The sequence below is a fragment of the Streptococcus shenyangsis genome, from assembly GCF_006385785.1.
In the GTDB taxonomy this organism is placed as follows: Bacteria; Bacillota; Bacilli; order Lactobacillales; family Streptococcaceae; genus Streptococcus; species Streptococcus shenyangsis.
The window spans coordinates 59,393-117,063 of the sequence record NZ_VFSH01000002.1 but is presented as its reverse complement, the minus strand read 5'-3'; the positions used below and the strand labels follow the sequence as shown (position 1 = coordinate 117,063).

Genomic DNA, 57,671 nt, shown 5'->3' with positions numbered 1-57,671 from the left:
TTCATTAAGGAGTTGGCCAACTTGGACTTGAAAGAAGGCGTCATTATTTCAGATGCTGGTTCGACCAAGTCAGCTATTGTGGATGCGGCGGAGCAGTATTTGGATGGCAAGTCTGTTCGATTTGTCGGAGCCCATCCCATGGCTGGTAGTCACAAGACAGGAGCTGCTTCTGCGGATGTCAATCTCTTTGAAAATGCCTATTATATCTTTACACCTTCAAGCCTGACAAGTCCTGACACACTTGAGGAAATGAAGGACTTGCTTTCAGGTCTTCATGCTCGCTTTATCGAGATTGATGCCAAGGAGCATGATCGTGTGACTTCTCAGATTAGCCATTTCCCTCATATTCTGGCTTCTAGTCTCATGGAGCAGACCGCGGTTTATGCTCAAGAACATGAGATGGCAAGGCGTTTTGCTGCAGGTGGTTTTCGAGATATGACCCGAATTGCGGAAAGCGAGCCAGGTATGTGGACCTCCATTCTATTGTCCAATCGCGAGACTATCCTAGAGCGAATTGAGGATTTTAAGGAACGTTTAGATGAGGTTGGCCAGGCCATCAGCAAGGGAGATGAAGAGCAAATCTGGAACTTTTTCAATCAAGCGCGTGAACAACGCCAGGCCATGGAAATCCATAAGCGTGGTGGTGTGGATAGCTCTTATGACCTTTATGTCGATGTTCCCGATGAAGAAGATGTCATTTTACGAATCTTGGAACTGCTACGTGGAACTTCCTTGGTTAATATCCACATCAATGAGGAAAACCGTGAAGATATTCACGGGATTCTACAAATTTCATTTAAAAATGCTCAAGACTTGGAACGAGCCGAGCACCTCATAACAGAAAATACCGACTACACAGTTGTTATCAAATAAGGAGAAAATTATGTCAAATATTTACGATAGTGCAAACGAACTCAGTCGCGGCCTACGCGAATTACCAGAATACAAGGCTGTTAAAACAGCTAAAGATGCGATTTCAGCAGATGCTGAGGCGAGCAAAATCTTTACGGAATATGTTGCTTTCCAAGAGGAAATTCAAAGATTAGCGCAGACAGGTCAAATGCCAGACGCTTCCTTCCAAGCTAAGATGGAAAACTTTGGCAAGCAGATTCAGGGAAATAACCTATTGTCAGAATTCTTTACCAAGCAACAACAATTGGCCATTTACCTTTCTGACATTGAAAAAATTGTTTTCGAACCAGTTTCAGAATTGCTAAAATAAGAAAATAACAATCCTAAAGTCAGGAATTTTTAAGGAATTTCTGGCTTTTTATGATAAAATAAGTAAAAGTATTGCAAGTATGAGGTCCAGTATGAAACTAAAAACAAACATTAGCCACTTACACGGCAGTATACGAGTTCCAGGTGACAAATCTATCAGTCACCGTTCCATTATCTTTGGAAGCTTGGCTGAGGGTGAGACCAAGGTTTATGATATATTACGTGGCGAAGACGTCCTTTCGACCATGCAAGTCTTTCGTGATCTTGGTGTTGAGATTGAGGATAAAGATGGCGTTATTACCATTCAAGGTGTAGGTATGGATGGTTTAAAAGCTCCGCAAAATGCCCTTGATATGGGAAATTCTGGCACCTCGATTCGTCTGATTTCAGGTGTTCTTGCTGGTGCAGACTTTGAAGTAGAAATGTTTGGAGATGATAGTCTTTCCAAACGTCCTATGGACCGCGTGACCCTTCCACTGAAAAAAATGGGCGTTAGTATTTCAGGACAAACTGAGCGAGACCTGCCTCCTCTTCACTTAAAAGGGACGAAGAACCTAAGACCTATTCACTATGAGTTGCCAATTGCCTCTGCCCAAGTAAAGTCTGCCTTGATGTTTGCAGCTTTGCAGGCTCAGGGGGAGTCCGTTATTATCGAAAAAGAATGCACCCGTAATCATACTGAAGATATGTTGCAACAATTTGGTGGTCATTTAAGTGTGGAGGGCAAGAAAATCACAGTCCAAGGGCCACAAAAATTGACAGGGCAAAAGGTAGTTGTTCCAGGAGATATTTCCAGTGCAGCCTTTTGGTTAGTCGCAGGATTGATTGTTCCAAACTCTCGTCTAGTACTGAAGAATGTGGGCATCAACGAAACGCGTACTGGTATTATTGATGTCATTCGTGCAATGGGTGGAAAACTAGAAATAACTGAAATTGACCCAGTCGCTAAATCTGCTACCTTGACTGTTGAGTCTTCTGACTTGAAAGGAACAGAGATTGGCGGTGCCTTGATTCCACGCTTGATTGATGAATTGCCTATTATTGCCCTTCTGGCGACCCAAGCTCAAGGTGTAACGATTATTAAGGATGCTGAGGAACTCAAGGTCAAGGAAACAGACCGCATTCAGGTTGTGGCAGACGCTTTAAATAGCATGGGTGCGAATATCACACCTACAGCAGATGGAATGATTATCAAAGGCAAATCAACCCTTCACGGTGCTAGAGTCAATACTTTTGGAGACCATCGTATCGGCATGATGACAGCTATCGCAGCTCTCTTGGTTGCAGATGGAGAGGTGGAGCTTAATCGTGCAGAAGCCATCAATACCAGTTATCCTAGCTTCTTTGATGATTTGGAGAGCTTGATTCATGGCTAAGGTATTACTAGGATTTATGGGGGCTGGCAAATCGACTATTGCAAGAGGCTTGGACCCAGATTATCTCGATATGGATGCTCTGATAGAGAAACGCCTAGGCATGTCCATTGCGGAATTTTTCTCTGAAAAGGGAGAAGCGGCCTTTCGTCAGGTAGAATCAGAAGTCCTAGCTGATTTACTACAAACAGACCAAGTCGTGTCAACTGGTGGAGGAGTAGTCGTTTCTCAGAAAAATCGCGACTTACTCAAAACCAATTCTGATAATATTTACTTAAAAGCCGATTTTGAAACCCTCTACCAACGCATATCAGCTGATAAGGACAATCAGCGCCCGCTTTTTCTAAATAATAGCAAAGAAGAACTAGCAGCTATTTTTCAAGAACGACAGGCTTGGTATGAGGAAGTGGCTAGTCGGATTTTGGATGTGACCAAGCTAAGTCCAGAGGAAATTATAGAGGAACTGAGATGAAAATTGCTTATCTAGGTCCCAAGGGATCATTTTCACACCACGTTGTGCAGACAGCTTTTTCTCATGAGGAATTGCAGGCCTTTGCCAATATTACAGATGTCATCAAGGCCTATGAGCAAGGCTTGGTGGACTATTCTGTGGTGCCAGTTGAAAATTCTATCGAGGGTAGTGTTCATGAAACCTTGGACTACCTTTTTCATCAGGTTCACATTCAAGCAGTGGCAGAAATCGTTCAGCCTATTCATCAGCAGTTGATGGTGGTTCCAGGTCATACTAAGATTGAAAAGATTTTTTCACATCCACAGGCCTTGGCGCAAGGAAAGAAATTTATCGATGAACAGTATCCAGATGCTCAAATCGAGGTGACTGCTAGTACAGCCTATGCGGCCCGCTTTATTTCCGAACATCCAGACCAGCCCTTTGCAGCAATTGCACCTAGAAGTTCTGCTGAAGAATATGGCTTAGAACTGATTGCCGAGGATATTCAGGAAATGGAAGCCAATTTCACACGTTTCTGGGTTTTAGGAGCTGAAAAGCCTAGTATTCCCTTGCAAGCACAAACTGAGAAAATGAGTTTGGCCTTGACCTTACCTGACAACCTTCCAGGTGCACTTTATAAGGCCCTGTCGACCTTTGCTTGGCGAGGAATTGACTTAACAAAAATTGAAAGTCGTCCACTCAAGACAGCACTGGGCGAATACTTTTTCATTATCGATGTGGACTATGCTGATAAGGATCTGGTCCGCTTTGCCCAAAAAGAATTAGAAGCGATTGGAATCCAGTATAAGGTTTTGGGTACCTATCCTATTTATCTAATATCAGACCATGGAAAGGAGAGAAGATGAGTAAAGAAAATCCCTTAAGTCACCACGAGCAGTTACGCTATGACTATCTACTTAAGAATATTCACTATCTCAATGAGCGAGAAAAAGAAGAGTTTGCTTACTTGCAAGATAAATTGAATGGGGAAAGTAGTGACGCCACCTCAGAAAGTCAAGAATTGACCGAGGATTATAGAAAGACACGTGCTAACACTTCGATCCCTTCTTATGATAGTCGTAGTCGCTCTGAGAGATACCAGAAAATCAATTCTCTTCCAATGAAAAAAACTAAAAAGTGTAAGCTACGGTGGGGGCGTATTTTCGCAGGCTTACTGGCTATCTTAGCTTGTGTAGCGCTTGGCATGATTTTTATGTTCCTAAAAGGCTATTCAAATGCTGATTCAACCAAAACTGCCAATGCTAAGGCCGCTCAAGTAGAAGTCTTTAATGGTCAGGATACCAGAGATGGTGTTAATATTTTGATCATGGGTACCGATGGGCGAATCGGTCAAAATAGTGCTGAGACGCGTACTGACTCTATTATGGTATTAAATGTCGGAGGTTCAGATAAGAAAATCAAGCTAGTCAGTTTTATGCGCGATAATTTGGTCTATATAGACGGTTACAGTCAAGTGATTAACAGTAGGAAACAGACGGATAACAAGTTAAATGTAGCCTATGAACTAGGGGAACAAGAAGGACAAAAAGGGGCCGAAATGGTTCGTCAAGTCTTGAAAGATAATTTTGACTTGGACATTAAGTACTATGCCTTGGTTGATTTTCAAGCCTTTGCAACAGCGATTGATACGCTGTTCCCAGATGGAGTGATGATTGATGCCAAATTCTCAACCTTGGAAGGTCAACCGTTAACTGAAGCTACGGTGGGAGATGACTTACATGCTACGGAAACAGAGTCTCCGACCCAGACTATTAAAGTCGGGAAACAGCAGATGAATGGTTCGACCTTGCTTAATTATGCTCGTTTCCGTGATGATGATGAAGGCGATTATGGTCGTACCAAGAGACAGCAGCAAGTGCTGACAGCAGTTCTTCAGCAAATCAAAGATCCAACCAAGCTCTTTACAGGCTCAGAGGCACTTGGCAAGGTCTTCGGAATGACCTCAACGAATGTTCCTTATAGTTTCTTATTGACCAATGGTTTATCCTTCCTAAATGGAGCACAAAACGGCATTGAGAGATTAACAGTTCCAGAACTGGGTGATTGGGTAGATGCCTACGATGTTTATGGAGGCTTGGGCTTGCTTGTCGATCAAAATAAATATCAGAATAAATTGTCTCAGATGGGTTTGAGATAAGATAAGACAGAAGAATCAAAGTTTGATAGCTATTTGGATAGTAGTCAGGCTTTGATTTTTTACAGTCTGCAATAGATTTTCAGTCCTAATTTGTGGTATAATGAAACGATACGATAGAAAGAATAATGAACAATATGACTGATTTAAAAGCAATTCAGGCTCGTAGTCTGGAGATGGCTGAATATTTTGTGGCTTTTTGTAAAGAACATGATTTGCTTTGCTATCTTTGTGGTGGAGGTGCTATTGGTGCCCTTCGAAACAAGGGGTTCATTCCTTGGGACGATGACCTAGACTTTTTTATGCCCCGTAAGGACTATGAAAAATTGGCAGAATTATGGCCTCTTTATGCAGATGAACGTTATTTCTTGTCAAAGAGTAACACGGATTTTGTCGACCGCAATCTTTTTATTACCATTCGTGACAAGGAAACGACCTGTATCAAACCTTATCAGCAGGATTTGGATTTGCCACATGGTTTGGCTTTGGATGTCTTGCCTTTGGATTATTATCCGAAAAATCCAGCTGAGCGGAAGAAACAGGTTCGCTGGGCCCTGATTTATTCACTTTTTTGTGCCCAAACTATTCCAGAAAAGCATGGGGCTCTCATGAAATGGGGAAGCCGTATTTTACTGGGCGTGACGCCCAAATCTCTCCGTTATCGCATTTGGAAAAAAGCTGAGAAAGAAATGACCAAATATGGTCTAGCTGAGAGCGATGGCATCACAGAATTATGCTCAGGTCCTGGCTACATGAGAAATAAGTATCTAATCGCATCTTTTGAAGACAATCTTTTCTTGCCATTTGAAGGGACAGAGATGCCTATTCCAGTCGGTTATGATGCCTATCTCAGTACTGCTTTTGGAGATTATATGACGCCACCACCAGCAAATAAGCAAGTACCGCATCATGATGCTGTCATCGCTGATATGGATAAGTCTTATACAGAATACAAGGGAGAATATGGTGGCTAAGAAAAAAATCTTATTTTTTATGTGGTCTTTTTCTCTTGGAGGTGGCGCAGAGAAGATTCTGTCTACCATTGTTTCAAATCTGGATCCAGAAAAGTATGATATTGATATTCTTGAAATGGAGCACTTTGACAAGGGATACGAATCTGTTCCCCAGCATGTACGAATGTTAAAATCCCTTCAGGATTATCGCCAAGCCAGATGGATTCGAGCTTTTTTGTGGAGAATGAGAATTTATTTTCCAAGGCTGACTCGTCGCTTGCTTGTAAAAGATGACTATGATGTTGAAGTTTCTTTTACCATTATGAATCCACCACTGTTGTTTTCTAAAAGAAAAGAAGTCAAGAAAATCTCTTGGATTCATGGAAGTATCGAAGAATTTCTTAAGGATAGCTCAAAAAGGAAATCACATAGACGCCAGTTGGATGCCGCGGATACTATTGTAGGGATTTCAAAAAAGACCAGTCATTCTATCAAGGAAGTCTATCCAGATTATGCTTCGAAATTACAGACGGTCTACAATGGATATGATTTTAAGACTATTCTAGAAAAATCTCAAGAGAAGATAGATATCGAGATTGCACCTCAAAGTATCTGTACTATCGGACGGATTGAGGAAAATAAGGGTTCTGACCGTGTAGTGGAAGTGATACGATTATTACACCAAGAGGGAAAAAACTATCATCTCTACTTCATAGGTGCTGGTGATATGGAAGAGGAACTGAAAAAACGAGTTAAAGAGTATGAGCTTGAGGACTATGTACATTTCCTTGGTTATCAAAAAAATCCTTATCAGTATTTGTCTCAGATGAAGGTCCTCTTGTCTATGTCTAAACAAGAAGGTTTTCCTGGGGTGTATGTGGAGGCCTTGAGCCTTGGAATCCCTTTTGTCTCTACGGATGTCGGAGGGGCTGAGGAATTATCCCAAGAAGGACGATTTGGACAAATCATTGAGAGCAATCAAGAGGCAGCTCAGGCAATTACGAACTATATGACTTCTGCCTCAAACTTTGATGTCGATGAGGCTAGTCAATTCATTCAACAATTTACAATTGCCAAACAAATCGAACAAGTAGAAAAACTATTAGAGGAGTAGCATGGAAACTGCATTAATTAGTGTCATTGTGCCAGTCTATAATGTGGCGCAGTACCTAGAAAAATCGATAGCTTCCATTCAGAAGCAGACCTATCAAAATCTGGAAATTATTCTTGTTGATGATGGTGCAACAGATGAAAGTGGTCGCTTGTGTGATTCAATCGCTGAACAAGATGACAGGGTGTCAGTGCTTCATAAAAAGAATGAAGGTTTGTCGCAAGCACGAAATGATGGAATGAAGCAGGCTCACGGGGACTATCTGATTTTTATTGACTCAGATGATTATATCCATCCAGAAATGATTCAGAGTTTATATGAGCAAATAATTCAAGAAGATGCGGATGTTTCGAGTTGTGGTGTTATGAATGTCTATGCTAATGATGAAAGCCCACAGTCAGCTAATCAGGATGATTATTTTGTCTGTGATTCTCAAACATTTCTAAAGGAATACCTCATAGGTGAAAAAATACCTGGAACGATCTGCAATAAGCTAATCAAGAGAGAGATTGCAACTGCCCTATCCTTTCCTAAGGGATTGATTTACGAAGATGCTTATTATCATTTTGATTTAATCAAGTTGGCTAAGAAGTACGTTGTTAATACCAAACCCTATTATTACTATTTCCATAGAGGTGATAGCATTACGACCAAACCGTATGCAGAGAAGGATTTAGCCTATATTGATATCTATCAAAAGTTTTACAATGAAGTTGTGAAAAACTATCCTGACTTGAAAGAGGTTGCGTTCTTCAGATTGGCCTATGCTCATTTCTTTATTCTGGATAAAATGTTACTAGATGATCAGTATAAACAGTTTGAAGCCTATTCTCAGATTCATCGATTTTTAAAAGGCCATGCCTTTGCTATTGCTAGGAATCCAATTTTTCGTAAGGGAAGAAGAATTAGTGCTTTGGCTCTATTCATAAACATTTCCTTATACCGATTCTTATTACTGAAAAATATTGAAAAATCAAAAAAATTACATTAGAACGGGGGTGAGCAAGTGATTGATGGAAAACGATTATTATTTAGTTTGACCATAGTCAGCTATGCCTTGACGCTAGTAAGTGGAATTGTGTATCTGTTTAATAATAATAATGTTAGCTTGCTTTCTACTTTATTGTTCTTACTGGTTAGTAGCTTAATTGCCTGCTGGAATGATATCAAGTATTACTTAATCCATTTTATTTTCTATTTAACTATTTTTGTATTTCTGGTATCAAGACCGACCATTGATTATTTTAGGGATGGCGCTCTGGATACCTATCATCCGATAGCCTATCGCTTTGCCTTTATAGTCGTCATGGTTTCGATTCTGGGCTTGACCACAGGAGGCGTACTGGCTCGTTACTTCATAGCTAGGAAGAACATAAAAGTACCAAAGATAGGAAATTCTATAAAAGAGATTTATATCAAGCGGTTACGCTTTGTATCACTAGGAGTTTTTCTTCTCACCTATCCTTTCTATTTCATTCGGTTATTCGAACGGCTCCTGTATCGCTTGCAGACTTCCTACTATGCCTACTATGCAAATTTTGAAAGTAAACTGCCTTATTTTACCTACATTTTGTCTACCTTTACGGTCTACGCAATGTGTATGTATCTGGCAACCAAGCCAAAGAAATGGCAGGCCACAGCAGTGCTTGTCTCCTTTATTGCAGCCAATACTATTCATTTGGCAATTGGGACACGAAATCCCTTTATTTTAAGTATTTTATTTGCTTTTGTTTATTACTTCATGCGGGAGCAAACTGAAAAGGGAAAATGGATTGGGTTTAAAGAAAAGTTAGCGATTTTTGTAGGTTCTCCTATTCTCATGTTAGCGATGGGAGTGCTCAATTATGTACGGGATAATGTCCAGGTTTCCCATACAGGTTTCTGGGATATTCTGCTTGACTTTATCTATAAACAAGGAACCAGTTTTGGCGTTCTGGCTCGAGGTTTTCTATTTAACAGTAGCCTCCCTTACCGAGATTTCCGTAATTTTACTTTTGGTCCTGTCCTTGATTATTTTGCAAGGGGAAGCTTGGGGGCTATTTTCGGAGGAAAAGCCTTTGAACATACAACCAATAGTGTGGAGCTAGCTATTGATAGTAATAGTTATGCCCACAATTTGTCCTATCTTGTTTTGAATAAGGAATATTTAAAAGGACATGGTATCGGAAGTAGCTATATTATGGAGTTGTATACCGACTATGGTATGATAGGAGTCTTTCTGCTTAGTCTCTTACTCGGTATGCTATTTATAGCCATGCTGCAAGTAGCCTATCGTTCAAGAACAATCTTATTTGCCTTGTCCTTACTCATCTTGAATAATCTATTCTTTATGCCAAGAAGTAGCTTTTCAGAAAGTTTCTTCAATCTATTTACAATGCAATTCTGGGGAATTGTTCTTGTGATGATATTTGTAGCAAAAATGCTTACAAAAGAGAACCAGTATCTACTCAACAAAGGAGAAAAAAATCATGTTTGAACATTATTCAGTAGCTGATTTGTTTGCAAATCTTTACAAAAAACGAAAAGCAAATATTTTAGCTCTCATAGCTTTATTTGCTCTTATTGCTGTACCATTTACAATTAAAGCTGTTAAGAATAAAAATACTGTCAAAGACACAACAAGTTATTCAACTTATCTTAGCTATAAAATCACTCCTCCAGAAGATTCAGCTAAAACGATTTTGAATCATCAAATTGGTGGTTATAGTGATTTCTACGGAAAATTGATTGATGGGAATTTGAATGGAGCTTATCTTTTCAATGATGTAGAGCCGAGTGAGTTGAAAAAAATTGCCAGTGAATTGGATACGACAGAGACAACCTTGAAAAATTCTACAAGTGACTATTGGTGGAAAAAACTGACTGTTTACTATATGATTGACGATGCAGGGGTTGGTGTGAAAATTTTGACACCAAGTAAAGATGCTAATGACTTGTTGGAGCGAAAAATTGATGGATTGATTGAGAAATTTAAACACACTTATGCAAATGTAAAAATTGAAAAATTGGAAACCATCAACTCTAAAGAATTGAATGCAAACGGTGAGACAGCGCTTGGATTGAATGTGAAGAATTTGATTCTCCGTTTAGCTGTTATTGGAGTAGTCTGTGTGATTTTGGTTGTAATGGGAAATGTGTTGATTTATCTCTTTAACCCAACAATCAATAGAGCAGGTGATTTTTCTCAATATCAAATTGATTTTGTAACAGAGATTACAACAATTGCTAACCTAGCAGATGTCTTGTCATACAAAAATGCTGGACAGGAATTGACCATCGTTAGCTCAAATAAAGCTATCCTAGATAAATTGAAACAGAGTCAAGAGGCTTTAAAAGGAATGCATTTTGTAGATTTACAAGATGTATCATCTCTTTTGGAAAGAGATACAGTCCTTCTTGTTGAAGAATACGGAGTAACTCGTTATAAGAAATTTGAGCAAAGTCTTCAAATTCTTCGAAACTTAAATCGTTCTATCCTCGGTGTAGCAACCTTTAAATTATAAGCATTCGGATGCATTAGGTCTTCAAAGTCGGACAAGAGCCGATTTTGAAGGCTTTTTCTTTTAAAGTCTTCTACAGAAATAACCCTAGGAAAAATCGAGCCTGATAGAGGAGCCTTCTTTTGATAAAATCATAAAAATCTAGTATAATAGATAGAACTGAAAGTATGAGGTTACTAGCAATGAAAATGAAACAAATTAGTGATACAACTTTGAAAATCACGATGTCTTTAGAGGATTTGATGGATCGTGGAATGGAGATTGCTGACTTTCTCGTTCCTCAAGAAAAAACAGAAGAGTTCTTTTATGCTATCTTGGATGAGTTAGAGATGCCTGAGAGCTTTTTGGATACAGGTATGTTGAGCTTCCGTGTGACTCCAAAACCTGATAAGGTAGATGTCTTTGTAACCAAGTCAAAGATTGACCAAAATCTAGATTTTGAAGACTTATCGGATTTACCAGATATGGAAGAATTGGCTCAAATGTCGCCAGATGAGTTTATCAAAACCTTGGAAAAGAGCATTGCAGATAAAACCAAGGATGACATCGAAGCGATTCAATCTCTAGAGCAAGTAGAATCAAAAGAAGAAGAGCAGGAGCAGGCTGAACAAGAAGTTGAAAGCAAGAAAGAGCCTTACATCTACTACATCCTTTCTTTTGCTAAGTTAGCTGATTTGGTGGCTTTTGCCAAGACAGTGACTTTTGAGATGGAAACTTCTGAGCTCTACAAGATGAATGAGCGCTATTATTTGACCATTTTAGTGGATATTGAAAATCATCCAAGTCCATATCCAGCTTGGCTGTTGGCTCGTATGCGTGAGTTTGCAGATGATAGTGACATCAGTCGCTCAGTCTTGCAGGAGTATGGTCAAGTCTTGATGAATCACGATGCGGTGATTAATCTACAAAAGATTGGATAATCATTTCTGGAAAATTATTTCTAGATTTTAGGAAGAGCGAATCATTTGATTCGTTTTTTTCTTTTCTAGACTGAAATAGTGATTTACTATAATAGGAATTTTCACAAAATTCTGTTATAATGGCTATATTAGAAAATTTCGAGGAGACAAACATGACAGTTAAAATTGCTTTACTAGGATTTGGTACCGTTGCAAGTGGTGTGCCCTTCCTCCTAAAGGAAAATGGAGAAAAAATCAATCAATCAGCACATTCAGAGATTGAAGTTGCCAAGGTATTGGTCAAGGATGAAGATGAAAAGAATCGCTTGCTTGCAGCAGGGAATGACTTTAACTTTGTAACCAATGTGGATGATATTTTATCAGACCAAGATATTACCATCGTAGTGGAATTGATGGGACGTATCGAACCTGCTAAAACCTTTATCACTCGTGCCTTGGAAGCTGGAAAGCATGTTGTGACTGCCAATAAGGACCTTTTGGCTGTCCATGGTGCAGAATTGCTAGAAATCGCTCAAGCTAATAAGGTAGCACTTTACTACGAAGCAGCAGTAGCTGGTGGGATTCCAATTCTTCGTACTTTATCAAATTCCTTGACTTCTGATAAAGTCACGCGCGTGCTTGGAGTCGTTAACGGAACTTCCAACTTCATGATGACCAAGATGGTAGAAGAAGGATGGTCTTACGACGATGCTCTTGCGGAAGCGCAACGTCTAGGATTTGCAGAAAGCGACCCTACAAATGACGTGGATGGGATTGATGCAGCCTACAAGATGGTTATTTTGAGCCAATTTGCCTTTGGCATGAAGGTTGCCTTTGACGATGTAGCCCACAAGGGGATTCGTAACATCACACCAGAAGACGTAGCTGTAGCTCAAGAACTTGGCTATGTAGTGAAATTGGTTGGTTCTATCGAGGAAACTCCTTCAGGTATTGCTGCAGAAGTGACTCCAACCTTCCTACCTAAAGCGCACCCACTTGCTAGTGTGAATGGCGTAATGAACGCTGTCTTTGTAGAATCTATTGGTATTGGTGAGTCTATGTACTACGGACCAGGTGCGGGTCAAAAACCAACTGCAACAAGTGTTGTAGCAGATATTGTCCGTATCGTTCGTCGCCTGAATGATGGAACCATCGGTAAAGACTTCAACGAATACAATCGTGACTTGGTCTTGGCAAATCCTGAGGATGTTAAAGCAAACTACTACTTCTCAATCTTGGCACCAGACTCAAAAGGTCAGGTCTTGAAGTTGGCTGAAATCTTTAATGCTCAAGATATTTCCTTCAAGCAAATCCTCCAAGATGGCAAAGAGGGTGACAAGGCGCGTGTCGTTATCATTACACACAAGATTAATAAATCTCAACTTGAAAATGTCGCAGCTGAATTGAAGAAGGTTTCAGAATTCGACCTCTTGAATACCTTCAAGGTGCTAGGAGAATAAGATGAAGATTATTGTACCTGCAACCAGTGCCAATATCGGTCCAGGTTTTGACTCGGTCGGTGTAGCTGTAACCAAGTATCTTCAAATTGAGGTCTGCGAAGAACGAGATGAGTGGTTGATTGAACACCAGATTGGCAAATGGATTCCTCATGACGAGCGTAATCTCTTGCTCAAAATTGCTTTGCAAATTGTACCAGACTTGCAACCAAGACGTTTGAAAATGACTAGTGATGTTCCCTTGGCGCGTGGTTTGGGTTCTTCCAGCTCGGTTATTGTTGCTGGAATTGAACTAGCCAACCAACTGGGCCAGCTCAACTTGTCAGACCATGAAAAATTGCAGTTAGCGACCAAGATTGAAGGACATCCTGACAATGTGGCTCCAGCCATTTATGGTAATCTTGTTATTGCAAGTTCCGTTGAAGGTCAAGTCTCTGCTATCGTAGCAGACTTCCCAGAGTGTGATTTCTTAGCCTACATTCCAAACTATGAATTGCGTACTCGAGACAGCCGTGGCGTCTTGCCTAAGAAATTATCTTACAAGGAAGCTGTTGGGGCTAGTTCTATCGCCAATGTAGCTGTTGCTGCCTTGTTGGCAGGAGATATGGTGACAGCTGGGCAAGCAATCGAGGGAGACCTCTTCCACGAGCGCTATCGTCAGGACTTGGTGAGAGAATTTGCGACGATTAAACAAGTGGCCAAAGAAAATGGTGCCTATGCAACCTACCTCTCTGGTGCTGGGCCGACAGTTATGGTTTTGGCTTCTCATGACAAGATGCCAACGATTAAGGCAGAATTGGAAAAGCAACCCTTCAAAGGCAAACTTCATGACTTGAAAGTTGATACCCAAGGGGTCCGTGTCGAAGCAAAATAAAGAATAGCAGATAGGATGGGGAAACTCTCGACCAGAGGGCTTCCTATCCTTTTTTTGAAAATAAGTCTAGTCAAAGAACTTGATAAAGGAGAAATTAAGATGGCAGAAATTTATCTAGCAGGCGGTTGTTTTTGGGGCCTAGAGGAATATTTTTCACGCATTTCTGGAGTGCTAACAACCAGTGTCGGCTACGCTAATGGTCAAGTCGAAACGACCAATTACCAGTTGCTCAAAGAAACAGACCATGCAGAAACGGTTCAAGTGATTTACGATGAGAAGGCAGTGTCACTTAGAGAGATTTTACTTTATTATTTCCGTGTTATCGACCCTTTATCCATCAATCAACAAGGGAATGACCGTGGACGTCAGTATCGGACCGGTATATATTACCAAGATAAAACAGACCTGCCAGCTATCTTCACAGTGGTGCAGGAGCAGGAGCGCATGCTTGGGCGAAAGATTGCAGTAGAGGTGGAGAAACTTCGCCACTACATTCTGGCTGAAGATTACCACCAAGACTATCTTAAGAAGAATCCTTCAGGTTACTGTCATATCGATGTGACCGATGCTGATAAGCCATTGATTGATGAAGCAAACTATGAAAAGCCTAGCCAAGAGATATTAAAGGAAAGCTTAACTGAAGAGTCCTATCGTGTCACCCAAGAAGCTGCTACAGAGGCTCCATTTACCAATGCCTATGACCAAACCTTTGAAGAGGGAATTTATGTAGACATCACGACAGGTGAGCCACTCTTTTTTGCCAAGGATAAGTTTGCCTCAGGTTGTGGTTGGCCAAGTTTTAGCCGTCCGATTTCCAAGGAATTGATTCATTATTACAAGGATATGAGCCATGGAATGGAGCGAATCGAGGTTCGTTCTCGGTCGGGGAATGCTCACTTGGGTCATGTTTTTACAGATGGACCTCGGGAGTTAGGTGGACTTCGTTACTGTATCAATTCGGCATCCTTGCGTTTTGTAGCCAAGGATGAGATGGAAGAGGAAGGATATGGCTATCTACTGTCTTACTTAAACAAATAAAACAGAGAGGGTGGGCACTTCCCACTTTCTTTATTTCCAGAATACGAATAGAAGGGATCTATGAAACACCTATTACCTTACTTTAAACCCTACATCAAGGAATCAATTTTAGCACCCTTGTTCAAGTTACTAGAAGCTGTTTTTGAGCTCTTAGTTCCAATGGTGATTGCTGGGATTGTTGACCAATCCTTGCCCCAGAAAAATCAAGGTCATCTATGGATGCAGATTGGTCTGCTCCTTATCTTTGCAGTGATTGGTGTTGTAGTGGCCTTGGTAGCTCAGTTTTACTCAGCTAAGGCTGCGGTTGGATTTGCCAAAGGACTGACAGATGATCTCTATCGTCATATTCTTTCCTTGCCCAAGGATAGCAGAGATCGTTTGACCACTTCTAGCTTGGTCACTCGCTTGACTTCGGATACCTACCAGATTCAAACTGGTATCAATCAATTCCTGCGTCTCTTTTTGCGAGCACCTATTATTGTCTTTGGCGCTATCTTTATGGCCTATCGCATCTCAGCTGAGATGACTTTCTGGTTCTTGGTCATGGTTGTCATTTTGACCATTGTCATTGTAGGGCTCTCTCGACTGGTCAATCCTCTCTACAGTAGTCTCAGAAATAAAACGGACCAACTGGTTCAGGAAACACGCCAGCAATTACAAGGCATGCGAGTTATTCGTGCTTTTGGTCAAGAAAAACGAGAGTTACAGATTTTTCAAACCCTTAACCAAGTCTATGCTAGATTACAAGAAAAGACGGGTTTCTGGTCCAGCTTATTAACACCCCTGACCTATCTGATTGTAAATGGAACTCTCCTAGTCATTATCTGGCAAGGCTATATTTCTATTCAAGGAGGATTGCTCAGTCAAGGTGCTCTCATTGCCCTTATCAACTATCTCTTGCAGATTTTGGTGGAATTGGTCAAGCTAGCCATGTTGATAAATTCTCTCAACCAGTCTTATATCTCAGCCAAGCGAATCGAGGAAGTCTTTTTCGAGGCTCCAGAAGATATCCATTCAGAGTTAGAAGAAAAGCAAGCTACCGATGATCGGGTTTTACAAGTCCAAGAATTGACCTTTACCTATCCTGATGCGGCCCGGCCTTCTCTGAGAGACATTTCCTTTGATATGAAGCAAGGGCAAATCCTTGGTATCATTGGGGGAACGGGTTCTGGTAAGTCAAGTTTGGTGCAACTCATCCTTGGACTTTATCCAGCAGACAAGGGGAGCATTTACCCTTATCGAGATGGATCTAGTCCTCGTAATTTGGAGCAGTGGCGGTCATGGATTGCCTATGTGCCCCAAAAAGTCGAACTCTTTAAGGGAACCATTCGTTCAAACTTGACTCTAGGTTTCAATCACGAAGTAACTGACCAAGAACTTTGGCAGGCCTTGGAAATTGCGCAAGCTAAGGATTTTGTCAGTGAAAAGGAAGAACTCTTGGATGCCCTAGTTGAGGCAGGAGGGCGAAATTTATCAGGTGGACAAAAACAAAGGCTGTCTATTGCTCGCGCAGTCTTGCGTCAGGCTCCATTTCTCATCCTAGATGATGCAACCTCGGCCCTCGACACTATTACCGAGTCCAAGCTCTTGAAAGCTATTCGAGAAAATCTGCCAAATACGAGCTTAATCTTGATTTCTCAACGAACCTCGACTTTACAGATGGCTGACCAGATTCTCCTATTGGAAAAAGGGGAACTACTAGCTATCGGCAAGCACGAGGACTTGATGAAGACCAGTCAAGTCTATCGTGAAATCAATGCATCTCAACATGGAAAGGAGGACTAGCATGAGACGACAAACTGCAAACCAGACGCTCACACGTTTGGCTAAAGACCTTGCAAGTCATCCTCTCCTCCTTTTCCTAGCCTTTATAGGAACTATTGCTCAGGTTGGCTTATCAATCTACCTACCTATTCTGATTGGGCAGGTCATCGACCAGGTTCTGGTGGCTGAGTCTTCGCTAGTTTTTTGGCAAATTTTCATTCAGATGGTATTGGTGGTTATAGGAAATACACTAGTTCAATGGGCCAATCCTCTCCTCTATAATCGCCTAATTTTCTCTTATACTAAAGACTTGCGAGAGCGAATCATCCATAAGCTACATCGTTTACCGATTGCTTTTGTGGATCGGCAAGGCAGTGGGGAGATGGTCAGTCGTGTAACCACGGATATCGAACAGTTGGCAGCTGGCTTGACCATGATTTTTAACCAATTTTTCATTGGCGTCTTGATGATTTTAGTTAGTATTCTTGCCATGCTCCAAATTCATCTCCTGATGACACTCTTAGTCTTGCTGTTGACGCCACTGTCTATGGTGATTTCACGCTTCATTGCCAAACGCTCCTATCATCTCTTCCAGAAGCAAACAGAGACGAGGGGAATTCAGACACAGTTGATTGAAGAATCGCTTAGTCAACAGACCATTATCCAGTCCTTCAATGCTCAGGAAGAGTTTATCCAAAGACTGCACGATGACAATGACAACTACGCAGGCTATTCTCAATCAGCCATCTTTTATTCATCAACGGTTAATCCTTCGACTCGCTTTGTAAATGCGCTCATTTATGCGCTTCTAGCTGGAGTAGGAGCTTATCGTATCATGATGGGTTCCACCTTGACCATCGGGCGTTTAGTGACTTTTTTGAACTATGTTCAGCAGTATACCAAGCCCTTTAACGATATTTCCTCAGTTCTAGCCGAATTGCAAAGTGCCTTGGCTTGTGCAGAACGTGTTTATGCTGTCTTAGAAAGTCCTGAGGTGGCTGAAACAGGTAAGGAAGTCTTGACTAGTGACCAAGTTAAGGGAGTTATTTCCTTTAAACATATCTCTTTTGGCTACAATCCTGAAAAGATTTTGATTAAAGACTTATCTATCGATATCCCAGCCGGTAGCAAGGTGGCTATTGTTGGTCCGACAGGTGCTGGAAAATCAACCCTTATTAATCTCCTCATGCGTTTTTATCCCATTAATTCAGGAGATATCTTGCTGGATGGGAAATCCATTTATGACTATAGTCGTTCCTCTTTACGTCAGCAGTTTGGCATGGTTCTCCAAGAAACCTGGCTCAAGCAAGGGACCATTCATGATAATATTACTTTTGGGAATCCTGATGCTAGTCGGGAGCAGGTGATTGCTGCTGCCAAAGCAGCCAATGCAGACTTTTTCATCCAACAGTTACCGCAGGGTTACGATACCAAGTTGGAAAATGCAGGAGAATCTCTATCTGTTGGTCAAGCTCAGCTCTTGACTATTGCCCGAGTCTTTTTAGCTATTCCAAAGATTCTTATCTTAGACGAGGCGACTTCCTCCATCGATACGCGGACAGAAGTGCTGGTACAGGATGCCTTTGCTAAACTCATGGAGGGGCGCACAAGTTTTATTATTGCTCACCGCTTGTCTACCATTCAGGATGCGGATTTGATTCTTGTCTTGGTGGATGGTGACATTGTTGAGTATGGTAACCATCAGGAACTCATGGCTCGAAAGGGGAAGTATTATCAAATGCAGCAAGCTGCAGCTTTTAGCTCAGAATAAGCCTTCCTATTTTAAAATCTTATGGACGAAAAAAAGTTGCCTTCGGGTGACTTTTTTGTTACAATAGCTAGAAAAAATCACGACCTTAGAAGGAGAAAAACAATGAAAGTCTATCAGCATGTAAATATCGTGACTTGTGACCAAGATTTCCATGTTTATTTGAATGGAATCTTAGCTGTTAAAGATTCTCAAATCGTCTATGTCGGTCAAGAGAAGTCAGAGATTTTAAATCAAGCTGAGCAGATTATAGACTATCAGGGAGCTTGGATTATGCCTGGTTTGGTTAATTGCCACACACATTCTGCAATGACAGGTCTGAGAGGGATTCGAGATGATAGCAATCTTCATGAATGGCTCAATGACTATATATGGCCAGCAGAAGCTGAGTTTACTCCCGACATGACTACCAAGGCGGTCAAAGAAGCTCTAACAGAGATGCTCCAGTCAGGAACAACAACCTTTAATGATATGTATAATCCCAATGGTGTGGATATTGAGCAGATTTATCAGGCAGTGAAAGATTCTAAGATGCGTTCTTATTTCTCACCGACCCTCTTTTCTTCAGATACAGAAACAACTGCTGAGACCATTGCTAGAACACGAGCCATCATTGAGGAAATTATTGGATATAAAAATCCAAATTTCAAGGTTATGGTAGCCCCACATTCTCCCTACAGTTGTAGTAGAGACTTGCTGGAAGAAAGCTTAGATATGGCAAAAGAGTTGAATATTTCTCTCCATATCCATGTGGCGGAGACCAAGGAAGAATCGGGAATTATCCTGAAACGATACGGCAAACGTCCCCTTGCTTTTCTAGAAGAACTGGGTTACTTAGGTCATCCTTCTGTCTTTGCTCATGGAGTAGAACTAAATGATAGAGAAATTGAACGTCTGTCATCTTCTCAAGTCGCTATCGCCCACAATCCTATCAGCAACCTCAAACTGGCCTCAGGAATTGCTCCAATTATCCAGCTCCAAAAAGCAGGAGTGGCAGTAGGAATTGCGACAGATTCGGTTGCTTCCAATAACAATCTAGATATGTTTGAGGAAGGACGGACTGCAGCCCTTCTTCAGAAGATGAAAAGTGGGGATGCCAGCCAATTTCCTATCGAAATGGCTCTAAAAGCGCTGACAATCGAAGGGGCTAAGGTTCTTGGAATGGAAGAAGAGATTGGGAGTCTGGAAGTTGGCAAGCAAGCAGATTTTCTAGTCATTCAACCACAAGGGAAAATCCATCTTCAACCCCAAGAAAATATGCTTTCCCACTTAGTCTATGCAGTCAAATCCAGTGATGTAGATGATGTTTATATCGCCGGAGAACAGGTTGTGAAGCAAGGCCAAGTCTTGACAGCAGAACTTTAAAAGAAAAACCAAAAAAAGTTTAAAAAAAGTTTGCAAAAATCTTGCATTCTTTTTTTGACTATGCTATACTTATATACGGTTTGAAAAAACTGCCTAAGACAGTAGGGGAGCTCGACTCATAAGTATCCTACCGAGGACAAAACGTATCATGTAAAAAGAAGCGTATTGTACTTTCGTGTCTAGGTTTGGGCGCGTTTTTCTTTTGGAAAAATTCCCCAAGCAAAATAATAACGGAGGTGAACACACTAATGAGTGAAGCAATTATTGCTAAAAAAGCGGAACTAGTTGACGTAGTAGCTGAAAAAATGAAAGCTGCTGCATCTATCGTCGTTGTAGACGCTCGTGGTTTGACAGTTGAGCAAGATACAGTTCTTCGTCGTGAGCTTCGTGGAAGCGAAGTTGAGTATAAAGTTATTAAAAACTCAATCTTGCGTCGTGCAGCTGAAAAAGCTGGTCTTGAAGATCTTGCATCTGTATTCGTTGGACCATCTGCAGTAGCATTTTCTAACGAAGATGTTATCGCACCAGCGAAAATCTTGAACGACTTTTCTAAAAACGCTGAAGCACTTGAAATCAAAGGTGGTGCAATCGAAGGCGCTGTCGCATCTAAAGAAGAGATTCTTGCACTTGCAACTCTTCCAAACCGCGAAGGACTTCTTTCTATGCTCCTTTCTGTACTTCAAGCGCCAGTGCGCAACGTTGCTCTTGCAGTCAAAGCGGTTGCAGAAAGCAAAGAAGACGCAGCTTAGTCTTAAGCTACGCAGCGTAGCCTAGCTACGAAAAAACTATTATAAAAATTAAAACTTATTTGGAGGAAATAACAATGGCATTGAACATTGAAAACATTATTGCTGAAATTAAAGAAGCTTCAATCCTTGAATTGAACGACCTTGTAAAAGCTATCGAAGAAGAATTTGGTGTAACTGCAGCTGCTCCTGTAGCTGTTGCTGCAGCTGGTGCTGCTGACGCTGGTGCTGCTAAAGATTCATTCGACGTTGAATTGACATCTGCAGGTGATAAAAAAGTTGGCGTTATCAAAGTTGTACGTGAAATCACAGGTCTTGGACTTAAAGAAGCTAAAGAACTTGTTGACGGTGCACCAGCACTTGTTAAAGAAGGCGTTGCAACTGCAGAAGCTGAAGAAATCAAAGCTAAATTGGAAGAAGCTGGAGCTTCAGTTACTCTTAAATAATAGAGCGACTACATTAGTAGCTTAAAAACATGATTAAACCGCTATTCTTAGGATTAGCGGTTTTTATTTTTGTTCTAGAAGGGGCAAAAAAGAAGGTTTTAGGGACTTCTTTCCTATCAACTTTTTTCTATTTTCTGCCATTCATGTTATAATAGATAAATATGAAGAATCGGAGTGAGACTATGAAATACAAACGGATTGTCTTTAAGGTGGGGACTTCTTCTCTGACAAATGAGGATGGAAGTTTATCACGTAGTAAGGTAAAGGCTATTACCCAGCAGTTGGCTATGCTACACGAGGCTGGTCATGAGTTGATTTTGGTGTCGTCGGGTGCCATTGCGGCTGGTTTTGGGGCCTTAGGATTTAAAAAGCGTCCGACTAAGATTGCTGATAAACAGGCTTCAGCAGCGGTAGGGCAAGGACTTTTGTTGGAAGAATACACGACCAATCTTCTCTTGCGCCAAATCGTTTCTGCACAAATCTTGCTGACCCAGGACGACTTTGTTGATAAGCGTCGTTATAAAAATGCCCATCAAGCTTTGTCAGTTCTACTTAGCCGTGGGGCGATTCCTATCATTAATGAGAATGATAGTGTTGTTATTGATGAACTCAAAGTTGGGGACAATGACACTCTGAGTGCACAGGTAGCGGCTATGGTCCAAGCAGACCTTTTGGTTCTCTTGACAGATGTAGACGGCCTCTATACTGGAAATCCTAATTCAGATCCAAGAGCCAAACGTTTGGAGCGAATCGAGACCATTAATCGTGAGATTATTGATATGGCTGGTGGAGCTGGCTCGTCAAATGGAACTGGGGGCATGCTAACAAAAATCAAGGCTGCAACTATTGCGACAGAATCAGGAGTTCCTGTTTATATCTGCTCATCCTTGAAGGTAGATGCCATGATTGAGGCGGCTGAGGAGAGCAAAGATGGTTCTTACTTTGTTGCGCAAGAGAAGGGACTTCGTACCCAGAAACAATGGCTGGCTTTCTATGCTCAGAGTCAAGGTTCTATTTGGGTTGATAAAGGGGCTGCTGAAGCTCTCTCTCAACATGGAAAGAGTCTTCTCTTATCTGGTATTGTTGAAGCAGAAGGAGCCTTTTCTTACGGTGATATCGTGACAGTATTTGACAAGGAAAGTGGAAAATCACTTGGAAAAGGGCGCGTGCAATTTGGGGCATCTGCTTTGGAGGATATGTTGCGTTCTCAAAAAGCCAAGGGTGTCTTGATTCACCGTGATGACTGGATTTCCATTACTCCTGAAATCCAACTACTCTTTACAGAATTTTAGAGGTAAACTATGGTAAGTACACAAGAACAATTTGAACAGGTACAGGCTGTTAAAAAATCGATCAACACAGCTAGTGAAGTCGTGAAAAACCAAGCCCTGCTAGACATGGCTGATTACTTAGTGGCTGCTACTGAGGAGATTTTAGCGGCCAATGCTCTCGATATGGCAGCGGCCAAGGGTAAAATCTCAGATGTGATGCTGGATCGTCTTTATTTGGATGCAGGTCGTATAGAAGCGATGGCAACTGGAATTCGTGAAGTGGTTGCCTTACCAGATCCAATCGGTGAAGTTTTAGAAACCAATCATCTTGAAAATGGTTTGGTTATCACAAAGAAGCGTGTAGCTATGGGCGTTATTGGTATTATCTATGAAAGCCGTCCAAATGTGACGTCTGATGCGGCTGCTTTGGCTCTCAAGAGTGGAAATGCGGTTGTTCTTCGTAGTGGTAAGGACGCCTATCAAACAGCCCATGCTATTGTCACAGCCTTGAAGAAGGGCTTGGAAACGACTACTATTCACCCAGATGTGATTCAACTAGTGGAAGATACCAGTCGAGAAAGTAGCTATGCCATGATGAAGGCAAAGGGTTATCTAGACCTTCTCATCCCTCGCGGAGGAGCTGGCTTGATTAATGCAGTGGTTGAGAATGCTATTGTGCCTGTTATTGAGACAGGGACTGGTATTGTCCATGTTTATGTGGATAAGGATGCAGACGAAGACAAGGCTCTGTCTATCATCAACAATGCTAAAACCAGTCGTCCTTCTGTTTGTAATGCCATGGAGGTTCTGCTTGTTCATGAAGATAAGGCAGCAAGCTTCCTTCCTCGTTTGGAGCAAGTGCTAGTTGTCGATCGAAAAGAAGCTGGACTTGAACCGATTCAATTTCGTTTAGATGAAAAAGCTAGTCGATATATTTCTGGACAAGCAGCAGAGATCCAAGACTTTGACACCGAGTTTTTAGACTATATCCTAGCGGTTAAGGTCGTTAGCAGTTTAGAAGAAGCGGTTGAGCATATTGAAGCACACAGCACCCATCATTCGGATGCGATTGTGACTGAAAATTCTGGTGCTGCTGCTTACTTTACAGACCAAGTGGACTCGGCAGCAGTTTATGTCAATGCTTCAACGCGTTTCACCGATGGAGGTCAATTTGGTCTGGGATGTGAAATGGGGATTTCTACTCAGAAATTGCATGCGCGTGGTCCCATGGGCTTGAAGGAATTGACCAGCTACAAGTATGTGGTTACTGGTGACGGACAGATAAGGGAGTAAGAGATGAAGATTGGATTTATCGGTTTGGGGAATATGGGAGCTAGCTTGGCTAAGGCTGTTTTGCAGGCCAAGACGTGTGATGACATTCTTCTTGCCAATCGTAGTCAAGCCAAGGTTGATGCTTTCATCGCCAACTTTGGTGGTCAGGCTTCCAGCAATGAAGAGATTTTTGCAGAAGCAGATGTGATTTTTCTAGGAGTGAAGCCTGCTCAGTTTTCTGAACTGCTTTCTCAATATCAGACCATTCTTGAAAAAAGAGAAAGTCTTCTTTTGATTTCGATGGCAGCTGGATTGACCTTGGAAAAACTGGCTAGTCTTCTTCCAAGTCAACACCGAATTATTCGTATGATGCCAAATACCCCTGCTTCTATCGGTCAAGGAGTCATTAGTTATGCCTTGTCTTCTAATTGCAGGGCTGAGGACAGTGAGCTATTTTGTCAGCTTTTAACTAAGGCTGGTCTCTTGGTTGAACTAGGAGAAGGTTTAATCGACGCAGCGACAGGTCTTGCAGGTTGTGGACCAGCCTTTGTCTATCTTTTTATCGAGGCCTTGGCAGATGCAGGTGTTCAGACTGGATTGCCACGAGAAACAGCATTGAAAATGGCAGCTCAAACTGTGGTAGGAGCTGGGCAATTGGTCTTAGAAAGCCAGCAACATCCTGGAGTTTTGAAAGACCAAGTATGCAGCCCAGGCGGTTCGACTATCGCTGGTGTAGCAAGCTTAGAAGCACATGCCTTTAGAGGAACCGTTATGGAGGCAGTCAAAAAAGCCTACAAACGAACTAAAAAACTGGGTAAATAAGAGGTGGCTTTGACTGCCTCTTTTATGGTGGTTGAAATGAGAAGACAAAAAGATTGTCACAAACCCCTATTTTTTTGATAGAATAGAAGTAGTAAAAAAGAAATGAGTTAGACATGTCAAAAGGATTTTTAGTCTCTCTTGAGGGACCAGAGGGAGCAGGAAAGACCAGTGTTTTAGAGGCACTGTTACCAATTTTAGAGGAAAAAGGGGTAGGGGTGCTGACGACCCGTGAACCTGGCGGAGTCTTGATTGGGGAGAAGATTCGTCAAGTAATTTTGGACCCAAGTCATACTCAGATGGATGCTAAAACAGAGCTTTTACTCTATATCGCCAGTCGCAGACAGCACTTGGTGGAAAAAGTTCTTCCAGCACTTGAAGCTGGTAAGTTGGTCATTATAGACCGCTTTATTGATAGTTCTCTTGCATATCAGGGATTTGGTCGTGGTTTGGATATTGACGCCATTGATTGGCTCAATCAGTTTGCGACAGATGGCCTTAAACCTGATTTGACACTCTATTTTGACATCGAGGTGGAAGAAGGGCTGGCTCGTATTGCTGCTAATAGTGACCGCGAGGTCAATCGTTTGGACTTGGAAGGGTTGGACTTGCATAAAAAAGTCCGTCAAGGCTACCTTTCTCTTCTGGACAAAGAAAGAAATCGCATTGTCAAGATTGATGCCAGTCTCCCATTGGATGAGGTTGTGGAAACGACCAAGGATGTCTTATTTGACAGAATGGGATTATCTAAATGAAACAAGATCAACTAAAGGATTGGCAGCCAGATCAGTTTGACCGCTTTGTCCGTATCCTAGAACAAGACCAGCTCAATCATGCCTACCTCTTTTCAGGTTTCTTTGGAAGCTTGGAAATGGCGCAGTTCTTGGCTAAGAGCCTCTTTTGTACGGATAAGGTAGGCGTTTTACCGTGTGAGAAATGCCGAAATTGTAAGCTGATTGAACAGGGAGAATTTCCCGATGTCACCTTGATTAAGCCAGTCAATCAGGTCATTAAGACAGAACGGATTCGAGAATTGGTGGGGCAGTTTTCTCAAGCAGGGATTGAAAGTCAGCAACAGGTCTTTATCATTGAACAAGCTGAGAAAATGCATCCCAACGCAGCTAATTCTCTGCTCAAGGTCATCGAAGAACCCCAGAGTGAGGTTTACATTTTTTTCCTGACCAGCGACGAAGAAAAGATTTTACCGACAATACGAAGTCGGACCCAGATTTTCCACTTTAAAAAGCAAGAAGAAAAACTTATCTTGCTTTTAGAACAAATGGGACTGGTTAAGAAAAAAGCAACTTTTTTAGCTCAGTTTGCTCAATCGCGAGCTGAAGCAGAAAAGTTGGCAAATCAGGCAAGTTTTTGGACCTTGGTTGATGAAAGTGAACGCCTGACGACTTGGTTAGTAGCTAAGAAAAAAGAAAGTTATTTGCAGGCTGCTAAATTAGCTAGCTTGGCAGATGACAAGGAAAAACAAGATCAGGTTTTACGGATTCTTGAAGTTTTCTGTGGGCAAGATATCCTGCAAGCAAGAGTTCGGGTGATTCTACAAGATTTGTTAGAAGCTAGAAAAATGTGGCAGGCTAATGTCAGCTTTCAAAATGCCATGGAATATCTGGTCTTAAAAGAAATATAAACTCAAAAATGAAGGATAAAGAAAGGAAAGGGCTGTTTTATGGACAAAAAAGAATTATTTGACGCGCTGGATGATTTTTCCCAACAGTTGTTGGTAACCTTGGCCGATGTGGAAGCCATCAAGAAAAATCTCAAGAGCCTGGTAGAGGAAAATACAGCTCTTCGCTTGGAAAATAGTAAGTTGCGCGAACGCTTGGGTGAGGTGGAAGCAGATGCTCCCGTCAAGGCCAAACATGTTCGCGAAAGTGTCCGTCGCATTTACCGTGATGGATTTCACGTTTGTAATGATTTTTATGGACAACGTCGAGAGCAGGACGAGGAATGTATGTTCTGTGACGAGTTGTTATACAGGGAGTAGGCATGCAGATTCAAAAAAGTTTTAAGGGGCAGTCTCCCTATGGCAAGCTGTATCTAGTGGCAACGCCGATTGGCAATCTAGACGATATGACCTTTCGAGCTATCCAGACCTTGACAGAAGTGGACTGGATTGCTGCTGAGGACACGCGCAATACAGGGCTTTTGCTCAAGCATTTTGACATTTCTACCAAACAGATTAGTTTTCATGAGCACAATGCCAAGGAAAAGATTCCTGATTTGATTGATTTCCTGAAAGCAGGGCAAAGTATTGCTCAGGTATCCGATGCAGGTCTGCCTAGCATTTCAGACCCTGGCCATGATTTGGTCAAGGCTGCGATTGAGGAAGAAATCGCAGTTATCACTGTTCCAGGTGCCTCTGCAGGAATTTCTGCCTTGATTGCCAGTGGTTTAGCGCCACAGCCACACATATTTTACGGCTTCTTACCCAGAAAATCAGGCCAGCAAAAGCAATTTTTCGACTTGAAAAAAGACTATCCAGAAACTCAAATTTTCTATGAATCGCCTCATCGTGTGGCAGATACGCTAGAAAATATGCTAGAAGTCTATGGTGACCGCTCGGTAGTCTTGGTAAGAGAATTGACAAAGATTTACGAAGAATACCAACGAGGAAAAATCTCTGAATTGCTGGAAAGTATCGCTGAAACGCCTCTCAAGGGTGAATGCCTTCTCATCGTGGAAGGTGCCAGTCAGGATGTGGAGGAAAAAGACGAGGAAGACTTGTTCTTAGAAATCCAAGCCCGCATACAGCAAGGTATGAAGAAAAATCAAGCCATTAAGGAAGTAGCTAAGTTTTACCAGTGTAATAAAAGCCAGCTTTACGCTGCCTACCATGACTGGGAAGAAAAACAAGAAAATGACTAAACAGGGAAGTTTGCCTTCTTCCCTTTTTTTGTTATACTAGTAGAAGAAAAAAATAGAAAGATTTGTGGGAGTGAAAAAGTCCGGGGGGACTTTTTCAGCCTGAGCCAGAAAACTCGAGAGCGAGGAAAGTCCGATTGGCTTTTTCAATGTGAAACTTGTCTTCACACTCCCAAAGAGGTATTAGTGTCGTGTCTCAATCTTATATCAATGTTATCGGTGCTGGTTTGGCAGGTTCTGAAGCAGCCTACCAAATCGCAGAGCGTGGTATTCCAGTTAAACTTTATGAAATGCGTGGTGTCAAGTCAACACCTCAACATAAAACAGACAATTTTGCTGAGTTAGTTTGTTCTAATTCCCTTCGTGGGGATGCTCTTACAAATGCTGTCGGGCTTCTCAAGGAAGAAATGCGTCGCTTGGGTTCTGTTATTTTGGAATCTGCTGAGGCTACACGGGTTCCTGCAGGTGGTGCGCTTGCGGTGGACCGTGATGGTTTCTCACAGATGGTGACTGAAAAAGTGACCAACCACCCCTTGATTGAAGTGGTTCGTGATGAAATTACAGAATTACCAACAGATGTTATCACAGTTGTGGCTACTGGTCCCTTGACTAGTGATGCCCTAGCTGAGAAAATTCATGCCCTTAATAATGGAGATGGTTTCTATTTCTACGATGCGGCAGCGCCTATTATCGACGTCAATACCATCGATATGAGCAAGGTCTATCTCAAATCACGTTATGATAAGGGAGAAGCGGCCTACCTCAATGCTCCAATGACCAAGCAAGAGTTTATGGATTTCCATGAAGCCTTGGTCAATGCTGAAGAAGCACCGCTTAATTCTTTTGAAAAAGAAAAGTACTTTGAAGGATGTATGCCTATCGAAGTCATGGCCAAACGTGGCATTAAAACTATGCTTTATGGTCCTATGAAACCAGTCGGTTTGGAGTATCCAGACGACTATACTGGACCTCGTGATGGCGAATTCAAAACACCTTATGCTGTGGTTCAACTTCGTCAGGACAATGCGGCTGGTAGCCTATACAATATCGTCGGTTTCCAAACCCATCTCAAATGGGGAGAACAAAAGCGCGTCTTCCAAATGATTCCAGGTCTTGAAAATGCGGAGTTTGTTCGTTATGGTGTTATGCACCGCAATTCTTACATGGATTCACCAAATCTTCTGGAGCAGACTTACCGTTCTAAGAAACAACCAAATCTCTTCTTTGCTGGTCAGATGACGGGTGTGGAAGGCTATGTTGAATCAGCAGCGTCAGGATTAGTTGCGGGAATTAATGCAGCTCGTCTTTTCAAGGGAGAAAGTCCAGCTATTTTCCCAGAGACGACAGCGATTGGCAGTCTGGCTCATTACATCACCCATGCGGACAGCAAACATTTCCAACCAATGAATGTCAATTTTGGAATTATCAAGGAGTTGGAAGGTGAGCGTATTCGTGATAAGAAGGCTCGTTATGAAAAAATTGCAGAGCGTGCCCTCAGCGACTTAGAGGAATTTTTGACTGTCTAATTTTTTTGAAAGAATTGCTCATGATACTATAAAAATCTTAGAAATTGTGATAAAATAGGTAGGATAAAAAAAGGAGAGTGAAAATGGCGAATCCCAAGTATAAACGTATTTTAATCAAGTTATCAGGTGAAGCCCTTGCCGGTGAACGTGGCGTAGGGATTGATATCCAAACAGTTCAAACAATCGCAAAAGAGATTCAAGAAGTTCATAGCTTAGGTATCGAAATTGCCCTTGTTATTGGTGGAGGAAATCTCTGGCGTGGTGAACCTGCTGCAGAAGCAGGAATGGACCGAGTTCAGGCAGATTACACAGGAATGCTTGGGACCGTTATGAATGCTCTTGTGATGGCAGATTCATTGCAACAAGTTGGTGTCGATACTCGAGTGCAAACTGCCATTGCCATGCAACAAGTGGCAGAGCCTTATGTCCGTGGACGTGCCCTTCGTCACCTTGAAAAAGGCCGTATCGTTATCTTTGGTGCTGGAATTGGTTCACCTTACTTCTCAACTGATACAACAGCAGCCCTTCGTGCAGCTGAAATAGAAGCGGATGCCATCCTCATGGCTAAAAATGGTGTCGATGGTGTTTACAATGCCGATCCTAAGAAAGACAAGACAGCTGTTAAGTTTGAAGAATTGACCCACCGTGACGTTATCAATAAAGGTCTTCGTATCATGGACTCAACAGCTTCAACCCTCTCAATGGACAACGACATTGACTTGGTTGTCTTCAATATGAATCAACCAGGCAACATCAAACGTGTCGTATTTGGTGAAAATATCGGAACAACAGTTTCAAATAATATCGAAGAAAAGGAATAAAAAAGATTATGGCTAACGCAATTATTGAAAAAGCTAAAGAGAGAATGACCCAGTCTCACCAATCACTTGCTCGTGAATTTGGTGGTATCCGTGCCGGCCGTGCCAATGCAAGCTTGCTTGACCGTGTACATGTAGAATACTATGGAGTAGAAACTCCTCTTAATCAAATCGCTTCAATTACGATTCCAGAAGCACGTGTTTTGTTGGTAACACCATTTGACAAGTCTTCATTGAAAGATATCGAACGTGCTTTGAACGCTTCTGATCTTGGTATTACACCAGCTAACGACGGTTCTGTGATTCGCTTGGTTATCCCTGCTCTTACAGAAGAAACTCGTCGTGACCTTGCTAAAGAAGTGAAGAAGGTCGGTGAGAATGCTAAAGTGGCTGTTCGCAATATCCGTCGTGATGCTATGGACGAAGCAAAGAAACAAGAAAAAGCAAAAGAAATCACTGAAGACGAATTGAAGACTCTTGAAAAAGATATTCAAAAAGTAACAGACGATGCTGTTAAACACATCGACGACATGACTGCCAACAAAGAGAAAGAACTTTTGGAAGTCTAAAAATAAACAGAAAAACTCAGTTGGCATTGCTGGCTGAGTTTTATTCGAAAGAAGGAAATATGAATACAAATCTTGCAAGTTTTATCGTTGGACTCATCATCGATGAAAATGATCGTTTTTACTTTGTGCAAAAGGATGGCCAGACCTATGCGCTTGCCAAGGAAGAAGGTCAACATACAGTAGGCGACACGGTTAAAGGTTTTGCCTACACGGATATGAAGCAAAAGCTCCGCTTGACCACTTTAGAAGTAACTGCCACTCAGGACCAATTTGGTTGGGGAACTGTAACAGAAGTACGCAAGGACTTGGGAGTCTTTGTCGATACAGGCCTACCTGACAAGGAAATCGTTGTGTCACTCGATATCCTCCCTGAGCTCAAGGAACTCTGGCCTAAGAAGGGAGACCAACTCTACATCCGTCTTGAAGTGGACAAGAAAGACCGTATCTGGGGCCTCTTGGCTTATCAAGAAGACTTCCAACGTCTAGCTCGTCCTGCTTACAACAATATGCAGAACCAAAACTGGCCAGCCATTGTTTACCGTCTCAAGTTGTCAGGAACTTTTGTTTACCTGCCAGAGAATAACATGCTTGGCTTTATCCATCCTAGCGAGCGCTACGCAGAGCCACGTTTGGGGCAAGTCTTAGATGCGCGTGTCATTGGTTTCCGCGAGGTTGACCGTACGCTGAATCTCTCCCTCAAACCACGTTCCTTTGAAATGTTGGAAAATGATGCTCAGATGATTTTGACTTACTTGGAAAGTAATGGAGGTTTTATGACCTTGAATGATAAGTCATCCCCTGAGGATATCAAGGCAACCTTTGGTATTTCTAAAGGTCAGTTTAAGAAAGCACTCGGTGGCTTGATGAAGGCTGGTAAAATCAAGCAAGACCAGTTTGGGACAGAGTTGATTTAGGGAGACATATGAGAAAATCATTTTACACTTGGCTCATGACCGAGCGCAACCCTAAAAGTAACAGCCCCAAAGCAATTTTGGCAGACCTCGCTTTTGAAGAGTCAGCCTTCCCAAAACACACAGATGATTTTGATGAGGTGAGTCGCTTTTTGGAGGAGCACGCTAGTTTCTCTTTCAACCTAGGAGACTTTGACGCTATCTGGCAAGAATACTTAGAACACTAGCGTATTCACTGGGTTTGGGCTAGTAATTTCTCCCTCCCTCTGCTATAATAAAAAGAAATAAAAGAATTAGAGAGGTTCTTTATTTGAAGGAACATTCAATAGACATTCAACTGAGTCATCCAGATGACCTGTTTCATCTTTTTGGTTCCAATGAACGCCATCTTCGTTTGATGGAAGAAGAGCTTGATGTGGTGATTCATGCTCGTACGGAGATTGTGCAGGTTTTGGGAGAGGAGACTGCCTGTGAAGAGGCTCGTCAGGTTATTCAAGCCCTCATGGTCTTGGTAAATCGTGGGATGACCGTTGGTACGCCAGATGTGGTCACTGCGATTAGCATGGTCAAAAACGATGAAATCGACAAGTTTGTCGCCCTTTACGAAGAAGAAATTATCAAGGACAATACAGGGAAGCCTATCCGTGTCAAAACCTTGGGTCAAAAACTTTATGTGGATAGTGTCAAACAGCATGATGTGACCTTTGGAATCGGGCCCGCAGGAACAGGGAAGACCTTTCTTGCAGTTACTTTGGCCGTGACTGCCCTTAAACGTGGCCAGGTCAAACGAATTATCTTGACACGTCCAGCGGTTGAGGCAGGAGAGAGTCTAGGTTTTCTTCCGGGTGATCTTAAAGAGAAGGTAGATCCTTACCTTAGACCTGTTTATGATGCCTTGTATCAGATTCTAGGCAAAGACCAGACGACTCGTCTCATGGAGCGTGAAATTATCGAGATTGCACCCCTTGCCTATATGCGTGGACGGACCTTGGAGGATGCCTTTGTCATTCTCGATGAGGCGCAAAATACGACTATCATGCAGATGAAGATGTTCTTAACTCGTTTAGGATTTAATTCTAAGATGATTGTCAATGGAGATATCAGTCAGATTGATCTTCCGCGTAATGTCAAGTCCGGTTTGATTGATGCCCAAGAGAAACTCAAGAATATCCATCAGATTGACTTTGTTCATTTTTCAGCCAAGGATGTGGTTCGCCATCCAGTTGTCGCTCAGATTATCCGAGCTTATGAACCAGCTCCAGTTAAAAAAGAAGAGCGTGAAGAAGTCCAAGAAGAAAGAGAATAGCAAAAAAGAGCAGTTCAGGTGGAATTGCTCTTTCTTTTATCTGATAATTAGATTTTTTAGATTAGTTCATCAATTGGAGTATGTTTTTTATCGAGACCTTGGGCTACTGGAAGACTGGTTAAGTAACCTTGATAAGTAGTAACACCTTGGCGCAAGCCCTCATCCTCAGAGATTGCTTGTACAAAACCTTTACCAGCCAAAGCTTCAATATAAGGAAGAGTGACATTGGTTAGGGCAATGGTTGAAGTACGAGCAACCGCACCAGGGATGTTGGCAACGGCATAGTGGAGAACACCGTGTTTTTCATATACAGGCTCATCGTGCGTTGTCACACGGTCAGCTGTCTCGATAACACCACCTTGGTCAACGGCAACGTCAACGATGACAGATCCTGGACGCATTTGCTTGACCATCTCATCTGTGACCAGTTTTGGTGCCTTGGCACCTGGGATGAGAACCGCTCCGATCACCACATCCGCATCTTTCACACTGGCTTCGATGTTGAATGAATTGGACATAAGGGTTTGGATTTGATGACCAAAGACTTCTTCGAGGACTGAAAGACGTTTAGCACTGATATCAAGGATGGTTACTTGAGCACCAAGACCAAGCGCAATTCGAGCAGCATGGGTCCCTACGACACCGCCACCGATGATGGTTACTTTCCCTTTAGGTACACCCGGCACACCACCCAGTAAGACACCAGAACCTCCTGCTTGCTTAGTTAGGAAATGGGCGCCGATTTGGACTGCCATACGGCCTGCAACCTCACTCATAGGTACGAGGAGTGGTAATTGACCTTGGGAATCACGGACAGTTTCATAGGCAATCCCAGTTGTTTTTGCTTCCAACATAGCATCTGCTAATTCTGGAGCAGCGGCCATGTGCAAGTAGGTGAAGAGAAGCAGGTCGTCACGTAAGTAACCATATTCAGAAGCTAGTGGTTCTTTTACTTTTACGACCAATTCAGCTGCCCAGGCTTCACCAGCAGTAGCGACAATTTCAGCTCCTTGCTTTTGATAGTCAGCATCAGTAAAGCCAGAACCGAGACCAGCATTTGTTTCGATAAGGACGCGATGACCACGGCCGACTAAGCTGTGGACACCAGCAGGTGTTAGGGCAACACGGTTTTCATTATTCTTAATTTCTTTTGGAATTCCGATTAACATAGAGAAAAACTCCCTTTCTATTGACGGGTTGTAAATGATTTATCACATTATCTATAAAATAAGGTGATGATTTTATTCTATATGAAACCGCTTTAAAAAGCAAGAAAAATTTGTTGTAATTTATTTTTTATGCTAGACTGGTAGAAAATATTTTTAAATGGAGGAGAAGTATGGAATCAATCTTTTTAAAACTATCCCAGTATCCAACAATGGAGACAGAGCGTTTATTGCTTAGACCTGTAACTTTGGATGATGCGGAAGCAATGTTTGAATATGCCTCGGACAGAGAAAATACGCGTTACACTTTTCCAACCAATCAAAGCTTGGAAGAAACTCAAAATAATATTGCTCAGTTCTACTTGGCCAATCCCTTGGGACGGTGGGGGATAGGACTAAAAAGCAATGGCAAATTTATCGGAACCATTGATTTGCACAAGATTGATCCTGCTCTTAAGAAGGCAGCTATTGGCTATATTATCAATAAAAAGTATTGGAATCAAGGATTAACGACAGAAGCCAATCGTGCTGTGATTGAGCTAGCTTTTGAGAAGATAGGGATGAATAAGTTGATTGCCCTTCACGATAAGAATAATCCTGCGTCTGGAAAGGTCATGGAGAAATCAGGAATGCGTTTTTCCCACGAAGAAGCTTATGCTTGTATTGACCAGCATGAAGAAGGCCGAATCGTGACAAGAGTTCATTATGTCTTGACCAAGGAAGACTATTTTGCAAATAAATAAGCAGTTGAAAAGAAATTTTCAACTGTTTTTTCTTCCTCTTACGAATAATCTAAGAGAGGAGAAAATATGGAAGCAATTATCGAGAAAATCAAAGAGTATAAAATCATTGTCATCTGTACTGGTCTGGGCTTACTTGTAGGAGGATTTTTCCTGCTAAAACCATCTCCACAAACACCTGTCAAGGAAACGAATTTGCAGGCTGAAGTTGCAGCTGTTTCCAAGGATTCGGTATCCGAAAATGAAGTGAAGAAGGAAGAACCGGTTGAACAAGATCTAATCACAGTAGATGTAAAAGGCGCTGTTAAAGCACCTGGAATTTATGATTTGCCGGTAGGTAGTCGGGTCAATGATGCCGTTCAGAAGGCTGGTGGCTTGACAGAGCAAGCAGACAGCAAGTCGCTCAATCTAGCTCAGAAAGTTAGTGATGAAGCCCTGGTTTATGTTCCAACTAAGGGAGAAGAAGCAGCTAGTCAACAGACTGCTTCTGGGACGGCCTCTTCAACGAGCAAGGAAAAGAAAATCAATCTCAACAAGGCCAGTCTGGAAGAACTCAAGCAGGTCAAAGGCTTGGGAGGAAAACGAGCTCAGGATATTATCGATCATCGTGAGACTAATGGCAAATTCAAGTCGGTTGATGAACTTAAGAAGGTCTCTGGCATTGGTGCTAAAACGATAGAAAAGCTAAAAGACTATGTTACAGTGGATTAAGAAACTCCCTATTCCCCTAATTTACCTGAGTTTTCTATTGCTTTGGCTTTACTATTCTATTTTCTCAGCATACTATCTTGCTTTGTTAGGCTTTGTTTTTCTGCTAGTCTGTCTCTTTTTCCAATTTCCTTGGAAATCTGCTAGCAAAGTTCTAGTGATTTGTGGAATCTTTGGCTTCTGGTTTCTGTTTCAAAATTGGCAACAGAGTCAAGCAAGTCAAAATTTGGCGGATTCTGTTGAAAGGGTACGGATTTTGCCTGATACTATTAAAGTCAATGGTGACAGTCTATCCTTTCGTGGCAAGTCTGATGGACGCATTTTTCAAGTTTATTATAAACTCCAGTCCGAGGAGGAGAAAGAAACCTTTCAAGCTTTAACCGACATTCATGAGATAGGACTAGAAGGGAAGCTTTCGGAGCCAGAAGGGAAGAGAAATTTTGGTGGTTTCGACTACCAAACCTATCTGAAAACTCAGGGAATTTACCAGATTCTCAATATCAAAAAAATCCAGTCACTTCAAAAGGTTGGCAGTTTGGATATAGGTGAAAATCTGTCCAGTGTACGCCGAAAGGCTGTAGTTTGGATTAAGACGCATTTTCCAGACCCTATGCGGAACTACATGACAGGGCTCTTACTAGGACATCTGGACACCGACTTTGAGGAGATGAATGAGCTTTATTCTAGTCTAGGAATTATCCACCTCTTTGCCTTGTCGGGTATGCAGGTAGGTTTTTTCATGGATGGCTTTAAGAAACTTCTCTTGCGATTGGGCTTGACCCAAGAAAAGTTGAAATGGCTAACTTATCCCTTTTCCCTTATTTATGCAGGCCTGACTGGATTTTCAGCCTCGGTCATTCGCAGTCTCTTGCAAAAGTTACTGGCTCAACATGGTGTTAAGGGCTTGGATAATTTTGCTCTGACGGTGCTTGTCCTCTTTATTATCATGCCCAACTTTTTCTTGACAGCAGGAGGAGTCTTGTCCTGCGCTTATGCTTTTATCTTGACCATGACTAGCAAAGAAGGAGAGGGGCTTAAGGCTATTGCCAGAGAAAGTCTAGTCATTTCCTTGGGAATATTGCCCATTTTGTCCTTCTATTTTGCGGAATTTCAACCTTGGTCCATCCTTTTGACCTTTGTCTTTTCCTTTCTATTTGACTTGGTCTTCTTACCGCTCTTGTCTATCTTATTTGCCCTTTCCTTTCTCTATCCAGTCATTCAGCTGAATTTTATCTTTGAATGGTTGGAGGGAATGATTCGCTTGGTGTCGCAGGTGGCAAGTAGGCCTCTGGTCTTTGGACAACCCAATGTATGGCTTTTAATCTTATTGTTAATTTCCTTGGCTTTGGTCTATGATTTGAGGAAAAATATCAAAAGAGTAGCTGGCTTCAGCTTACTTATTGTGGGTCTCTTTTTCTTGACCAAGCATCCACTGGAAAATGAAATCACCATGCTGGATGTGGGGCAAGGTGAAAGTATTTTCTTACGGGATGTAACTGGTAAAACCATTCTCATAGATGTCGGTGGCAAGGCAGAATCTAATAAGAAAATCGAAAAATGGCAAGAAAAGGCGACGACCAGCAATGCACAGAGAAGCTTGATCCCCTATCTAAAAAGTCGAGGAGTAGCCAAGATTGATCAGCTAATTTTGACAAATACGGACAAGGAACATGTTGGAGATTTGCTGGAGGTGACCAAGGCATTCCATGTAGGGGAAATTTTAGTGTCCAAAGGCAGTCTGAAACAGAAGGAATTTGTTGCAGAACTACAGGTAACTCAAACCAAGGTGCGCAGTGTGACAGAAGGAGAAAACTTGCCAATTTTTGGAAGTCAGTTAGAAGTCCTATCTCCAAGGAAAATTGGAGATCATGAAGATACCCTGGTTTTGTATGGAAAACTCTTGGATAAAAACTTTCTCTTCACTGGAAATTTGGAGGAGAAAGGAGAGAAGGGCTTGCTGAAGCACTATCCAGACTTGAAAATTGATGTCTTGAAAGCTGGCCAACATGGCTCTAAACAATCATCAAGTTCAGCCTTTTTAGAACAGCTCAAACCAGAGGTGATTCTCATTTCAGTTGGAAAGAGCAATCGAACGAAACTCCCTCATCAGGAAACCTTGACCCGACTGGAAACTATCAATAGCAAAGTATATCGAACTGACCAGCAAGGGGCTATACGCTTTAAGGGTTGGAATAGTTGGAAAATCGAAAGCATTCGATAGGAGGAAAAGTTGTTATAGATTAGTAAGAAAACAAAAACCAAAAATCTGTTGCATAATAATGATAAAAACGATATAATGAAAGCGTGTTCAATATTAAAGATATAAATGCAATAAAACCATTAAAAATTAGCAAAAACCGTTTAATTAGTTAGTTTATGATCTATTGGTCTTTTTTAGTCCAGTGTATCTGCTGTGAGCGTCCTTAAAACTTATCGGTATGATTGGAAAGTATAGTACGAACTATCACAGTCTCGTTATGATAGCTATTCTGAGTATAAAGTTGGTTCTGGCTGGAATTACGATCGTTATGAGGTACTAAACTACTACAGCGGAGGCTATTAATCCAAAAAGGAGGGCTAGATATGTTGCAGCTTACTCATGTGACCTTAAAAACGCGACAAGTCATTTTACAAGATGTTGATTTTACATTTGAAAAGGGTAGGATTTATGGTATTCTTGCTATCAATGGCTCTGGAAAGAAGCTTACTATTTGCAGTGGCAAGATGAAGAGAAGAATTATGAAATGATATCAAATAACCCGACTGTTAGCTCTGACTTTAAAATGGCGGTTGACCGCCAACGAAAGATTTACCAAGCCCTGTATCCCTTGAACATAAAAGCACATACTTTGGAGTTTCCGATCCACGGGATTGATCAGATTATCTGGATTTTAGAGGCTATCATCCCAACCTTGTTTGTGATTGCTATTATTTTTATGCTAACGCAACTATTTGCAGAAAGATATCAAAATCATCTGGACACAGCTCAGTTATATCCTTTTTCAAAAGTGACATTTGCAATGTCCTCTCTTGGAGTTGGAGTGGGTTATGTAACTGTACTGTTTATCGGAATCAGCGGATTTTCTTTTCTAGTGGGAAGTCTGATAAGTGGTTTTGGACAGTTAGATTATCCCTACCCGATTTATAGCTTAGTGAATCAAGAGGTAACTATTGGAAAGATACAAGATGTGTTATTTCCTGGCTTGTTCTTAGCTTTCTTAGCCTTTATCGTCATTGTGGAAGTAGTGTACTTGATTGCTTACTTTTTCAAGCAAAAAATGCCTGTCCTTTTTCTTTCACTCATTGGGATTGTTGGCTTATTGTTTGGCATCCAAACAATTCAGCCTCTTCAAAGGATTGCACATCTGATTCCCTTTACTTACTTGCGTTCAGTGGAGATTTTGTCTGGAAGATTACCTAAGCAAATTGATAATGTCAATCTGAATTGGAGCATGGGGATAGTCTTACTTCCTTGCCTGATTATCCTTTTGTTAGTGGGGATTCTATTTATCGAAAGATGGGGAAGTTCACAGAAAAAAGAATTTTTTAATAGATCCTAGCTTTCCTATAGGGAAAATAAGTAAAAACTAACATAGAGAGGGAATCAACTTGATTCTCTCTTTTTGATTAGGAAATCAATGAAAAATACAAACACAAACTTTTCAAAAAAATAACTTTTTATCTTGACAAGGGCTAGAAAACTTGGTATCATATAAAAGTTGAGAAAAGCAGAAGTGAGAGCTTCTCGCCTTGTGACATTAAGTTGCCTGGCCCTACGGATGAAAAGTTTCTAAGAAACGCTATCATAACGTGCGGGCTTGTATATTTACGAGTCCGCTATTGTTTTTCTCTAATAAAACAAAAGAGGTGAAAACCATAGCAAAGCAAGACTTATTCATCAATGATGAGATTCGTGTACGTGAAGTTCGCTTGATTGGTCTTGAAGGAGAACAACTAGGCATTAAGCCACTCAGTGAAGCGCAAGCTTTGGCTGATAATGCTAATGTTGACCTAGTATTGATTCAACCCCAAGCCAAACCGCCTGTTGCAAAAATTATGGACTACGGTAAGTTCAAATTTGAGTACCAGAAGAAGCAAAAAGAACAACGTAAAAAACAAAGTGTTGTTACTGTGAAAGAAGTTCGTCTAAGTCCAACTATTGACAAGGGTGACTTTGATACAAAACTTCGCAATGCACGCAAATTCCTTGAAAAAGGAAATAAAGTTAAGGTATCTATTCGCTTTAAGGGTCGTATGATTACCCATAAAGAGATTGGTGCAAAAGTTTTAGCCGAGTTTGCTGAAGCAACTCAAGATATTGCCATCATCGAACAACGTGCTAAAATGGATGGACGTCAAATGTTCATGCAATTGGCGCCAGCGACTGACAAAAAATAATTGTCAGAAAGTTAAATAAAGGAGAAAAAATCATGCCAAAACAAAAAACACACCGCGCATCAGCTAAACGTTTCAAACGTACAGGTTCTGGTGGACTTAAACGTTTCCGTGCTTACACTTCTCACCGTTTCCACGGAAAAACTAAGAAACAACGTCGTCATCTTCGTAAAGCATCTATGGTGCATTCAGGAGATTACAAACGTATCAAAGCAATGCTTACTCGCTTGAAATAATAGTTTGACTGTAAGTAAAGAATTCTAGGAAATATTTGGAGGAAATAAAACATGGCACGTGTTAAAGGTGGCGTTGTATCACGCAAACGTCGTAAACGTATTCTTAAATTAGCAAAAGGTTACTATGGAGCTAAACACATCTTGTTCCGTACTGCAAAAGAACAAGTAATGAACTCTTACTACTATGCATACCGTGACCGTCGTCAGAAAAAACGTGACTTCCGCAAATTGTGGATCACTCGTATCAACGCGGCAGCTCGTATGAACGGACTTTCATACTCACAATTGATGCATGGTTTGAAATTGGCTGAGATCGAAGTTAACCGTAAAATGCTTGCTGACTTGGCTGTTAACGATGCAGCAGCTTTCACAGCTCTTGCAGATGCAGCTAAAGCAAAACTTGGTAAATAATAACTGATGAGACTGGAACAGGATTGTCCCAGTCTTTTTAAAAATAAAGGAGAAAAAAATGGCTTCAAAAATGCTACACACTTGCTTGCGAGTAGAAAATCTTGAAAAATCAATCGCATTTTATCAAGATGCTTTTGGTTTTAAAGAATTGCGTCGCAGAGATTTTCCAGACCATGCCTTCACAATTGTCTATCTAGGACTTGAGGGTGACGACTATGAGTTGGAGTTGACTTATAACTACGATCATGGTCCTTATGTGGTTGGAGATGGGTTTGCCCATATCGCCCTCAGTACACCTGATCTTGAAGCTCTTCATCAAGAGCACAGTGCCAAAGGCTATGAAGTGACTGAGCCAAATGGTCTACCAGGAACTGCACCAAACTATTACTTTGTCAAAGACCCTGATGGCTACAAGGTCGAAGTCATTCGTGAAAAATAATCTCGTGAAGTCAAGTAGAATGTTCGTTTTCTACTTGACTTTTTTTATCTGAAAGAGTATACTAGTAAAAATTTAACCTTTAAGGGGAGTCCAGAGAGACTCACAAGGTGTCAGATAAAAGAATAGTGCAATTTTCTAGAGGAGACTTTTTGAGTGTGCTCTCTTCTGTTGTACGATTTTAACTGAGGCCTTGCACTAGCAAGGTCTTTTCTTTGTCTGGTCCCCTTAAAATTTAAGGAGGAAAAGTCATGAATCCCACATGTAAGAAACGTTTGGGTGCAATTCGATTGGAAACCATGAAGGTGGTTGCACAGGAGGAAATCGCGCCAAAAATCTTTGAATTAGTTCTAGAAGGGGAAATGGTTGAAGCTATGCGGGCAGGCCAATTTCTTCATCTGCGTGTGCCTGATGACGCCCATCTCTTGCGTCGCCCTATTTCAATTTCGTCTATCGATAAGGTTAAGAAACAGTGTCATCTCATTTATCGGATTGAGGGAGCTGGGACAGCTATTTTCTCAACCTTAAGTCAGGGAGATATTCTTGATGTGATGGGTCCTCAGGGGAATGGTTTTGACTTGTCTGACCTAGATGAGCAGAGCCAGGTTCTCCTTGTTGGTGGGGGGATTGGTGTTCCGCCCTTGCTTGAGGTTGCCAAGGAATTGCATGCGCGTGGTGTGAAAGTAGTGATAGTTCTCGGTTTTGCTAATAAGGATGCTGTTATTTTGGAGATGGAATTAGCTCAATATGGGCAGGTCTTTGTAACGACAGATGATGGTTCTTATGGCATCAAGGGAAATGTTTCAGTTGTCATCAAGGATTTAGACAATCAATTTGATGCTGTTTACTCATGTGGGGCGCCTGGAATGATGAAGTATATCAATCAAACCTTTTATGACCACCCAAGAGCCTATCTATCTTTGGAATCTCGTATGGCTTGTGGGATGGGGGCTTGCTATGCCTGCGTCCTAAAAGTGCCAGAAAGCGAGACTGTCAGCCAACGTGTCTGTGAAGATGGCCCTGTTTTCCGCACAGGAACAGTTGTATTATAAGGAGAAAATTATGACTACAAATCGTTTACAAATTTCTCTACCTGGCTTGGATTTGAAAAATCCGATTATTCCAGCATCAGGCTGTTTTGGTTTTGGTCAAGAGTATGCCAAGTACTATGATTTAGACCTTTTAGGTTCTATTATGATTAAGGCGACAACCCTTGAACCACGCTTTGGCAATCCAACTCCAAGGGTGGCAGAGACACCCGCTGGTATGCTTAATGCAATTGGCCTGCAAAATCCTGGTTTAGAGGTTGTTTTGGCTGAAAAGCTACCTTGGCTGGAAAGAGAATATCCAAATCTTCCTATTATCGCCAATGTAGCTGGTTTTTCAAAACAAGAGTATGCGGCTGTTTCTCATGGTATTTCCAAGGCAACTAATGTAAAGGCCATCGAGCTCAATATTTCTTGCCCCAATGTTGACCACTGTAATCACGGACTTTTGATTGGTCAAGATCCAGATTTGGCTTATGATGTAGTAAAGGCAGCTGTCGAAGCCTCAGATGTGCCAGTTTATGTCAAACTAACCCCTAGTGTGACGGATATCGTCACTGTCGCAAAAGCTGCAGAAGATGCGGGGGCAAGTGGCTTAACCATGATCAATACTCTAGTTGGAATGCGCTTCGACCTCAAAACCAGAAAACCAATCTTGGCCAATGGAACAGGTGGAATGTCTGGCCCAGCAGTCTTTCCAGTAGCCCTCAAACTCATCCGCCAAGTAGCCCAAACAACAGACCTACCTATCATTGGAATGGGGGGAGTGGATTCGGCTGAAGCTGCGCTAGAAATGTATCTGGCTGGGGCATCTGCCATCGGAGTTGGAACAGCCAACTTTACCAATCCATATGCCTGTCCTGATATCATCGAAAATCTACCAAAGGTTATGGATAAATATGGTATCAGCAGTCTAGAAAATCTCCGCAAGGAAGTAAAAGAGTCTCTGAGGTAAACTGCAATCAATCTGTTCTTGATTTTTTATCAGTTTGTAATGTTGATTATAGAGAATTTTGATACAATAAAGTAGAAAGAACAGAGGAAGAAAGTTTATGAAGAAATTGAGATTTGTTTTTTTAGCTCTGCTATTTTTCTTAGCTAGTCCAGAGGGTGTAATGGCAAGTGATGGTACTTGGCAAGGAAAACAATATCTGAAAGCGGATGGAAGTCCAGCAGCTAATGAGTGGGTTTTTGATGCTCATTATCAATCTTGGTTTTATATAAAAGCAGATGCTAACTATGCTGAAAATGAATGGTTGAAGCAAGGTGACGACTATTTTTACCTCAAATCTGGTGGCTATATGGCCAAGTCAGAATGGGTAGAAGACAAGGGAGCTTTCTATTATCTTGACCAAAATGGAAAGATGAAAAGAAATGCTTGGGTAGGAACTTCCTATGTTGGTGCAACAGGTGCCAAAGTAATAGAAGACTGGGTATTTGATTCTCAATACGACGCTTGGTTTTATATCAAAGCAGATGGACAGCACGCAGAGAAAGAATGGCTCCAAATCAAGGGCAAGGACTATTATTTCAAATCAGGTGGTTATTTACTAACAAGTCAGTGGATTGATCTGGCTTATGTGAATGCTAGTGGTGCCAAAGTACAGCAAGGTTGGCTTTATGACAAACAATACCAATCTTGGTTTTACATTAAAGAAAATGGAAATCATGCTGAGAAAGAATGGATTTTCGAAAATGCTCACTATTATTATCTAAAATCAGGTGGCTATATGGCAGTAAATGAATGGATTTGGGATAAGGAGTCTTGGTTTTATCTCAAATCTGATGGGAAAATGGCTGAGAAAGAATGGCTATACGATGCTAAAAGTCAAGCCTGGTACTACTTCAAATCTGGCGGCTACATGGCAAAAAATGAGACAGTAGATGGTTATCAGCTTGGAAATGATGGTAAATGGCTTGGAGAAAAAGCTACAAATGAAAATGCTTCTTATTATCAAGTAGTTCCTGTCACAGCAAATATTTATAATGCAGATGGTGAAAAGCTTTCCTATATATCACAAGGTAGTGTCGTCTGGCTAGATAAGGATAGAAAAAGTGATGACAAGCGCTTGGCTATTACTGTTTCTGGTTTGTCAGGCTACATGAAAACAGAAGATTTACAAGCACTAGATTCTAGTAAGGATTTTATCCCTTATTATGAGAGTGATGGACACCGTTTTTATCACTATGTGGCTCAGAATGCTAGTATCCCAGTAGCTTCTCATCTTTCTGATATGGAAGTAGGCAAGAAATATTATTCGGCAGATGGACTGCATTTTGATGGTTTTAACCTTGAAAATCCCTTCCTTTTCAAAGACTTGACAGAGGCTACAAACTATAGTGCTGAAGACTTGGATAAGGTATTTAGTCTGTTAAATATTAACAATAGTCTCTTGGAGAATAAGGGCGCTACCTTTAAGGAAGCTGAAGAACATTACCATATCAATGCCCTCTATCTCCTTGCCCATAGTGCCTTAGAAAGTGACTGGGGAAGAAGTAATATTGCCAAAGATAAGAATAATTTCTTTGGAATTGCAGCCTATGATACGACCCCTTACCTTTCTGCCAAGACATTTGATGATGTGGATAAGGGAATTTTAGGTGCAACCAAGTGGATTAAGGAAAATTACATCGATAGGGGCAGAACTTTCCTTGGCAATAAGGCTTCTGGTATGAATGTAGAATATGCCTCAGATCCTTATTGGGGCGAAAAAATTGCTAGTGTAATGATGAAAATTAATGAAAAACTAGGTGGCAAAGATTAGTCCTATAATTGAATATGATTTGAGTGAATAGTATGTTAAAAATCCTGATTTCAAGTAAAATCAGGATTTTTTCATGGATGCGATTTTTTCTGGGTCTGGTGTAACGCGGAGGGTCTTTTGTCCTGTGTAAGTGACAAAGCCTGGTTTTCCACCAGTTGGTTTATTGAGTTTCTTGACTTCAATCATATCTACCTGAACCAGATTTGACAGGCGACCTTGAGAGAAGTAGGCGGCCAGCTCAGCTGCGTCTGTTTTGACTTCATCGGATGGGTCAAGATTGCCTGAGATGACAACATGGCTTCCAGGTATGTCCTTGGCATGGAACCAAAGTTCCTCCTTACGAGCCATTTTAAAGGTCAATTCCTCATTTTGAAGATTGTTTCGTCCAACATAGATGATGGTCTTGCCATCGCTGGCCAGATACTGTTCTGGTTTCTTGCGTTTCTGGATTTTCTCCCGTTGTCTTCTGCGGATAAAACCTGTTTGTATCAATTCTTCACGGATTTCAGCGATTTCTTCCAGTCCAGCTTGGTTGAGGACAGTTTCGACACTTTCCAGATAGAGAATGGTTGCCTTAGTTTCTTCAAGCAGATCAGTTAAGTATTTGACAGCTTCTTTGAGTTTCTGATAGCGTTTAAAATAGCGTTGGGCATTCTGGCTGGGAGTTAAGGCCTTATCAAGCGCAATCGTGATAGGTTGGTTGGTGTAGTAGTTGTCTAGGATAACCTGGTCTTGGTCGTTAGGCACTTGATGAAGGAATGTTGTCAGCAATTCCCCTTTTTGACGGAATTCTTCAGCATTGTCTGTCGCCAATAATTCTTTTTCTTGTTTTTTCAGCTTATGGCGATTTTTTTGAAGTTCATTTTCAACACGACGAATGAGTTCACTGGCTTGCTGTTTGACACGGTCTCGCTCAGCCTTATCTTTGTAGTAGGTGTCCAACAAATCAGAAAGACTGGTAAAATGTTCTCCCACCTGATTTGCAAAAGGAACTGGACTGAAGGATGTCTCTGTCAAGCAGGGCTTGGTTTCTTGACTGAAAAAGTTTCGGAAAGTGGAAAGTTTTTTACTAACCAGTATCCTTTCCAATTCATTTACCGTATCACGTCCCAGACCTTGAAAGAGACTTTGAAGGTTTTTAGCTGTTGTTTCCTGTGTTTGCAGGATTTCAAAGAGTTTCTCGTCCTTGATGGTGAAAGGATTGAGTGATTTCGTGCTTGGCGGAGCGATATAGGTCGACCCAGGCAGCAAGGTGCGGTAGCTATTTTGTGAAAAGCCGACGTGTTTAATGACTTCGAGAATTTTGTGACTACTCTTATTAACCAGTAGAATATTACTGTGTTTACCCATGACTTCGATAATCAAGGTAGCCTGAATATGGTCTCCAATCTCGTTTTTATTGGAAACCGTGATTTCCACAATACGGTCATTTTCAATCTGCTCAATAGACTCAATCAGGGCCCCCTGCAAATACTTTCTCAAGACCATGATAAAGGTAGAAGGTTGGGCTGGATTTTCAAAGGTCGTTTGGGTCAGCTGAATGCGTCCAAAAACTGGATGGGCAGAAAGGAGCAGGCGATGACTTTGGCGATTGCTGCGGATTTGCAAGACCAACTCTTGTTCAAAAGGTTGATTGATTTTCTGAATGCGACCGTTCACTAACTCTCTTCGCAATTCCTCAACCATGTGGTGTAAAAAAAATCCGTCAAATGACATCGTTCTCTCCTTGTGATTGTATTCCATAGTATTATATCAAAAAGGTAGAATAAAATCATGGAAATGTGGTATAATAAAGCCAAGTAAAGAGAAACGAGAAGCACATGTATATTGAAATGGTAGATGAAACTGGTCAAGTTTCAAAAGAAATGTTGCAACAAACCCAAGAAATTTTGGAATTTGCATCCCAAAAATTAGGCAAAGAAGACAAGGAGATGGCAGTCACTTTTGTGACCAACGAGCGTAGCCATGAACTCAATCTGGAGTACCGTGACACCGACCGTCCGACAGATGTTATCAGCCTTGAGTATAAGCCAGAGTTGGAAATTGCCTTTGACGAAGAGGATTTGCTTGAAAATCCAGAATTAGCAGAGATGATGTCTGAGTTTGATGCCTATATTGGGGAACTGTTCATCTCTATAGATAAGGCTCATGAGCAGGCTGAGGAATATGGTCACAGCTTTGAGCGTGAGATGGGCTTCTTGGCAGTACACGGCTTTTTACATATCAATGGCTATGATCACTACACTCCAGAAGAAGAAGCGGAGATGTTCGGTTTACAAGAAGAAATTTTGACAGCCTATGGACTCACAAGACAATAAACGAAAATGGAAAAATCGTGACCTGATATCCAGTTTAGAATTTGCTCTCACAGGGATATTTACTGCTATCAAGGAAGAACGTAATATGCGAAAACATGCAGTGACGGCTCTAGTGGTCATCTTCGCAGGTTTTGTTTTTCAGGTGTCACGAATCGAATGGCTCTTTCTCCTATTGAGTATTTTCTTGGTAGTAGCCTTTGAAATTATCAATTCTGCTATCGAAAATGTGGTGGATTTAGCCAGTCACTATCACTTTTCCATGCTGGCTAAAAATGCCAAGGATATGGCGGCTGGCGCGGTATTAGTGGTCTCTCTTTTCGCAGCCTTAACAGGCGCATTGATTTTTCTCCCACGAATCTGGGATTTATTATTTTAAACAGTAAGAGGAAATTATGACTTTTAAATCAGGCTTTGTAGCCATTTTAGGACGTCCCAATGTTGGGAAGTCAACCTTTTTAAATCACGTTATGGGGCAAAAGATTGCAATTATGAGTGACAAGGCGCAGACAACGCGCAACAAAATCATGGGAATTTACACGACCGATAAGGAGCAAATCGTCTTTATCGACACGCCAGGGATTCACAAGCCTAAAACAGCTCTAGGAGATTTCATGGTCGAATCTGCCTATAGTACCCTTCGTGAAGTGGATACTGTTCTTTTTATGGTGCCCGCTGATGAAGCACGTGGTAAGGGAGACGACATGATTATCGAGCGTCTCAAGGCAGCCAAGGTTCCTGTTATTCTAGTGGTGAACAAGATTGATAAGGTTCACCCAGACCAGCTTTTGTCTCAGATTGATGATTTCCGTAATCAAATGGACTTCAAGGAAATTGTTCCTATCTCAGCCCTTCAGGGCAATAACGTGTCTCGTCTAGTTGATATTTTGAGTGAAAATCTGGACGAAGGTTTCCAATATTTCCCGTCTGATCAAATCACAGACCATCCAGAACGTTTCTTGGTTTCAGAAATGGTTCGCGAGAAAGTCTTGCACCTAACTCGTGAAGAGATTCCTCACTCAGTTGCTGTAGTGGTTGATTCTATGAAACGAGATGAAGAGACAGACAAGGTCCACATCCGTGCAACCATCATGGTCGAGCGCGATAGTCAGAAAGGGATTATCATCGGTAAAGGTGGTGCTATGCTTAAGAAAATTGGTAGCATGGCCCGTCGTGATATTGAACTCATGCTAGGAGACAAGGTCTTCCTAGAAACCTGGGTCAAGGTTAAGAAAAACTGGCGTGATAAAAAGCTAGATTTGGCTGACTTTGGCTATAATGAAAAAGAATACTAAGTAGAGGTGGGCTCATGCCTGCTTCTTGTTTTTACAGAAGGAGGATTTATGCCTGAATTACCTGAGGTTGAAACCGTTCGTCGTGGCTTAGAAAAATTGATTTTGGGAAAGAAGATTTCGAGTGTAGAAATTCGCTATCCCAAGATGATTAAGACAGATTTGGACGAGTTTCAAAAGGAAGTGCCTGGTCAGATTGTTGAGTCAATGGGACGTCGTGGAAAATATTTGCTTTTCTATCTTACAGACAAGGTCTTGATTTCTCATCTGCGAATGGAGGGCAAGTATTTTTACTATCCAGACCAAGCACCTGAACGCAAGCATGCCCATGTTTTCTTCCAATTTGAGGATGGTGGCACGCTTGTTTATGAGGATGTACGCAAGTTTGGTACTATGGAACTCTTGTCTCCTGACCTTTTGGACGCCTACTTTATTTCTAAAAAATTAGGTCCTGAACCAAGCGAACAAGACTTTGATATGCAGGTCTTTCAAGCTGCCCTAGCTAAGTCCAAAAAGCCTATCAAATCCCACCTCCTAGACCAGACCTTGGTAGCTGGCCTTGGCAATATCTATGTGGATGAGGTTCTATGGCGAGCTCAGGTTCATCCAGCTAGACCTTCCCAGACTTTGACTGCAGCAGAAGCGTCAGCCATTCATGACCAGATCATTGCTGTTTTGGGCCAGGCTGTTGAAAAAGGTGGTTCCACCATTCGGACCTATACCAATGCCTTTGGGGAAGATGGAACCATGCAGGATTTTCATCAAGTCTATGACAAGGCTGGTCAAGAATGTTCACGTTGTGGCACCATCATTGAGAAAATCCAACTAGGTGGACGAGGAACTCACTTTTGTCCAAACTGTCAAAGGAGGGGCTGATGGGAAAAATCATTGGAATCACTGGGGGAATTGCCTCTGGTAAGTCAACTGTGACAAATTTTCTAAGAAAGCAAGGTTTTCAAGTAGTGGATGCCGACGCAGTCGTCCACCAACTACAGAAACCTGGTGGTCGTCTGTTTGAGGCTCTAGTCAAGCACTTTGGGCAAGAAATCATCCTTGAAAACGGAGAACTTAATCGCCCTATCCTAGCTAGTCTTATCTTTTCAAATCCTGAAGAACGGGAATGGTCTAGGATAACTCAAGGGGAGATTATTCGTGAGGAGCTAGCTACGTTGAGAGACCAGTTGGCTCAGACAGAAGAGATTTTCTTCATGGATATTCCCCTACTTTTTGAGCAGGCCTACAGCGCTTGGTTTGATGAGACTTGGTTGGTCTATGTGGATAGAGATGTCCAAGTAGAACGTCTAATGAAAAGAGACCACTTGTCCAAAGATGAAGCTGAGTCTCGTCTGGCAGCCCAGTGGCCTTTAGAGAAAAAGAAAGATTTGGCCAGCCATGTTTTAAACAACAATGGAAATCAGGACCAGCTTCTTACTCAGGTGTTCTCCCTGCTTGAGGGAGGTAGGCAAGATGAAAGAGATTAACTGGAAGGATAATCTGCGCATTGCCTGGTTTGGTAATTTTCTGACTGGAGCCAGTATTTCTTTGGTTGTGCCTTTTATGCCCATCTTTGTGGAAAATCTAGGTGTAGGGAGTGAGCAAGTCGCTTTTTATGCAGGTTTAGCTATTTCTGTCTCTGCCATTTCTGCAGCACTTTTCTCTCCTATCTGGGGCATTCTTGCTGATAAATACGGCCGAAAACCCATGATGATTCGTGCTGGTATGGCCATGACTATTACTATGGGAGGCTTGGCCTTTGTCCCAAATATTTATTGGTTAATCTTTCTTCGTTTACTGAATGGTGTATTTGCGGGTTTTGTTCCCAATGCAACAGCCTTGATAGCCAGTCAGGTTCCCAAGGAGAAATCAGGCTCTGCCTTAGGTACTTTGTCTACAGGCGTAGTTGCAGGTACTCTAACTGGTCCCTTTATTGGTGGCTTTTTTGCAGAATTATTTGGCATTCGTACTGTCTTTTTACTGGTTGGTAGTTTTCTATTCTTAGCTGCTGTTTTGACTATTTGCTTTATTAAGGAAGATTTTCAACCAGTAGCCAAGGAAAAGGCCATCACAACAAAGGAATTATTTACATCAGTTAAATATCCCTATCTCTTAGTCAACCTCTTTCTGACCAGTTTTGTCATCCAATTTTCAGCCCAATCGATTGGCCCTATCTTAGCTCTGTATGTACGCGACTTAGGCCAGACAGAGAATCTTCTTTTTGTATCTGGTTTGATTGTATCCAGTATGGGCTTTTCCAGTATGATGAGTGCAGGAGTCATGGGAAAGCTAGGTGACAAGGTGGGCAACCATCGCCTCTTGGTTGTAGCCCAGTTTTATTCAGTTATCATCTATCTCCTCTGTGCCAATGCCTCTAGCCCTCTTCAACTAGGACTTTATCGTTTCCTCTTTGGATTGGGAACCGGTGCCTTGATTCCCGGAGTTAATGCCCTTCTCAGTAAGATGACACCCAAAGCTGGTATTTCGAGGGTCTTTGCCTTCAATCAGGTATTCTTTTATCTGGGAGGTGTCGTTGGGCCCATGGCAGGTTCTGCAGTAGCAGGTCAATTTGGCTACCATGCTGTCTTCTATGCGACAAGCCTTTGTGTTGCCTTTAGTTGTCTCTTTAATCTGCTTCAATTTCGAACATTATTAAAAGTAAAGGAAATCTAGTGCGAGTAAAAATTAATCTCAAATGCTCCTCTTGTGGCAGTATCAATTACCTAACCAGTAAAAATTCAAAAACTCATCCAGACAAGATTGAGGTTTTAAAGTATTGTCCCAAGGAAAGAAAAGTAACCCTACATCTTGAATCTAAGTAGATTTTATGGTAAAATAATAGGGATTTTAAGGAGTTTGATATGTATAACCTATTATTAACCATTTTATTAGTATTATCTGTTGTGATTGTGATTGCGATTTTCATGCAACCAACCAAAAACCAATCCAGCAATGTATTTGATGCCAGCTCAGGTGATTTGTTTGAACGCAGTAAAGCACGCGGTTTTGAAGCTGTAATGCAGCGTTTGACAGGGATTTTAGTCTTTTTCTGGCTAGCCATTGCCTTAGCATTGACGGTATTATCAAGTAGATAAGAAAATAATGGGCAGGACTAGGTCTTTGCCTCTTTTTATTTTTAAATGATATTTGAGAAGGTTTTACAGTAAAAGAAAATAAAAAATCTAGAAAGAAATTATGAAAGATAGAATAAAAGAATATTTGCAAGATAAGGGAAAGGTGACTGTCAATGACTTGGCTCAGGATTTGGGAAAAGACGGTTCCAAGGATTTTCGTGAGCTGATAAAAACCTTGTCCCTAATGGAAAGAAAACACCAGATTCGCTTTGAAGAAGATGGAAGTCTGACCTTGGAAGTCAAGAAAAAACATGAGATTACTCTCAAGGGGATTTTTCATGCCCATAAAAATGGCTTTGGCTTTGTCAGCCTGGAAGGCGAGGAGGATGACCTTTTTGTAGGGAAAAACGATGTCAACTATGCTATTGATGGTGATACCGTTGAGGTCGTCATCAAGAAAGTCGCTGACCGCAATAAGGGAACAGCAGCAGAAGCAAAAATCATTGATATCTTAGAACACAGCCTGACAACTGTTGTCGGCCAAATCGTTCTAGATCAGGAAAAGCCTAAGTATGCTGGCTACATCCGTTCGAAAAATCAGAAAATCAGCCAACCGATTTATGTGAAGAAACCAGCTCTTAAACTGGAGGGAACAGAAGTTCTCAAGGTATTTATCGATAAATACCCAAGTAAGAAACATGATTTCTTTGTTGCTAGCGTCCTCGATGTGGTGGGGCATTCAACGGATGTTGGGATTGATGTCCTTGAGGTTTTGGAGTCTATGGACATTGTATCCGAGTTTCCAGAGGCTGTTCTTAAGGAAGCGGAAAGTGTGCCTGATGCTCTGTCTCAAAAGGATATGGAAGGCCGTCTGGACTTGAGAGATGAGATTACCTTTACCATTGACGGTGCGGATGCCAAGGACTTGGACGATGCAGTGCATATCAAGGCTCTGAAAAATGGCAATCTGGAGCTTGGGGTTCACATCGCAGATGTTTCCTATTATGTGACCGAGGGTTCTGCCCTTGACAAGGAAGCCCTTAACCGTGCGACTTCTGTTTACGTGACAGACCGCGTGGTGCCAATGCTTCCAGAGCGTTTGTCAAATGGCATCTGCTCCCTCAATCCTCAAGTTGACCGTCTAACTCAGTCAGCCATCATGGAGATTGATAAACATGGTCGTGTGGTTAATTACACTATTACACAAACGGTTATCAAGACAAGCTTCCGTATGACCTATAGTGATGTCAATGATATCCTAGCTGGCGACGAGGAGAAGAGACAAGAATATAAGAAAATTGTTCCAAGTATCGAACTTATGGCTAAGCTCCATGAAACTTTAGAAAACATGCGTGTGAAACGTGGAGCCCTCAATTTCGATACCAATGAAGCGAAGATTTTAGTGGATAAACAGGGTAAGCCTGTTGATATCGTTCTTCGTCAGCGTGGCATTGCCGAGCGTATGATTGAGTCCTTCATGTTGATGGCCAATGAAACAGTTGCCGAGCATTTTAGCAAGCTGGATCTACCTTTCATTTATCGTATCCATGAGGAGCCTAAGGCTGAAAAAGTTCAGAAGTTTATTGATTATGCTTCGAGTTTTGGCTTGCGCATTTATGGGACTGCCAGTGAGATTAGCCAGGAGGCTCTCCAAGACATCATGCGTACTGTTGAGGGAGAACCTTATGCGGATGTATTGTCTATGATGCTTCTTCGCTCCATGCAACAGGCCCGCTATTCGGAGCACAATCACGGCCACTATGGATTAGCAGCTGACTATTACACTCACTTTACCAGTCCGATTCGTCGTTATCCAGACCTTCTTGTTCACCGTATGATTCGGGATTACGGCTGTTCTACGGAAATAGCAGAGCATTTTGAGCAAGTGATCCCAGAGATTGCGACCCAGTCCTCAAACCGTGAACGTCGTGCTATTGAGGCTGAGCGTGAAGTAGAAGCTATGAAAAAGGCTGAGTATATGGAAGAATACGTGGGTGAAGAGTGTGATGCAGTTGTATCAAGTATTGTCAAATTTGGTCTCTTTGTCGAATTGCCAAACACAGTTGAAGGCTTGATTCACATCACTAATCTACCTGAATTTTATCATTTCAATGAGCGTGATTTGACTCTTCGTGGAGAAAAATCAGGAACAACCTTCCGTGTAGGTCAGCAAATCCGTATTCGAGTTGAAAGAGCGGACAAGATGACTGGAGAGATTGATTTTTCATTTGTACCAAGTGAGTTTGATGTGATTGAGAAGGGACTGAAACAGTCTAGTCGCAGTGACAGAGGACGTGGTTCCAGTCGTCGTTCAGATAAGAAGGAAGACAAGAGAAAATCAGGACGCTCAAATGATAAGCGTAAGTATGCACAAAAAGACAAGAAGAAAAAAGAAAAGAAACCTTTTTATAAGGAAGTAGCTAAGAAAGGAGTCAAGCATGGCAAAGGGCGAGGGAAAGGTCGTCGCGCAAAATAAAAAGGCGCGCCACGACTATACAATCGTAGATACGCTAGAGGCAGGGATGGTCCTGACTGGAACTGAAATCAAGAGTGTGCGAGCTGCTCGAATCAACCTCAAGGATGGCTTTGCCCAAGTAAAAAATGGGGAGGTCTGGCTGAGCAATGTTCATATCGCTCCTTACGAAGAGGGCAATATCTGGAACCAAGAACCAGAACGTCGTCGCAAACTCCTGCTCCATAAGAAACAAATCCAAAAATTAGAACAAGAGACTAAAGGGACAGGAATGACCCTGGTTCCTCTTAAAGTCTATATCAAAGATGGTTATGCCAAGCTTCTTTTAGGTTTAGCTAAAGGGAAACATGACTATGATAAACGGGAGTCAATCAAACGTCGTGAGCAGAATCGCGATATTGCGCGCGTGATGAAAGCAGTCAACCAGCGATAAAAAGAGGAAATGAAAATGGAAAAACTAATTGCCTATAAACGTATGCCCTTGTGGACTAAAGAAACCATGCCAGAGGCGGTTCAGCAGAAACACAATACCAAGGTCGGAACTTGGGGTAAGATTACAGTTGTAAAAGGAGCCCTCAAGTTTATTGAATTGACGGAAGAAGGTCAAGTTCTAGCTGAACACCTCTTTGAAGCAGGAGCTGACAATCCCATGGCACAACCACAAGCCTGGCACCGAGTGGAGGCTGTAACAGACGATGTGGAATGGTACTTGGAGTTTTATTGTAAACCTGAGGATTATTTCCCTAAGAAATACAATACCAATCCTGTTCATTCAGAGGTCTTAGAGGCTATGCAGACAGTAAAACCAGGGAAAGCCTTGGATTTGGGCTGTGGTCAGGGTCGTAATGCACTCTTTCTAGCCCAGCAGGGTTTTGATGTGACAGCTGTGGATCAAAATGAACTGGCCCTTGAAATTTTGCAAAGCATTGTGGAGCAAGAAGACCTGGACATGCCAGTCGGTCTTTACGATATCAATTCAGCTAGTATTAGCCAAGCCTATGATTTCATCGTTTCGACAGTTGTTTTGATGTTTTTGCAAGCAGACTGCATTCCTGCAATTATCAAAAATATGCAGGAGCATACCACTGTTGGTGGCTATAATCTTATCGTCTGTGCCATGGACACGGAAGATTATCCTTGCTCAGTGAACTTCCCATTCACATTTAAAAAGGGAGAATTGGCAGACTATTACAAGGATTGGGACTTGGTCAAGTACAATGAAAATCCTGGTCATCTGCACCGTCGCGATGAGAATGGCAATCGCATTCAACTACGCTTTGCGACCATGCTAGCTAAAAAAATCAAGTAAACACACATGAAGATTAGGAAATTTCCTGATCTTTTTTAAAATGCTAAATGTTATAAAAATGTAATATTTCTGACTATATGATTTTTATTTCAAAAAAATATATAATTATATTAAAAAAGCTCCTTAATATATATATATATATACGAATAAAATTATAATAGATTAAAAAATATGGAAAATGTTCTATTGAATTTTTATAGTAAAAGAGTATCATATAATATGATAAAATATTTTTTTGGAGGAAATTAAATGTTTCATAAAGGTAAACACAATCGTGAAAAGCAATTACGTTTTTCTATTCGTAAGGTCAGCTTTGGTGCAGCTAGTGTCGCAGTAGCTGCATTGTTCATGTTTTTAGGAAATGGAGCAGTATCTGCTACAGAGCAAGGAGTGCCTTCAACTAATGGGGAGACTCTAGCACCGCAACCTAAAGATCAGAATATCCAGAATGGAACCTACGAAGGGAATACAGTAGCTAATAGTCCTGCTGCAACAGTAGAGTCAAATACTCAACCTTCAACAGTTGAAAATAGTCCTTCTCCAGAATCAGCACCTCAGAAGGTGGAGACTCTAGATAAGAAAGAATTAACAGATTTAATCAAAGAAGTTGATGGAAAGTTTGCTAAAGGAGCATATGCTACCAAGACAGAAGAAAGCGTTAACAATCTTAGAACTGTCTTAGAAGAAGCAAGGACAGCTTTAAATAATGCAAAAACACAAGCTGAATTATCACAAGCACAAGCTAAATTAGTTACAGCAACAACAAAATTACAAACAAAACCAGAAGAGAAAAAAGAAGCAACAGCAGTTGATACTACAAATGGAAAATCAACTGTAGGTAAAAAAGCAACAAATACTGAGAAAGCAGCAGATACGAATTCAATCGCAAACTCAGGTTCTAGAGATGAACGTAATGGAAAAGCGTTGAATACAAATAACCCATTCCGTACAGATGCAACTACTACAAATGATGACCCGTCTGCGAATCAAATTTATACATCTCCAGCTGAGAATGCGGATTTAGGAACTTTAGTGGAGAAACTAAAAGGGTTAGACTCTACAGTTGAAAATAACACAAAACTTTCACAAAATATGGATAGTTTAGGTGATAGTAAGGAAGTAGAAAAAGGTGCTGTAAAAGAAATTACTGAGTTCGGAGGCTGGAAAGCAGTAAATGGTGGTAAATTTGCCATTGCTAGAAAAACTGAAGCAGGAGTTTATCCTTTAGAAACAATTAATTCAACTTTAAATGACACTGTTTGGTTGCAAGAACAAGCATTGGATAGAAGAACAGAGTATACTTTACTACTTTCAAAGAGTATAACCAGAGCAAATCAAAAAGAAGCAGCTTGGGATAGTAGTGTATATAGACCAACTGGAGTATCTAAAGGAGTTACCAAGAATGTTGCTGGATATAACGGGATTGAAAAAACATTTACAGCTTATTCAACTTTATATGGTTCAGATGTAGTAGTTAAGTTTAAACCTGGTTATGTTGGAGATAGTGATGGTTTTAAAGCTAACTATAAAGTTCAAGTCTATAGTATTACAGGAAATCAAGAGAAATTAGTATATGAAACAACTTTTGATCCTTCTAAAGATGTAAAAAATGATAGTGAGAAGATTGTAACTAGAGCCAAAGATGGAACAAATAACGCAACAATTAAAATTTCTAAGACGTCAAATAGCACTACAATAGATGGTGGAGTAGATCATACTCAACGCGTAGATTTTATTGGAAAAACTGAAGCAGAAAAGTTAATGGCGAAACCTGGAAATAAACCAAATGGAGCGGCTGGGACATTTACTAGTAAGCCTATTGCATTACCTAAAGGTGCAGATCATTATAAAGTTAGAATTTCTTTAGCAGATCAAAATCGTACAGGAATGAGTTATCAAGCATGGGATAAAAAATATTCATTACCTGTTACGGGATTAGATTTTTCGATTGCTCAAGATACAAGTAATGTAGCGAAAAATCTTTTACAAAGAATTTACTATAAGTTAAAAGCAACTGAAACAGCAGATACAGATGGAAAGACAAATGAAACAAAAGCTGCGTATTTAGCAGAATTAGAAAAAGTTAAGACACTTGTAACGAGTACGGATGTTAAGAAGACAGCAGAATATAAAGAAGCTTTAGAGTCAACTTTATCGAAACAATTGGCATTAAGAGTTGATAAAACAGAGTTAAGAAATTCAAAAGAAGCGTTAAGTACCTTAGTAACAGCAACAGATCCAACACCTGGAAAAACAGCAGATAGTGCTACTGCTTATAATGCAGCAAAACAAGAAGCGATTAAAGCTATTGAAGCAGCAAAAACAGTTATCGATAATGAAAATGCAACTGTAGCAGAGGTTAGAGATGCTTTAGCAACAGTAAATGCCAAAAAAACAGCTTTACAACAAGCCAAAGATGGTTTAATTGAAGCAGCAACTCCTGAAGAAAAAACAAAATTACAAACGGACTCTGATTCATTGAAGAAAGCTGATGAAACAGGTAAAACACCAGAAAGTATCGCAGCATATGACAGAAAATATGAAGAGTTTAAAGCAGAATTAGAAGCTGCCAAGACAGAAGCAGCCAAAGCTTTAGCGAAAGGCACTAATGCAACAAAAGAGGAAGTTCAAGCTGCTCAAGCAAAAGTAGAAGCAGTGAAAACGAAATTAGAAACTGCTAAAAATCTTCTTGTAGAAGCAGCAACTCCTGAAGAAAAAACAAAATTACAAACGGACTCTGATTCATTGAAGAAAGCTGATGAAACAGGTAAAACACCAGAAAGTATCGCAGCATATGACAGAAAATATGAAGAGTTTAAAG

The 57,671-nt window shown here is 41.3% G+C and carries 57 protein-coding genes, 2 pseudogenes and 2 other annotated features (1 of these 61 cut by a window edge); of the genes and pseudogenes, 57 read left to right on the top strand and 2 right to left on the bottom strand.

Annotated features, from left to right (window positions below; translation table 11 throughout):
• The 33 genes from FJR77_RS02225 to FJR77_RS02060 all read left to right on the top strand — a co-directional run.
• On the top strand, window positions 1-873 hold the 3' portion of the coding sequence (locus FJR77_RS02225) for a prephenate dehydrogenase (RefSeq protein WP_061759765.1). Its footprint begins 231 nt before the window's first position; the window shows 873 of its 1,104 coding nt (coding positions 232-1,104); its start codon lies off the left edge, out of view; its stop codon occupies window positions 871-873.
• A gap of 10 nt (window positions 874-883) precedes the next feature.
• Window positions 884-1,222: a YlbF/YmcA family competence regulator gene (locus FJR77_RS02220; RefSeq protein ID WP_061759766.1), complete on the top strand. Its 339-nt coding sequence runs from the start codon at window positions 884-886 to the stop codon at window positions 1,220-1,222.
• Between the two features lie 91 nt (window positions 1,223-1,313).
• Entirely contained in the window at window positions 1,314-2,597 is a 1,284-nt protein-coding gene (aroA, locus tag FJR77_RS02215; protein WP_061759767.1) for a 3-phosphoshikimate 1-carboxyvinyltransferase, read from the top strand.
• Window positions 2,590-3,066, top strand: coding sequence for a shikimate kinase (locus tag FJR77_RS02210; protein ID WP_061759768.1), 477 nt, complete (start codon window positions 2,590-2,592; stop codon window positions 3,064-3,066). The genes aroA and FJR77_RS02210 overlap by 8 nt, the downstream gene beginning before the upstream one ends.
• Window positions 3,063-3,911 carry a prephenate dehydratase gene (gene pheA / locus FJR77_RS02205; RefSeq protein ID WP_061759769.1) on the top strand — a complete coding sequence of 283 codons (849 nt, stop codon included), beginning with the start codon at window positions 3,063-3,065 and terminating at the stop codon, window positions 3,909-3,911. Before FJR77_RS02210 ends, pheA begins: the two co-directional genes overlap by 4 nt.
• Complete coding sequence (locus FJR77_RS02200; RefSeq protein WP_061759770.1) at window positions 3,908-5,203, top strand: LCP family protein; 1,296 nt, start codon at window positions 3,908-3,910, stop codon at window positions 5,201-5,203. Before pheA ends, FJR77_RS02200 begins: the two co-directional genes overlap by 4 nt.
• A gap of 125 nt (window positions 5,204-5,328) precedes the next feature.
• Window positions 5,329-6,174: a LicD family protein gene (locus tag FJR77_RS02195; protein ID WP_079114917.1), complete on the top strand. Its 846-nt coding sequence runs from the start codon at window positions 5,329-5,331 to the stop codon at window positions 6,172-6,174.
• Window positions 6,164-7,267, top strand: a complete 1,104-nt coding sequence (locus FJR77_RS02190; RefSeq protein ID WP_079114918.1) for a glycosyltransferase — start codon at window positions 6,164-6,166, stop codon at window positions 7,265-7,267. Before FJR77_RS02195 ends, FJR77_RS02190 begins: the two co-directional genes overlap by 11 nt.
• A 1-nt stretch (window position 7,268) precedes the next feature.
• The gene (locus tag FJR77_RS02185) at window positions 7,269-8,255 is read left to right on the top strand and encodes a glycosyltransferase family 2 protein (protein WP_061759771.1); all 987 of its coding nucleotides are present in this window, start codon (window positions 7,269-7,271) and stop codon (window positions 8,253-8,255) included.
• A gap of 15 nt (window positions 8,256-8,270) precedes the next feature.
• Window positions 8,271-9,740, top strand: coding sequence for an O-antigen polysaccharide polymerase Wzy family protein (locus tag FJR77_RS02180; protein ID WP_061759772.1), 1,470 nt, complete (start codon window positions 8,271-8,273; stop codon window positions 9,738-9,740).
• The gene (locus tag FJR77_RS02175) at window positions 9,733-10,767 is read left to right on the top strand and encodes a prephenate dehydratase (RefSeq protein ID WP_140833203.1); all 1,035 of its coding nucleotides are present in this window, start codon (window positions 9,733-9,735) and stop codon (window positions 10,765-10,767) included. Before FJR77_RS02180 ends, FJR77_RS02175 begins: the two co-directional genes overlap by 8 nt.
• A gap of 179 nt (window positions 10,768-10,946) precedes the next feature.
• Window positions 10,947-11,684, top strand: coding sequence for an adaptor protein MecA (gene mecA, locus FJR77_RS02170; protein WP_140833263.1), 738 nt, complete (start codon window positions 10,947-10,949; stop codon window positions 11,682-11,684).
• Between the two features lie 152 nt (window positions 11,685-11,836).
• Window positions 11,837-13,123: a homoserine dehydrogenase gene (locus tag FJR77_RS02165; protein ID WP_140860029.1), complete on the top strand. Its 1,287-nt coding sequence runs from the start codon at window positions 11,837-11,839 to the stop codon at window positions 13,121-13,123.
• A gap of 1 nt (window position 13,124) precedes the next feature.
• Window positions 13,125-13,994: a homoserine kinase gene (gene thrB / locus FJR77_RS02160; RefSeq protein ID WP_140833207.1), complete on the top strand. Its 870-nt coding sequence runs from the start codon at window positions 13,125-13,127 to the stop codon at window positions 13,992-13,994.
• Window positions 13,995-14,093: 99 nt separating this feature from the next.
• Window positions 14,094-15,032, top strand: a complete 939-nt coding sequence (gene msrB, locus FJR77_RS02155; protein ID WP_140833209.1) for a peptide-methionine (R)-S-oxide reductase MsrB — start codon at window positions 14,094-14,096, stop codon at window positions 15,030-15,032.
• A 60-nt stretch (window positions 15,033-15,092) separates the two neighbouring features.
• Window positions 15,093-16,817 carry an ABC transporter ATP-binding protein gene (locus tag FJR77_RS02150; protein ID WP_140860027.1) on the top strand — a complete coding sequence of 575 codons (1,725 nt, stop codon included), beginning with the start codon at window positions 15,093-15,095 and terminating at the stop codon, window positions 16,815-16,817.
• A gap of 1 nt (window position 16,818) precedes the next feature.
• Window positions 16,819-18,567, top strand: a complete 1,749-nt coding sequence (locus FJR77_RS02145) for an ABC transporter ATP-binding protein (RefSeq protein ID WP_140833211.1) — start codon at window positions 16,819-16,821, stop codon at window positions 18,565-18,567.
• A gap of 102 nt (window positions 18,568-18,669) precedes the next feature.
• Window positions 18,670-19,929: a TRZ/ATZ family protein gene (locus FJR77_RS02140; RefSeq protein WP_140833213.1), complete on the top strand. Its 1,260-nt coding sequence runs from the start codon at window positions 18,670-18,672 to the stop codon at window positions 19,927-19,929.
• 74 nt (window positions 19,930-20,003) lie between these two features.
• Window positions 20,004-20,139: a sequence feature (ribosomal protein L10 leader region), on the top strand.
• A 38-nt stretch (window positions 20,140-20,177) separates the two neighbouring features.
• Window positions 20,178-20,678: a 50S ribosomal protein L10 gene (gene rplJ / locus FJR77_RS02130; RefSeq protein ID WP_001287278.1), complete on the top strand. Its 501-nt coding sequence runs from the start codon at window positions 20,178-20,180 to the stop codon at window positions 20,676-20,678.
• A 74-nt stretch (window positions 20,679-20,752) separates the two neighbouring features.
• Window positions 20,753-21,121: a 50S ribosomal protein L7/L12 gene (gene rplL / locus FJR77_RS02125; RefSeq protein ID WP_001196965.1), complete on the top strand. Its 369-nt coding sequence runs from the start codon at window positions 20,753-20,755 to the stop codon at window positions 21,119-21,121.
• Window positions 21,122-21,303: 182 nt separating this feature from the next.
• The gene (gene proB / locus FJR77_RS02120) at window positions 21,304-22,413 is read left to right on the top strand and encodes a glutamate 5-kinase (RefSeq protein WP_216629099.1); all 1,110 of its coding nucleotides are present in this window, start codon (window positions 21,304-21,306) and stop codon (window positions 22,411-22,413) included.
• 9 nt (window positions 22,414-22,422) lie between these two features.
• Window positions 22,423-23,685 (top strand): glutamate-5-semialdehyde dehydrogenase, encoded by a 1,263-nt coding sequence (locus FJR77_RS02115; RefSeq protein ID WP_140833217.1) that lies wholly within the window; start codon window positions 22,423-22,425, stop codon window positions 23,683-23,685.
• 3 nt (window positions 23,686-23,688) lie between these two features.
• On the top strand, window positions 23,689-24,486 hold the full coding sequence (proC, locus tag FJR77_RS02110; RefSeq protein ID WP_140833219.1) for a pyrroline-5-carboxylate reductase: 798 nt from the start codon (window positions 23,689-23,691) through the stop codon (window positions 24,484-24,486).
• Window positions 24,487-24,599: 113 nt separating this feature from the next.
• Window positions 24,600-25,238, top strand: a complete 639-nt coding sequence (gene tmk, locus FJR77_RS02105) for a dTMP kinase (protein WP_140833221.1) — start codon at window positions 24,600-24,602, stop codon at window positions 25,236-25,238.
• A complete protein-coding gene (locus FJR77_RS02100) occupies window positions 25,235-26,125 on the top strand; it encodes a DNA polymerase III subunit delta' (protein ID WP_140833223.1) in 891 nt (296 codons plus the stop codon). The genes tmk and FJR77_RS02100 overlap by 4 nt, the downstream gene beginning before the upstream one ends.
• A gap of 39 nt (window positions 26,126-26,164) precedes the next feature.
• On the top strand, window positions 26,165-26,482 hold the full coding sequence (gene yabA / locus FJR77_RS02095; RefSeq protein ID WP_000358228.1) for a DNA replication initiation control protein YabA: 318 nt from the start codon (window positions 26,165-26,167) through the stop codon (window positions 26,480-26,482).
• Between the two features lie 2 nt (window positions 26,483-26,484).
• Window positions 26,485-27,363 (top strand): 16S rRNA (cytidine(1402)-2'-O)-methyltransferase, encoded by an 879-nt coding sequence (rsmI, locus tag FJR77_RS02090; RefSeq protein ID WP_140833225.1) that lies wholly within the window; start codon window positions 26,485-26,487, stop codon window positions 27,361-27,363.
• A 188-nt stretch (window positions 27,364-27,551) separates the two neighbouring features.
• The gene (gene trmFO / locus FJR77_RS02085; protein WP_140833227.1) at window positions 27,552-28,886 is read left to right on the top strand and encodes a methylenetetrahydrofolate--tRNA-(uracil(54)-C(5))-methyltransferase (FADH(2)-oxidizing) TrmFO; all 1,335 of its coding nucleotides are present in this window, start codon (window positions 27,552-27,554) and stop codon (window positions 28,884-28,886) included.
• Window positions 28,887-28,969: 83 nt separating this feature from the next.
• Window positions 28,970-29,707 (top strand): UMP kinase, encoded by a 738-nt coding sequence (pyrH, locus tag FJR77_RS02080; protein WP_000002996.1) that lies wholly within the window; start codon window positions 28,970-28,972, stop codon window positions 29,705-29,707.
• 8 nt (window positions 29,708-29,715) lie between these two features.
• Window positions 29,716-30,273: a ribosome recycling factor gene (frr, locus tag FJR77_RS02075; RefSeq protein ID WP_001262225.1), complete on the top strand. Its 558-nt coding sequence runs from the start codon at window positions 29,716-29,718 to the stop codon at window positions 30,271-30,273.
• Window positions 30,274-30,332: 59 nt separating this feature from the next.
• Window positions 30,333-31,187: an RNA-binding virulence regulatory protein CvfB gene (cvfB, locus tag FJR77_RS02070; RefSeq protein ID WP_049488665.1), complete on the top strand. Its 855-nt coding sequence runs from the start codon at window positions 30,333-30,335 to the stop codon at window positions 31,185-31,187.
• Between the two features lie 8 nt (window positions 31,188-31,195).
• The gene (locus FJR77_RS02065; RefSeq protein WP_001232084.1) at window positions 31,196-31,411 is read left to right on the top strand and encodes a YozE family protein; all 216 of its coding nucleotides are present in this window, start codon (window positions 31,196-31,198) and stop codon (window positions 31,409-31,411) included.
• An 83-nt stretch (window positions 31,412-31,494) separates the two neighbouring features.
• Window positions 31,495-32,490 carry a PhoH family protein gene (locus FJR77_RS02060; protein WP_140833229.1) on the top strand — a complete coding sequence of 332 codons (996 nt, stop codon included), beginning with the start codon at window positions 31,495-31,497 and terminating at the stop codon, window positions 32,488-32,490.
• 56 nt (window positions 32,491-32,546) lie between these two features.
• Here FJR77_RS02060 and ald read toward each other — a convergent pair whose 3' ends face one another.
• The gene (gene ald / locus FJR77_RS02055) at window positions 32,547-33,659 is read right to left on the bottom strand and encodes an alanine dehydrogenase (RefSeq protein ID WP_140833231.1); all 1,113 of its coding nucleotides are present in this window, start codon (window positions 33,657-33,659) and stop codon (window positions 32,547-32,549) included.
• Window positions 33,660-33,829: 170 nt separating this feature from the next.
• Here ald and FJR77_RS02050 point away from each other — a divergent pair, with 170 nt between their 5' ends.
• From FJR77_RS02050 to FJR77_RS01990, 12 genes and pseudogenes are all read left to right on the top strand, one after another.
• Complete coding sequence (locus FJR77_RS02050; RefSeq protein WP_125451245.1) at window positions 33,830-34,399, top strand: GNAT family N-acetyltransferase; 570 nt, start codon at window positions 33,830-33,832, stop codon at window positions 34,397-34,399.
• A 66-nt stretch (window positions 34,400-34,465) separates the two neighbouring features.
• On the top strand, window positions 34,466-35,107 hold the full coding sequence (locus FJR77_RS02045; RefSeq protein ID WP_125451246.1) for a helix-hairpin-helix domain-containing protein: 642 nt from the start codon (window positions 34,466-34,468) through the stop codon (window positions 35,105-35,107).
• Window positions 35,091-37,325 (top strand): DNA internalization-related competence protein ComEC/Rec2, encoded by a 2,235-nt coding sequence (locus FJR77_RS02040; RefSeq protein ID WP_140833233.1) that lies wholly within the window; start codon window positions 35,091-35,093, stop codon window positions 37,323-37,325. Before FJR77_RS02045 ends, FJR77_RS02040 begins: the two co-directional genes overlap by 17 nt.
• 362 nt (window positions 37,326-37,687) lie before the next feature.
• Window positions 37,688-37,804: pseudogene (locus tag FJR77_RS02030) on the top strand (ABC transporter ATP-binding protein); the annotation flags it as partial.
• Window positions 37,798-38,664: pseudogene (locus tag FJR77_RS02025) on the top strand (hypothetical protein); the annotation flags it as partial. The pseudogenes FJR77_RS02030 and FJR77_RS02025, both read left to right, overlap by 7 nt.
• Window positions 38,665-38,824: 160 nt before the next feature.
• Window positions 38,825-38,956, top strand: a sequence feature (ribosomal protein L20 leader region).
• Window positions 38,957-38,971: 15 nt separating this feature from the next.
• Window positions 38,972-39,502 carry a translation initiation factor IF-3 gene (infC, locus tag FJR77_RS02020; RefSeq protein ID WP_000848180.1) on the top strand — a complete coding sequence of 177 codons (531 nt, stop codon included), beginning with the start codon at window positions 38,972-38,974 and terminating at the stop codon, window positions 39,500-39,502.
• Between the two features lie 32 nt (window positions 39,503-39,534).
• Window positions 39,535-39,735 carry a 50S ribosomal protein L35 gene (gene rpmI / locus FJR77_RS02015; RefSeq protein WP_001125943.1) on the top strand — a complete coding sequence of 67 codons (201 nt, stop codon included), beginning with the start codon at window positions 39,535-39,537 and terminating at the stop codon, window positions 39,733-39,735.
• Between the two features lie 51 nt (window positions 39,736-39,786).
• Complete coding sequence (gene rplT / locus FJR77_RS02010) at window positions 39,787-40,146, top strand: 50S ribosomal protein L20 (RefSeq protein WP_000124834.1); 360 nt, start codon at window positions 39,787-39,789, stop codon at window positions 40,144-40,146.
• Window positions 40,147-40,204: 58 nt separating this feature from the next.
• A complete protein-coding gene (gene gloA / locus FJR77_RS02005; RefSeq protein WP_000157153.1) occupies window positions 40,205-40,585 on the top strand; it encodes a lactoylglutathione lyase in 381 nt (126 codons plus the stop codon).
• Window positions 40,586-40,833: 248 nt separating this feature from the next.
• Entirely contained in the window at window positions 40,834-41,634 is an 801-nt protein-coding gene (locus FJR77_RS02000) for a dihydroorotate dehydrogenase electron transfer subunit (RefSeq protein WP_125451250.1), read from the top strand.
• Window positions 41,597-42,583, top strand: coding sequence for a dihydroorotate dehydrogenase (locus FJR77_RS01995; protein WP_181146586.1), 987 nt, complete (start codon window positions 41,597-41,599; stop codon window positions 42,581-42,583). The genes FJR77_RS02000 and FJR77_RS01995 overlap by 38 nt, the downstream gene beginning before the upstream one ends.
• A gap of 97 nt (window positions 42,584-42,680) precedes the next feature.
• Complete coding sequence (locus FJR77_RS01990; protein WP_140833238.1) at window positions 42,681-44,393, top strand: glucosaminidase domain-containing protein; 1,713 nt, start codon at window positions 42,681-42,683, stop codon at window positions 44,391-44,393.
• A 60-nt stretch (window positions 44,394-44,453) separates the two neighbouring features.
• Here the strand turns inward: FJR77_RS01990 and pavA are convergent, their stop codons facing one another.
• Window positions 44,454-46,109, bottom strand: a complete 1,656-nt coding sequence (gene pavA / locus FJR77_RS01985; protein ID WP_140833240.1) for an Rqc2 family fibronectin-binding protein PavA — start codon at window positions 46,107-46,109, stop codon at window positions 44,454-44,456.
• 104 nt (window positions 46,110-46,213) lie between these two features.
• Here pavA and ybeY point away from each other — a divergent pair, with 104 nt between their 5' ends.
• The 12 genes from ybeY to FJR77_RS10200 all read left to right on the top strand — a co-directional run.
• Window positions 46,214-46,711: an rRNA maturation RNase YbeY gene (ybeY, locus tag FJR77_RS01980; protein WP_140833243.1), complete on the top strand. Its 498-nt coding sequence runs from the start codon at window positions 46,214-46,216 to the stop codon at window positions 46,709-46,711.
• Window positions 46,692-47,087 (top strand): diacylglycerol kinase family protein, encoded by a 396-nt coding sequence (locus FJR77_RS01975; RefSeq protein ID WP_101782200.1) that lies wholly within the window; start codon window positions 46,692-46,694, stop codon window positions 47,085-47,087. The genes ybeY and FJR77_RS01975 overlap by 20 nt, the downstream gene beginning before the upstream one ends.
• A gap of 16 nt (window positions 47,088-47,103) precedes the next feature.
• Window positions 47,104-48,003, top strand: coding sequence for a GTPase Era (era, locus tag FJR77_RS01970; protein WP_000143264.1), 900 nt, complete (start codon window positions 47,104-47,106; stop codon window positions 48,001-48,003).
• Between the two features lie 48 nt (window positions 48,004-48,051).
• The gene (gene mutM / locus FJR77_RS01965) at window positions 48,052-48,876 is read left to right on the top strand and encodes a DNA-formamidopyrimidine glycosylase (RefSeq protein ID WP_140833245.1); all 825 of its coding nucleotides are present in this window, start codon (window positions 48,052-48,054) and stop codon (window positions 48,874-48,876) included.
• Complete coding sequence (gene coaE, locus FJR77_RS01960) at window positions 48,876-49,481, top strand: dephospho-CoA kinase (protein ID WP_140833247.1); 606 nt, start codon at window positions 48,876-48,878, stop codon at window positions 49,479-49,481. Before mutM ends, coaE begins: the two co-directional genes overlap by 1 nt.
• Window positions 49,468-50,667, top strand: coding sequence for a multidrug efflux MFS transporter (locus FJR77_RS01955; protein WP_140833249.1), 1,200 nt, complete (start codon window positions 49,468-49,470; stop codon window positions 50,665-50,667). The genes coaE and FJR77_RS01955 overlap by 14 nt, the downstream gene beginning before the upstream one ends.
• The gene (gene rpmG, locus FJR77_RS01950; protein ID WP_001809104.1) at window positions 50,667-50,816 is read left to right on the top strand and encodes a 50S ribosomal protein L33; all 150 of its coding nucleotides are present in this window, start codon (window positions 50,667-50,669) and stop codon (window positions 50,814-50,816) included. The genes FJR77_RS01955 and rpmG overlap by 1 nt, the downstream gene beginning before the upstream one ends.
• A gap of 39 nt (window positions 50,817-50,855) precedes the next feature.
• A complete protein-coding gene (gene secG, locus FJR77_RS01945) occupies window positions 50,856-51,089 on the top strand; it encodes a preprotein translocase subunit SecG (RefSeq protein WP_000282517.1) in 234 nt (77 codons plus the stop codon).
• A 100-nt stretch (window positions 51,090-51,189) separates the two neighbouring features.
• Window positions 51,190-53,544, top strand: coding sequence for a ribonuclease R (rnr, locus tag FJR77_RS01940; RefSeq protein WP_140833251.1), 2,355 nt, complete (start codon window positions 51,190-51,192; stop codon window positions 53,542-53,544).
• A complete protein-coding gene (gene smpB / locus FJR77_RS01935) occupies window positions 53,507-53,974 on the top strand; it encodes an SsrA-binding protein SmpB (RefSeq protein WP_001051750.1) in 468 nt (155 codons plus the stop codon). Before rnr ends, smpB begins: the two co-directional genes overlap by 38 nt.
• A gap of 15 nt (window positions 53,975-53,989) precedes the next feature.
• The gene (tehB, locus tag FJR77_RS01930; RefSeq protein ID WP_140833253.1) at window positions 53,990-54,850 is read left to right on the top strand and encodes an SAM-dependent methyltransferase TehB; all 861 of its coding nucleotides are present in this window, start codon (window positions 53,990-53,992) and stop codon (window positions 54,848-54,850) included.
• Window positions 54,851-55,099: 249 nt separating this feature from the next.
• The coding region (locus FJR77_RS10200) for a YSIRK-type signal peptide-containing protein (protein WP_140860035.1) at window positions 55,100-57,671 on the top strand (2,572 nt) is incomplete at its 3' end.

Excerpts from the sequence above, each read along its gene's own strand:
- FJR77_RS02050 (WP_125451245.1), top strand. The coding sequence starts at position 33,830 with ATGGAATCAATCTTTTTAAAACTATCCCAGTATCCAACAATGGAGACA.
- proB (WP_216629099.1), top strand. The coding sequence starts at position 21,304 with ATGAAATACAAACGGATTGTCTTTAAGGTGGGGACTTCTTCTCTGACA.
- thrB (WP_140833207.1), top strand. The coding sequence starts at position 13,125 with ATGAAGATTATTGTACCTGCAACCAGTGCCAATATCGGTCCAGGTTTT.
- FJR77_RS02040 (WP_140833233.1), top strand. The coding sequence starts at position 35,091 with ATGTTACAGTGGATTAAGAAACTCCCTATTCCCCTAATTTACCTGAGT.
- rnr (WP_140833251.1), top strand. The coding sequence starts at position 51,190 with ATGAAAGATAGAATAAAAGAATATTTGCAAGATAAGGGAAAGGTGACT.
- ybeY (WP_140833243.1), top strand. The coding sequence starts at position 46,214 with ATGTATATTGAAATGGTAGATGAAACTGGTCAAGTTTCAAAAGAAATG.
- mutM (WP_140833245.1), top strand. The coding sequence starts at position 48,052 with ATGCCTGAATTACCTGAGGTTGAAACCGTTCGTCGTGGCTTAGAAAAA.
- FJR77_RS01995 (WP_181146586.1), top strand. The coding sequence starts at position 41,597 with ATGGCCCTGTTTTCCGCACAGGAACAGTTGTATTATAAGGAGAAAATT.
- pyrH (WP_000002996.1), top strand. The coding sequence starts at position 28,970 with ATGGCGAATCCCAAGTATAAACGTATTTTAATCAAGTTATCAGGTGAA.
- mecA (WP_140833263.1), top strand. The coding sequence starts at position 10,947 with ATGAAAATGAAACAAATTAGTGATACAACTTTGAAAATCACGATGTCT.
- FJR77_RS02165 (WP_140860029.1), top strand. The coding sequence starts at position 11,837 with ATGACAGTTAAAATTGCTTTACTAGGATTTGGTACCGTTGCAAGTGGT.
- FJR77_RS02065 (WP_001232084.1), top strand. The coding sequence starts at position 31,196 with ATGAGAAAATCATTTTACACTTGGCTCATGACCGAGCGCAACCCTAAA.
- FJR77_RS02190 (WP_079114918.1), top strand. The coding sequence starts at position 6,164 with ATGGTGGCTAAGAAAAAAATCTTATTTTTTATGTGGTCTTTTTCTCTT.
- pavA (WP_140833240.1), bottom strand. The coding sequence starts at position 46,109 with ATGTCATTTGACGGATTTTTTTTACACCACATGGTTGAGGAATTGCGA.
- msrB (WP_140833209.1), top strand. The coding sequence starts at position 14,094 with ATGGCAGAAATTTATCTAGCAGGCGGTTGTTTTTGGGGCCTAGAGGAA.
- rplT (WP_000124834.1), top strand. The coding sequence starts at position 39,787 with ATGGCACGTGTTAAAGGTGGCGTTGTATCACGCAAACGTCGTAAACGT.
- tmk (WP_140833221.1), top strand. The coding sequence starts at position 24,600 with ATGTCAAAAGGATTTTTAGTCTCTCTTGAGGGACCAGAGGGAGCAGGA.
- rpmI (WP_001125943.1), top strand. The coding sequence starts at position 39,535 with ATGCCAAAACAAAAAACACACCGCGCATCAGCTAAACGTTTCAAACGT.
- rsmI (WP_140833225.1), top strand. The coding sequence starts at position 26,485 with ATGCAGATTCAAAAAAGTTTTAAGGGGCAGTCTCCCTATGGCAAGCTG.
- FJR77_RS02185 (WP_061759771.1), top strand. The coding sequence starts at position 7,269 with ATGGAAACTGCATTAATTAGTGTCATTGTGCCAGTCTATAATGTGGCG.
- FJR77_RS01955 (WP_140833249.1), top strand. The coding sequence starts at position 49,468 with ATGAAAGAGATTAACTGGAAGGATAATCTGCGCATTGCCTGGTTTGGT.
- cvfB (WP_049488665.1), top strand. The coding sequence starts at position 30,333 with ATGAATACAAATCTTGCAAGTTTTATCGTTGGACTCATCATCGATGAA.
- FJR77_RS02100 (WP_140833223.1), top strand. The coding sequence starts at position 25,235 with ATGAAACAAGATCAACTAAAGGATTGGCAGCCAGATCAGTTTGACCGC.
- secG (WP_000282517.1), top strand. The coding sequence starts at position 50,856 with ATGTATAACCTATTATTAACCATTTTATTAGTATTATCTGTTGTGATT.
- ald (WP_140833231.1), bottom strand. The coding sequence starts at position 33,659 with ATGTTAATCGGAATTCCAAAAGAAATTAAGAATAATGAAAACCGTGTT.
- gloA (WP_000157153.1), top strand. The coding sequence starts at position 40,205 with ATGGCTTCAAAAATGCTACACACTTGCTTGCGAGTAGAAAATCTTGAA.
- era (WP_000143264.1), top strand. The coding sequence starts at position 47,104 with ATGACTTTTAAATCAGGCTTTGTAGCCATTTTAGGACGTCCCAATGTT.
- FJR77_RS02115 (WP_140833217.1), top strand. The coding sequence starts at position 22,423 with ATGGTAAGTACACAAGAACAATTTGAACAGGTACAGGCTGTTAAAAAA.
- FJR77_RS02045 (WP_125451246.1), top strand. The coding sequence starts at position 34,466 with ATGGAAGCAATTATCGAGAAAATCAAAGAGTATAAAATCATTGTCATC.
- FJR77_RS01975 (WP_101782200.1), top strand. The coding sequence starts at position 46,692 with ATGGACTCACAAGACAATAAACGAAAATGGAAAAATCGTGACCTGATA.
- yabA (WP_000358228.1), top strand. The coding sequence starts at position 26,165 with ATGGACAAAAAAGAATTATTTGACGCGCTGGATGATTTTTCCCAACAG.
- FJR77_RS02150 (WP_140860027.1), top strand. The coding sequence starts at position 15,093 with ATGAAACACCTATTACCTTACTTTAAACCCTACATCAAGGAATCAATT.
- rplJ (WP_001287278.1), top strand. The coding sequence starts at position 20,178 with ATGAGTGAAGCAATTATTGCTAAAAAAGCGGAACTAGTTGACGTAGTA.
- aroA (WP_061759767.1), top strand. The coding sequence starts at position 1,314 with ATGAAACTAAAAACAAACATTAGCCACTTACACGGCAGTATACGAGTT.
- rplL (WP_001196965.1), top strand. The coding sequence starts at position 20,753 with ATGGCATTGAACATTGAAAACATTATTGCTGAAATTAAAGAAGCTTCA.
- tehB (WP_140833253.1), top strand. The coding sequence starts at position 53,990 with ATGGAAAAACTAATTGCCTATAAACGTATGCCCTTGTGGACTAAAGAA.
- pheA (WP_061759769.1), top strand. The coding sequence starts at position 3,063 with ATGAAAATTGCTTATCTAGGTCCCAAGGGATCATTTTCACACCACGTT.
- FJR77_RS02220 (WP_061759766.1), top strand. The coding sequence starts at position 884 with ATGTCAAATATTTACGATAGTGCAAACGAACTCAGTCGCGGCCTACGC.
- FJR77_RS02145 (WP_140833211.1), top strand. The coding sequence starts at position 16,819 with ATGAGACGACAAACTGCAAACCAGACGCTCACACGTTTGGCTAAAGAC.
- FJR77_RS02000 (WP_125451250.1), top strand. The coding sequence starts at position 40,834 with ATGAATCCCACATGTAAGAAACGTTTGGGTGCAATTCGATTGGAAACC.
- FJR77_RS02195 (WP_079114917.1), top strand. The coding sequence starts at position 5,329 with ATGAACAATATGACTGATTTAAAAGCAATTCAGGCTCGTAGTCTGGAG.
- proC (WP_140833219.1), top strand. The coding sequence starts at position 23,689 with ATGAAGATTGGATTTATCGGTTTGGGGAATATGGGAGCTAGCTTGGCT.
- FJR77_RS02200 (WP_061759770.1), top strand. The coding sequence starts at position 3,908 with ATGAGTAAAGAAAATCCCTTAAGTCACCACGAGCAGTTACGCTATGAC.
- FJR77_RS01990 (WP_140833238.1), top strand. The coding sequence starts at position 42,681 with ATGAAGAAATTGAGATTTGTTTTTTTAGCTCTGCTATTTTTCTTAGCT.
- frr (WP_001262225.1), top strand. The coding sequence starts at position 29,716 with ATGGCTAACGCAATTATTGAAAAAGCTAAAGAGAGAATGACCCAGTCT.
- coaE (WP_140833247.1), top strand. The coding sequence starts at position 48,876 with ATGGGAAAAATCATTGGAATCACTGGGGGAATTGCCTCTGGTAAGTCA.
- smpB (WP_001051750.1), top strand. The coding sequence starts at position 53,507 with ATGGCAAAGGGCGAGGGAAAGGTCGTCGCGCAAAATAAAAAGGCGCGC.
- FJR77_RS02175 (WP_140833203.1), top strand. The coding sequence starts at position 9,733 with ATGTTTGAACATTATTCAGTAGCTGATTTGTTTGCAAATCTTTACAAA.
- FJR77_RS02210 (WP_061759768.1), top strand. The coding sequence starts at position 2,590 with ATGGCTAAGGTATTACTAGGATTTATGGGGGCTGGCAAATCGACTATT.
- FJR77_RS02140 (WP_140833213.1), top strand. The coding sequence starts at position 18,670 with ATGAAAGTCTATCAGCATGTAAATATCGTGACTTGTGACCAAGATTTC.